53 protein-coding genes, 1 tRNA gene and 1 pseudogene (1 of these 55 only partly in view) are annotated in these 56,412 nt (G+C 65.5%); 31 read left to right on the top strand and 24 right to left on the bottom strand.

Going from position 1 to position 56,412, the window contains the following annotated elements; genetic code table 11:
- From FJ222_01890 to FJ222_01815, 16 genes and pseudogenes are all read left to right on the top strand, one after another.
- Positions 1-491: the 3' portion of a 1-acyl-sn-glycerol-3-phosphate acyltransferase gene (locus FJ222_01890; protein MBM4163184.1), read on the top strand. The gene continues 340 nt to the left of window position 1, outside the view; 491 of the gene's 831 nt are visible here — the last part of the coding sequence; its start codon lies beyond the left edge, outside the window; the stop codon is at positions 489-491.
- Positions 488-898: a hypothetical protein gene (locus FJ222_01885; GenBank protein MBM4163183.1), complete on the top strand. Its 411-nt coding sequence runs from the start codon at positions 488-490 to the stop codon at positions 896-898. The genes FJ222_01890 and FJ222_01885 overlap by 4 nt, the downstream gene beginning before the upstream one ends.
- Positions 899-993: 95 nt before the next feature.
- Positions 994-2,007, top strand: a complete 1,014-nt coding sequence (locus FJ222_01880; GenBank protein ID MBM4163182.1) for a ketoacyl-ACP synthase III — start codon at positions 994-996, stop codon at positions 2,005-2,007.
- A 34-nt stretch (positions 2,008-2,041) separates the two neighbouring features.
- The gene (gene fabF, locus FJ222_01875) at positions 2,042-3,295 is read left to right on the top strand and encodes a beta-ketoacyl-ACP synthase II (GenBank protein ID MBM4163181.1); all 1,254 of its coding nucleotides are present in this window, start codon (positions 2,042-2,044) and stop codon (positions 3,293-3,295) included.
- 11 nt (positions 3,296-3,306) lie between these two features.
- On the top strand, positions 3,307-3,726 hold the full coding sequence (locus tag FJ222_01870; protein MBM4163180.1) for a beta-hydroxyacyl-ACP dehydratase: 420 nt from the start codon (positions 3,307-3,309) through the stop codon (positions 3,724-3,726).
- A gap of 37 nt (positions 3,727-3,763) precedes the next feature.
- Positions 3,764-4,675, top strand: a complete 912-nt coding sequence (locus tag FJ222_01865; protein MBM4163179.1) for an electron transfer flavoprotein subunit beta/FixA family protein — start codon at positions 3,764-3,766, stop codon at positions 4,673-4,675.
- Positions 4,676-4,694: 19 nt separating this feature from the next.
- A complete protein-coding gene (locus FJ222_01860; GenBank protein ID MBM4163178.1) occupies positions 4,695-5,759 on the top strand; it encodes an electron transfer flavoprotein subunit alpha/FixB family protein in 1,065 nt (354 codons plus the stop codon).
- A gap of 20 nt (positions 5,760-5,779) precedes the next feature.
- Positions 5,780-7,531 carry an acyl-CoA dehydrogenase gene (locus tag FJ222_01855; GenBank protein MBM4163177.1) on the top strand — a complete coding sequence of 584 codons (1,752 nt, stop codon included), beginning with the start codon at positions 5,780-5,782 and terminating at the stop codon, positions 7,529-7,531.
- Positions 7,532-7,541: 10 nt separating this feature from the next.
- Positions 7,542-8,189 carry an RDD family protein gene (locus FJ222_01850; protein MBM4163176.1) on the top strand — a complete coding sequence of 216 codons (648 nt, stop codon included), beginning with the start codon at positions 7,542-7,544 and terminating at the stop codon, positions 8,187-8,189.
- 7 nt (positions 8,190-8,196) lie between these two features.
- Positions 8,197-8,316 (top strand): annotated as a pseudogene (locus FJ222_01845) (ribosome small subunit-dependent GTPase A).
- 141 nt (positions 8,317-8,457) lie between these two features.
- Positions 8,458-8,667, top strand: a complete 210-nt coding sequence (locus tag FJ222_01840) for an AbrB/MazE/SpoVT family DNA-binding domain-containing protein (GenBank protein ID MBM4163175.1) — start codon at positions 8,458-8,460, stop codon at positions 8,665-8,667.
- Positions 8,664-9,074 carry a type II toxin-antitoxin system VapC family toxin gene (locus FJ222_01835; protein MBM4163174.1) on the top strand — a complete coding sequence of 137 codons (411 nt, stop codon included), beginning with the start codon at positions 8,664-8,666 and terminating at the stop codon, positions 9,072-9,074. Before FJ222_01840 ends, FJ222_01835 begins: the two co-directional genes overlap by 4 nt.
- 202 nt (positions 9,075-9,276) lie before the next feature.
- Entirely contained in the window at positions 9,277-10,797 is a 1,521-nt protein-coding gene (locus FJ222_01830) for a hypothetical protein (protein MBM4163173.1), read from the top strand.
- Positions 10,794-11,444, top strand: a complete 651-nt coding sequence (locus FJ222_01825; GenBank protein MBM4163172.1) for a DUF2398 family protein — start codon at positions 10,794-10,796, stop codon at positions 11,442-11,444. Before FJ222_01830 ends, FJ222_01825 begins: the two co-directional genes overlap by 4 nt.
- Positions 11,445-11,455: 11 nt before the next feature.
- Positions 11,456-14,920: a hypothetical protein gene (locus FJ222_01820; protein MBM4163171.1), complete on the top strand. Its 3,465-nt coding sequence runs from the start codon at positions 11,456-11,458 to the stop codon at positions 14,918-14,920.
- A gap of 81 nt (positions 14,921-15,001) precedes the next feature.
- Entirely contained in the window at positions 15,002-16,207 is a 1,206-nt protein-coding gene (locus tag FJ222_01815) for a DUF2399 domain-containing protein (GenBank protein MBM4163170.1), read from the top strand.
- 188 nt (positions 16,208-16,395) lie between these two features.
- Here the strand turns inward: FJ222_01815 and FJ222_01810 are convergent, their stop codons facing one another.
- On the bottom strand, positions 16,396-17,262 hold the full coding sequence (locus FJ222_01810; protein ID MBM4163169.1) for a hypothetical protein: 867 nt from the start codon (positions 17,260-17,262) through the stop codon (positions 16,396-16,398).
- 553 nt (positions 17,263-17,815) lie between these two features.
- Between FJ222_01810 and FJ222_01805 the strand changes: the two genes are divergently transcribed.
- Positions 17,816-18,016, top strand: a complete 201-nt coding sequence (locus tag FJ222_01805) for a hypothetical protein (GenBank protein ID MBM4163168.1) — start codon at positions 17,816-17,818, stop codon at positions 18,014-18,016.
- Positions 18,017-18,212: 196 nt separating this feature from the next.
- Here the strand turns inward: FJ222_01805 and FJ222_01800 are convergent, their stop codons facing one another.
- Genes FJ222_01800 through FJ222_01785 form a run of 4 tightly spaced genes read right to left on the bottom strand, consistent with a single transcriptional unit; the run spans position 18,213 to position 20,967 of the window.
- Positions 18,213-19,085, bottom strand: a complete 873-nt coding sequence (locus tag FJ222_01800) for a fumarate hydratase (GenBank protein MBM4163167.1) — start codon at positions 19,083-19,085, stop codon at positions 18,213-18,215.
- A 12-nt stretch (positions 19,086-19,097) separates the two neighbouring features.
- Positions 19,098-19,778, bottom strand: a complete 681-nt coding sequence (locus FJ222_01795; GenBank protein MBM4163166.1) for a hypothetical protein — start codon at positions 19,776-19,778, stop codon at positions 19,098-19,100.
- A 6-nt stretch (positions 19,779-19,784) separates the two neighbouring features.
- Positions 19,785-20,180 (bottom strand): preprotein translocase subunit SecG, encoded by a 396-nt coding sequence (gene secG / locus FJ222_01790; protein ID MBM4163165.1) that lies wholly within the window; start codon positions 20,178-20,180, stop codon positions 19,785-19,787.
- Between the two features lie 22 nt (positions 20,181-20,202).
- Positions 20,203-20,967 (bottom strand): triose-phosphate isomerase, encoded by a 765-nt coding sequence (locus FJ222_01785; protein MBM4163164.1) that lies wholly within the window; start codon positions 20,965-20,967, stop codon positions 20,203-20,205.
- 134 nt (positions 20,968-21,101) lie between these two features.
- Between FJ222_01785 and thiS the strand changes: the two genes are divergently transcribed.
- Genes thiS through thiH form a run of 3 tightly spaced genes read left to right on the top strand, consistent with a single transcriptional unit; the run spans position 21,102 to position 23,212 of the window.
- Positions 21,102-21,302 (top strand): sulfur carrier protein ThiS, encoded by a 201-nt coding sequence (gene thiS, locus FJ222_01780; protein ID MBM4163163.1) that lies wholly within the window; start codon positions 21,102-21,104, stop codon positions 21,300-21,302.
- Between the two features lie 3 nt (positions 21,303-21,305).
- Positions 21,306-22,082: a thiazole synthase gene (locus FJ222_01775; protein MBM4163162.1), complete on the top strand. Its 777-nt coding sequence runs from the start codon at positions 21,306-21,308 to the stop codon at positions 22,080-22,082.
- Positions 22,083-22,084: 2 nt separating this feature from the next.
- Positions 22,085-23,212, top strand: a complete 1,128-nt coding sequence (gene thiH / locus FJ222_01770) for a 2-iminoacetate synthase ThiH (GenBank protein ID MBM4163161.1) — start codon at positions 22,085-22,087, stop codon at positions 23,210-23,212.
- Here the strand turns inward: thiH and FJ222_01765 are convergent, their stop codons facing one another.
- Genes FJ222_01765 through FJ222_01740 form a run of 6 tightly spaced genes read right to left on the bottom strand, consistent with a single transcriptional unit; the run spans position 23,213 to position 29,807 of the window.
- Entirely contained in the window at positions 23,213-23,803 is a 591-nt protein-coding gene (locus tag FJ222_01765; GenBank protein MBM4163160.1) for a lipocalin family protein, read from the bottom strand. It lies immediately after the preceding gene.
- A gap of 22 nt (positions 23,804-23,825) precedes the next feature.
- Entirely contained in the window at positions 23,826-24,836 is a 1,011-nt protein-coding gene (locus tag FJ222_01760) for an enterochelin esterase (protein ID MBM4163159.1), read from the bottom strand.
- Between the two features lie 35 nt (positions 24,837-24,871).
- Entirely contained in the window at positions 24,872-26,554 is a 1,683-nt protein-coding gene (locus FJ222_01755) for a glycosyl hydrolase 43 family protein (protein ID MBM4163158.1), read from the bottom strand.
- Positions 26,551-27,876, bottom strand: coding sequence for a 3-deoxy-D-manno-octulosonic acid transferase (locus FJ222_01750; protein ID MBM4163157.1), 1,326 nt, complete (start codon positions 27,874-27,876; stop codon positions 26,551-26,553). The genes FJ222_01755 and FJ222_01750 overlap by 4 nt, the downstream gene beginning before the upstream one ends.
- Before the next feature lie 16 nt (positions 27,877-27,892).
- Positions 27,893-28,975: a tyrosine recombinase XerC gene (locus FJ222_01745; GenBank protein ID MBM4163156.1), complete on the bottom strand. Its 1,083-nt coding sequence runs from the start codon at positions 28,973-28,975 to the stop codon at positions 27,893-27,895.
- A 25-nt stretch (positions 28,976-29,000) separates the two neighbouring features.
- A complete protein-coding gene (locus FJ222_01740; protein MBM4163155.1) occupies positions 29,001-29,807 on the bottom strand; it encodes a class I SAM-dependent methyltransferase in 807 nt (268 codons plus the stop codon).
- Between the two features lie 185 nt (positions 29,808-29,992).
- Here FJ222_01740 and FJ222_01735 point away from each other — a divergent pair, with 185 nt between their 5' ends.
- Positions 29,993-31,900, top strand: a complete 1,908-nt coding sequence (locus FJ222_01735) for a pyruvate carboxylase subunit B (GenBank protein MBM4163154.1) — start codon at positions 29,993-29,995, stop codon at positions 31,898-31,900.
- A 3-nt stretch (positions 31,901-31,903) separates the two neighbouring features.
- Here FJ222_01735 and FJ222_01730 read toward each other — a convergent pair whose 3' ends face one another.
- The 7 genes from FJ222_01730 to FJ222_01700 form a co-directional block, all read right to left on the bottom strand.
- Positions 31,904-32,926, bottom strand: coding sequence for a DNA/RNA non-specific endonuclease (locus FJ222_01730; protein ID MBM4163153.1), 1,023 nt, complete (start codon positions 32,924-32,926; stop codon positions 31,904-31,906).
- Between the two features lie 71 nt (positions 32,927-32,997).
- Positions 32,998-34,254 carry an alcohol dehydrogenase gene (locus FJ222_01725; GenBank protein ID MBM4163152.1) on the bottom strand — a complete coding sequence of 419 codons (1,257 nt, stop codon included), beginning with the start codon at positions 34,252-34,254 and terminating at the stop codon, positions 32,998-33,000.
- Positions 34,255-34,351: 97 nt separating this feature from the next.
- A complete protein-coding gene (gene folK, locus FJ222_01720) occupies positions 34,352-34,885 on the bottom strand; it encodes a 2-amino-4-hydroxy-6-hydroxymethyldihydropteridine diphosphokinase (GenBank protein ID MBM4163151.1) in 534 nt (177 codons plus the stop codon).
- Between the two features lie 39 nt (positions 34,886-34,924).
- Positions 34,925-35,716 carry a 4-hydroxy-tetrahydrodipicolinate reductase gene (locus FJ222_01715; GenBank protein MBM4163150.1) on the bottom strand — a complete coding sequence of 264 codons (792 nt, stop codon included), beginning with the start codon at positions 35,714-35,716 and terminating at the stop codon, positions 34,925-34,927.
- A 5-nt stretch (positions 35,717-35,721) separates the two neighbouring features.
- Positions 35,722-36,588 carry a 4-hydroxy-tetrahydrodipicolinate synthase gene (locus FJ222_01710; GenBank protein MBM4163149.1) on the bottom strand — a complete coding sequence of 289 codons (867 nt, stop codon included), beginning with the start codon at positions 36,586-36,588 and terminating at the stop codon, positions 35,722-35,724.
- A 29-nt stretch (positions 36,589-36,617) separates the two neighbouring features.
- A complete protein-coding gene (locus tag FJ222_01705; GenBank protein MBM4163148.1) occupies positions 36,618-37,109 on the bottom strand; it encodes a cytidine deaminase in 492 nt (163 codons plus the stop codon).
- A 17-nt stretch (positions 37,110-37,126) separates the two neighbouring features.
- Positions 37,127-38,440, bottom strand: a complete 1,314-nt coding sequence (locus FJ222_01700) for a thymidine phosphorylase (protein MBM4163147.1) — start codon at positions 38,438-38,440, stop codon at positions 37,127-37,129.
- Between the two features lie 99 nt (positions 38,441-38,539).
- Between FJ222_01700 and FJ222_01695 the strand changes: the two genes are divergently transcribed.
- Positions 38,540-38,616, top strand: a tRNA-Asp gene (locus FJ222_01695).
- 58 nt (positions 38,617-38,674) lie between these two features.
- Entirely contained in the window at positions 38,675-39,481 is an 807-nt protein-coding gene (locus FJ222_01690; protein ID MBM4163146.1) for an undecaprenyl-diphosphate phosphatase, read from the top strand.
- Positions 39,482-39,483: 2 nt separating this feature from the next.
- Here FJ222_01690 and FJ222_01685 read toward each other — a convergent pair whose 3' ends face one another.
- Positions 39,484-40,668 carry a glycosyltransferase family 4 protein gene (locus FJ222_01685; GenBank protein MBM4163145.1) on the bottom strand — a complete coding sequence of 395 codons (1,185 nt, stop codon included), beginning with the start codon at positions 40,666-40,668 and terminating at the stop codon, positions 39,484-39,486.
- Between the two features lie 291 nt (positions 40,669-40,959).
- Here FJ222_01685 and FJ222_01680 point away from each other — a divergent pair, with 291 nt between their 5' ends.
- Complete coding sequence (locus FJ222_01680; GenBank protein ID MBM4163144.1) at positions 40,960-42,510, top strand: rhamnulokinase; 1,551 nt, start codon at positions 40,960-40,962, stop codon at positions 42,508-42,510.
- 584 nt (positions 42,511-43,094) lie between these two features.
- On the opposite strand, the gene FJ222_01675 is transcribed toward FJ222_01680, so the two are convergent.
- The 4 genes from FJ222_01675 to FJ222_01660 all read right to left on the bottom strand — a co-directional run bounded on the left by FJ222_01675 (position 43,095) and on the right by FJ222_01660 (position 48,278).
- A complete protein-coding gene (locus tag FJ222_01675) occupies positions 43,095-43,478 on the bottom strand; it encodes a hypothetical protein (protein ID MBM4163143.1) in 384 nt (127 codons plus the stop codon).
- A 606-nt stretch (positions 43,479-44,084) separates the two neighbouring features.
- Positions 44,085-44,978 carry a hypothetical protein gene (locus FJ222_01670; protein MBM4163142.1) on the bottom strand — a complete coding sequence of 298 codons (894 nt, stop codon included), beginning with the start codon at positions 44,976-44,978 and terminating at the stop codon, positions 44,085-44,087.
- Positions 44,979-45,141: 163 nt separating this feature from the next.
- Entirely contained in the window at positions 45,142-46,299 is a 1,158-nt protein-coding gene (locus tag FJ222_01665; GenBank protein ID MBM4163141.1) for a trypsin-like serine protease, read from the bottom strand.
- Positions 46,300-46,307: 8 nt separating this feature from the next.
- Positions 46,308-48,278 carry a hypothetical protein gene (locus tag FJ222_01660; GenBank protein MBM4163140.1) on the bottom strand — a complete coding sequence of 657 codons (1,971 nt, stop codon included), beginning with the start codon at positions 48,276-48,278 and terminating at the stop codon, positions 46,308-46,310.
- 119 nt (positions 48,279-48,397) lie between these two features.
- Between FJ222_01660 and FJ222_01655 the strand changes: the two genes are divergently transcribed.
- Genes FJ222_01655 through FJ222_01625 form a run of 7 tightly spaced genes read left to right on the top strand, consistent with a single transcriptional unit; the run spans position 48,398 to position 55,630 of the window.
- Positions 48,398-49,837, top strand: a complete 1,440-nt coding sequence (locus FJ222_01655) for a hypothetical protein (protein ID MBM4163139.1) — start codon at positions 48,398-48,400, stop codon at positions 49,835-49,837.
- Positions 49,834-51,351, top strand: a complete 1,518-nt coding sequence (locus tag FJ222_01650) for an HlyD family efflux transporter periplasmic adaptor subunit (protein ID MBM4163138.1) — start codon at positions 49,834-49,836, stop codon at positions 51,349-51,351. Before FJ222_01655 ends, FJ222_01650 begins: the two co-directional genes overlap by 4 nt.
- Before the next feature lie 6 nt (positions 51,352-51,357).
- Positions 51,358-52,053 (top strand): ABC transporter ATP-binding protein, encoded by a 696-nt coding sequence (locus FJ222_01645; GenBank protein ID MBM4163137.1) that lies wholly within the window; start codon positions 51,358-51,360, stop codon positions 52,051-52,053.
- 37 nt (positions 52,054-52,090) lie between these two features.
- On the top strand, positions 52,091-53,359 hold the full coding sequence (locus FJ222_01640; protein MBM4163136.1) for an ABC transporter permease: 1,269 nt from the start codon (positions 52,091-52,093) through the stop codon (positions 53,357-53,359).
- Between the two features lie 56 nt (positions 53,360-53,415).
- Positions 53,416-53,979 (top strand): RNA polymerase sigma factor, encoded by a 564-nt coding sequence (locus FJ222_01635; GenBank protein ID MBM4163135.1) that lies wholly within the window; start codon positions 53,416-53,418, stop codon positions 53,977-53,979.
- Between the two features lie 27 nt (positions 53,980-54,006).
- Positions 54,007-55,212, top strand: coding sequence for a terpene cyclase/mutase family protein (locus tag FJ222_01630; GenBank protein ID MBM4163134.1), 1,206 nt, complete (start codon positions 54,007-54,009; stop codon positions 55,210-55,212).
- Between the two features lie 10 nt (positions 55,213-55,222).
- The gene (locus tag FJ222_01625) at positions 55,223-55,630 is read left to right on the top strand and encodes a hypothetical protein (protein ID MBM4163133.1); all 408 of its coding nucleotides are present in this window, start codon (positions 55,223-55,225) and stop codon (positions 55,628-55,630) included.
- A 153-nt stretch (positions 55,631-55,783) separates the two neighbouring features.
- On the opposite strand, the gene FJ222_01620 is transcribed toward FJ222_01625, so the two are convergent.
- The coding region (locus FJ222_01620; GenBank protein ID MBM4163132.1) for a tetratricopeptide repeat protein at positions 55,784-56,412 on the bottom strand (629 nt) is incomplete at its 5' end.

The raw sequence follows: 56,412 nt of genomic DNA, 5'->3' as shown, positions 1-56,412 counted from the left end.
CGCTGCTGGCCCATTCCCCGCTGTCGATCGTCCTGAAACGGAGCCTCCTGTCCTATCCGGTCTTTGGCGCCCCGTTGCGTCGCATCCAGCCGATCACCGTTACCCGCAGGAGCGCCCGCGACGACCTGCGCACCGTGTTGGAGACCGGGCGGTTGCGGCTGGAGGCCGGACGCTCGGTGCTGTTGTTTCCGCAGGCGACGCGCCGGTCGGTCTTCCAGGCGGAGCAGTTCAATTCCATGGGAGACAAGCTGGCGCGTGCGGCGGGCGTGCCGCTCGTGCCGGTGGCGCTCAAGACCGATTTTCAAGGCATCGGACGGGTGCTCAAGGATTTCGGGATGGTCGATCCCGCGCGCCCGATCCGGTTTGCGCTGGGACCGGCTCTGTCGGACACCCTCGCGAAAGGGGAGCGTCACCGCCGCTGCGTGGCGTTTATCGAGGAACGCCTGCGGGCGTGGGGCATGCCCGTGGCCGCGAAAGGGGAAACCGAATGATACCGGATCTTCAAGCCAGCCTGCTGTGCGACGATGTGCGCCAGGAACGGAACGGCAAATTCATCCTGATCGGCATTTTCGAGGGACTGGTGGTGACGCAACTGCCAGCCGTCTTCCCCCGCATTTGCCTCGTCAACCGCTGGTGCTGCGGCGAAGGGACGTTCGCCCAGCGCTCGCGGATCATCGCCCCCGACGGACAGACCGTCGTCTGCGAAGGGCAGCAGGTGCCGATCACGCTCTCGGGGCAGGAACAGAATGCCACCAGCGTGGAGGTGTTCGTTAACGTGCGGTTGGCGACCGCGGGCACCCACTGGGTCGAAGTGCTGCTCGGCCAGCAACTCCGGATGCGCTACCCGCTTCATGTCCGCCCCGTCCAGATCAAGCCGCCCATTCAGGAGCGGGAATAAGGCCCGGACGTCGGGGTCTGGCGTGAACCGAACTCCATCTTGACAAAAATCAAATAAATGTCATACTGGATGCTTTTATCGGGAGAATCAGCGACATGGCAGAGCAGGATAGGATTCAGATCGCCGCGACAGGCTCTTGGGTGCCGTCGCATCGCGTGACCAACGACATGCTGGCGAAGACGCTCGACACCACCGACGAGTGGATCGTCTCGCATACCGGCATTCATGCACGGCATGTGGCTCAGGCCGGGGAGACCACGTCGTCCGCCGCCGTGCAGGCGTCGCGGATCGCCCTGAAGCGGGCCGGGGTTGCTCCGGACGAGCTGGGCTGCATCGTGCTGGCCACGTCCACGCCCGACTACACCCTGCCGTCAACGGCCTGTCTGGTGCATCGCGAATTGAAGGCGGGGCGTGCGGCCGCGTTTGACGTGTCGGCCGCCTGCACCGGATTTGTGTACGCGATGGACGTTGCGCGGGGGCTCATGGCTCGCGATCCGCGGCCAACGTTGGTCATTGGCGCGGATCTCATGACGCGGATCGTCGACTGGACCGACCGCAACGTCTGCGTGTTGTTCGGGGATGGCGCGGGCGCGGTTGTGCTGAAGCGGGGGACGGGCGATGCGGGGCTGGGCGAGTCCATCCTGCGGGTGGACAGCGACGGCGCCTTTGCCCTCCGGCGCGAAGGAGGCAACCGACACCATCTGTCGGAGCAGATCGACGTGCCATCGATCCGTCCGTTTCTGTTCATGGACGGCAAACCCGTCTTCAACTTCGCGGTCAAGGCGATCGACGAGATCGTCTCGGAACTGCTGGAGAAGTCGGGGCTGACGCTCAATCAGGTGAAGCTGATTGTCCCCCATCAGGCCAACTTCCGCATCATCGACGCGGCGGCGCGGCGCCTGAAGACCGGCACCGACAAGTTCTTCCTCAACATTGCGGAGGTGGCCAACACATCGGCGGCCAGCATCCCGCTGGCGTTGGACGCCTTGGTGAGCGACAGCCGGTTGCAGGTGGGCGACATTCTGATCTTTGTCGGCTTTGGCGCGGGTCTCACCTATGGCGGCATTCTGGTCCGCTGGGGCTGCAGCGCGCCGCTGGCGGTCGTTTAAGTGAATTACGTGTTTTAACGAAAGGTGCAGAACAATGGAAAACAGACAGCGCGTGGTAGTGACGGGTATGGGTGTGATTTCGCCGATTGGCAACGATGTGCCCACCTTCTGGAACAATATTCAGCACGGCGTTTCGGGGATCGGGCCGCTGACCAAATGTGACACTGCAGGCTTGGACTCGCGGGTGTCGGCCGAAGTCAAGGGGTTTGATCCCAAGGCCTATTTTGAAGTCAAGGAAGTGAAACGGATGGCGCTGTTCACGCAATACGCTGTGGCGGCCGCCAAGGAGGCGTGGCGCGACGCCGGCTTCGAGGGGCCCGCAGCCATGCCCGACCGGACGGCGGTGATCCTGGGCAACGGCATTGGCGGCCGCGAGGTCGACCACGAGGCGCACAAAACGTTATTTGAGAAGGGCGCCCAGCGTATCTCGCCGATGGCTATTCCGAAGCTGATCATCAACGAAGCGGCCGGCAACATCTCGATGACGCTCAACGCGAAGGGACCTGTGCTGACGATCGTGACCGCTTGCGCGTCGGGAACCGACGCGATCGGCGTCGCGCTCGACGCGATCCGCTCGGGTCGCGCCGACGTCGTCATCACCGGCGGCACCGAGGCGGCGATCACCCCGGTGGCGATCGGGGGATTCTGCGCGCTCGGCGCGCTGAGCACCAAATGCAACGACACGCCCAAGAAGGCGTGCCGCCCGTTCGACCTGAACCGTGACGGCTTCGTCATGGGCGAAGGCGCGGGCATCCTCATCATCGAGACGCTGGAGCACGCGCAGAAGCGCGGCGCACGGATTCACGCCGAGTTGGCGGGCTACGGCGCCACCGGCGATGCGTTTCATCTGACGGCACCCGAACCGAGCGGCGACGGCGCGGCCCGCGCCATCCGTGTGGCGCTTCAGGACGCGGGTCTCAAGCCGACTGATATTGATTACTTCAACGCCCACGGCACGTCCACGCCGATCAACGACCCGATGGAGACGCAGGCGATCAAGCTCGCGTTTGGCGATGAGGCGCGCCGCCTCAAGGTCTCGTCCACCAAGAGCATGACCGGCCATATGATCGCCGCCGCCGGCGCGGTCGAAGCGATCGTCTGCGTCCTCGCCTGCCGTGATGGGTTCTGCCCGCCGACGATCAATTACGAGACCCCGGATCCCGCCTGCGATCTGGACTATGTGCCGAATGTCGGCGTCACCATGCCGGTGCGCGCCGCTGTCTCGACCTCGCTCGGCTTCGGCGGCCACAACGGGGCGGTGGTGATCAAACGATTTGACAATGCGTAAGGAACCCGGTGATGACAAAGACCCTGGATGAACTTCTGCCGCATCGGGACCCCTTTCGGTTTCTGGATCGGCTGACCGACGCCCGACTGGATGGGTGCGTGGGCGAGTACACGTTTAAGCCCGACACGCCCTTCTTCAAGGGACACTTTCCCCACTTTCCCGTCGTGCCCGGCGTGATCCTCGTCGAGGCCATGGCCCAGTGCGGCGGCGCCGGCGTGGTGGAGAGCGACCTGGCCAACTCGAAGAACATCCTGCTCGCCAGCGTGACGGAGGCGAAGTTCCGCCGTCCGGTCCGCCCCGGCGAGACGGTCCGCTTCGAGATCGAATACGTCAAGACCTCCCCGCGCCTGCTGCGTCAACGCGGCAAGGCCTATGTCGGCGCTGAGATCGCCGCCGAGGCGGAGTGGGTGTGCATGATGGGTAAGGCGTGAGCCGAACCCGGAACCCTGAACCTGGAGAACGACCACCATGGGATATTCCTGCGTCGTATGTGTGAAGCAAGTGCCGGACACCAAGCGGATTACCGGCCAGGCGATGAAGGAGGACGGCACCGTCAATCGCGCGGCCCTGCCGGCCATCTTCAATCCCGAGGATCTGAACGCCCTCGAAGCGGCCCTGCGCGTGCGCGACCAGCATGGCGGCACGGTGACGGTGATCGCCATGGGCCTGCCCGCGGCGTGTGACGTGCTGCGGGATTCGCTCTTCCGCGGCGCCGACCGGGCGATCCTGATCACGGACCGGCGGGCGGCCGCTTCGGATACGCTGGCCACGAGCTACATTCTGTCGTGCGCCATCCGCAAGCTGACGCCCGACCTGGTCTTCTGCGGCCGCCAGGCCATTGACGGCGACACGGCGCAGGTCGGTCCGCAGCTCGCCGAGAAGCTCGGCTACACGCTCGTGACCTACCTCGAAGAGCTGGAACTCGACGGCCGGACGGCGCGCGTCAAGCGCAACATCGGCAACGGCTACGAGCGGGTCCGTTCGCGCCTGCCCGCCCTCTTCACCGTCATGGAGACGGCCAATCATCCGCGCCCGCCCGCGTTGCTCAAGGTCATGAAGGCCAAGAAGGCCCGCGCGCCGGTCGAGATCGCCAAGGCGGTGGACGGCGCGCTGGGCGCGTCGGCCACGGCCGAGGCGAAGGCCGCCGAGACCGCGCACCGGTGCGCCGAGATGCAGGCCCGCAAGCTGTTGATCACCCAGTGGAACCTCGACGACATCGAGGCCGACCTGGGGTGGTGCGGCGGCGCGGGCAGTCCGACCAAGGTACACCGCATCCAGTCCATCGTGCTGGCGGGCGGCGATTACAAGGAGTTTCCGCCCACCGAGGCCGGCATCGCGAGCCTGATCGGCGAGTTGATCCAGGACCACACCATCGGGTGAAGACAGCGAGGAATCCCACATGATCGAAGTGAATCGAAAAGGCGAAGTCTGGGTGTTTGCGGAGCAGGAGGCCGGCCATCTCTCGGAGGTGCCGCTGGAGCTGCTGAGCAAGGGGCGCGAGCTGGCCGACCAGCTCGGCGTGCCGCTGGCGGCCGTGCTCGTCGGCAGCAAGGTCCGTCCGTTGTGCGCCACGCTCGCGCAGCATGGGGCCGACCTGATCTACCTGGCCGAGGATGGCGTGCTGACGCACTACCAGACCGCGAGCTACACGCGGGTCGTCTGCGACCTGATCACCGCCTACAAGCCGCAGATCTGTCTGTTCGGCGCGACGGCGATCGGCCGCGACCTGGCCCCCACCGTGGCCTCGGCCATGAAGTGCGGGCTGACGGCGGACTGCACGGACCTGCAGATCGGCGACCATACCGACCCGCAGACCAAGGAGCACATCGCCAAGCTGCTGCTGCAGATCCGCCCGGCGTTCGGCGGCAACATCATCGCGACGATCGTCAACCCGCACCGCTGGCCGCAGATGGCGACGGTGCGCGAAGGGGTGATGCGCATGACGGTGGCCGAGGCCGGCCGCACGGGCAAGACGATCAAGTTCCCGGTGAACCTCGCCGGCCTCGACCTGCCGACGGAGGTGGTCGAGTCGCAGCGCCGCGCCAAGAAGGTCAACCTCAAGGGCGCGCGGATCATCGTCGCGGGCGGGGCGGGCGTCGGGAGCCGCGACGCGTTCCGCCTGATCTGGGACCTGGCGAACATCCTCGGCGGGGCCGTGGGCGGCAGCCGCGCGGCGGTGGACCTGGGATACGTGGATCACGACCACCAGGTCGGCCAGACCGGCACGACGGTCCGTCCGGCGCTGTACATCTGCTGCGGCGTGTCGGGCGCGGTGCAGCACCGCGCCGGCATGCAGGAGTCGGCCAAGATCCTGGCCATCAACATCGACAAGGATGCGCCGATCTTCGGCGTCGCGCACTACGGCATCGTGGGCGACCTGAACGAGGTCATACCGCGGATGATCAAGAGCATCCGCTCGGGCGCGAGCCTGTCCGACGCGGTTACCGGCGCAAGCAAAGCATAAGACAGCGAGGATTATCCACCATGGCGAATTTCTTCACCGACAACGAGGACATCCAGTTCCTCTTCCAGCACATGAACCTGGCGCGCGTGGCCGCTCTCCGGGAGCAGAACTTCCGCTTTGCGAAGGAGTTCGACTTTGCGCCGGCCGACGCGCCGGAGGCGCTCGATAACTACCGCCGCATTCTGGAGGTCATCGGCGAGATCGCCGGCGAGCGCGTGGCGCCGACCGCCGCCGACACCGACACGGCCGGCAACATCCTGAACGCCGACGGCAGCGTCACCTACGCGCCGGGAATCGCCGAGGCGGTCAAGCTCCTCGGGCAGGCCGATGCGATGGGTTTCATCCTGCCCTACCGCTTCGGCGGGCTGAACGGCCCGAACCTGCTCTACACGATGTCGAATGACATCGTCAGCCGGGCCGACGCCGCGCTGATGAACATTTACGGGCTCCAGGGCATCGCCGAGACCATCAACGCCTTCGCGAGCGAGGAGATCAAGCGGGACTACCTCCCCCGCATGACGAGCGGCGAATGGACGGGCGCGATGGTGCTGACCGAGCCGGATGCCGGCAGCGACCTGCAGGCGGTGAAGACCAAGGCCTACCAGGACGCCTCCGGGCAGTGGCTGGTCCGCGGCGTGAAACGCTTCATCACCAACGGCTGCGGCCAGGTGCTGCTGGTGCTGGCCCGCACCGAGCCGGAGATCGCCGACGGACGCGGCCTCTCCTGCCTGCTGGTCGAGCGCGGCCCGCGGGTGCGCGTGCGCCGCCTGGAGCACAAGCTCGGCATCAACGGCAGCCCGACCTGCGAGATCTGCTTTGACGACGCCCCGGCCAAGCTGATCGGCGAGCGCCGGCGCGGCCTGATCACGTACGTCATGAGCCTGATGAACGGCGCGCGCATCGGCATCGCCGCGCAGAGCCTGGGCATTGGCGAGGCGGCCTACCGCGTCGCCCGCGCCTACGCCCACAGCCGCAAGCAGTTCAACACCGCCATCGAGAACTTCCCGGCGGTGCGCGACCTGCTCCTCGACATGAGCCTCGATGTGCAGGCGGCGCGCGCGCTGAGCTACTACGCGGCCTATTCCGTGGACCTGGAAGAGGGACTGGGCGTCTGCGTCGCCGAGGCCCAGCAGGCCGCGCCCGACGAGCTCAAGCGTCTGCGCGCCGAGGAGCGCAAGTACAAGGCGTTCAGCAAGATGCTGACCCCGATGGCGAAGTACTTCTCGTCCGAGATGTCCATGCGCGTCTCCAACAGCTCGATGGCCGTGCTCGGCGGCAGCGGCTACATGAAGGACTACGCGGTCGAGCGCCACCTGCGCGACAGCCGCATCACCACGATCTACGAAGGCACCAGCCAGCTCCAGGTGGTCGCCTCTCTGGCGGGCGTCATCGGCGACACCGTGGGCGAGGTCATCCAGGATATCCTGGGCGACCGCGTCTGGCCGCACGAGCTGGAGACGCAGGTGGTCCATATCCGCGAGGGGCAGGCGCTGCTGGCCGAGTCGGTGGCGTTCGTCAAGGCGCAGACGGCCAGCAACGCCTACCGCGACCTCCACGGCCGCAAGCTGGTCGACATGGCGGTCGATCTGATCGTGGCCGCGCTCTTCTGCGACCAGGCCACGGCCAGCCCCAAGAAGCTGCTGGTCGCGAAGCGCTGGCTGGCGGAACGGATGCCGCGGTTACGCATGCTTAAGGAACAGGTGTGCTCGGGCGAAACCTCCGCGCTCACCGACTTTGAGATGCTGGCCGGCCCGTTGCCGGTCGCCGACTAAGAAAGGAGCAATGCCGATGAGTGAGCGTCTGTGGTACTACGCGGTTGACGGCCGTCAGGAGGGACCCGTTCCGGAAAGTGCGCTCCAGCAACTGTTCCAGTCCCAGCGGCTGCGTCCGGAGACTCTGGTCTGGGCCGAAACGATGAAGGATTGGATGTGCGCCTCATCAGTCGAGGGGCTTCTGCCGCCGGGTTCACACCTGCCGCCCGCGCCTCCGATCGCGATGCCTGTGGCCGCGGCGTTCGCGGGGTACGCCGGATTCTGGAAACGGTTTGCGGCGTGCCTCATTGACGGTTTCGTCCTGATGGTCGCCGGATTCGTCGTGGGGTTCATCTTCGGGATGGTGTATGGGGCCGCGACCGGATCTGTCGAGGGTGCGGAGGCCATCGGCAATCTGATTGGCGTCGTCATGGGGTGGCTCTATTCGGCCTTGCTCGAAAGCTCGCCGCGACAGGCCACGCTCGGTAAAATGGCGCTGGGGATCAAGGTCACCGATGTGGACGGCAATCCCATTTCGTTTGCCAAAGCCACAGGCCGGCACTTTGGCAAGATCCTTTCGGTCCTGACCCTGTTTGTCGGCTTCATCATGGTCGGCATCACCGAGCGCAAGCAGGGGCTGCACGACATGATGGCGGGTTGCCTCGTCGTCAACGCCTGATTCGAGCTATCTCAAGCTCAGAAAAGAGACCGAGTTTTACGATCTGTCGCTCGTCGAGAAGCGCAAAAAGGACAGGTCATTCGGTCGCTTCATCAAAACCGCCAAGAAGAGCATGAGGAAGCACTAGGCGGACTCCAGAGGCCGGGGTTGCCGCGAGAGAACGCAAAGAACACGAAGAAAACACATGGAATCGTTCGGGGACAGAAGAGAGGTATTGACCTGACGCCAATCGATCTGGTATACGTAGCACCAAAAGGAGATCGATAGCATGGACACGGTAACCGTATCCCCGAAATATCAGGTCGTCATTCCGGTTGCCGTCAGGGAGCGGGCCCGCATCCGCGCGGGCGAACGCCTGCAGGTCATCTGTTTCGACGATCGCATTGAACTGATCCCGCTCCGCCCCATGCGCAGCATGCGGGGCTTTCTCAAGGGGTATGATGCCCGGTTTGAGCGTGATGAGGAGGACCGGGCATGAACGTTGTCGACACGTCAGGCTGGATCGAGTTCCTGTTCGATGGAAGCCATGCAGGTGTGTTTGCGCCTCTGGTCGAGAACGTGGACGAACTGCTTGTTCCCGTGATTTGCCTGTACGAGGTCTTCAAGAAAGTGAATGCGGTCGCCGACGAGGCGAAGGCCCTGCAGGCCATTGGACAGATGAAACAAGGCCGAGTGATTGAAGTCACCGAAGCGATTGCGCTGCGTGCGGCGCTCATCAGCCTCAAGCACCGTCTGCCCATGGCGGACAGTCTGATCCTGTCGACCGCCTGGTCGGAACGGGCCACGCTCTGGACGCAGGACGGACACTTTGCCGGGCTGCCGGGCGTCGAATACACGAGGCCCAGCCCCCGGGCACCCAGCGGTCGCGGCAAGCCGCGCCGCTGATGCCGCACGCGGGAGAATGCGGGGACAGGAGAATGCGGGGACAGAGAAACTGAGTCGGTGCGCAACACGCTGGACGCGAGAAGGTTGCGTGTGCGGATGGCTGGGACTCGATGCGTGGGAGTAGACAAGGATTTCCTGTCCCTGAGCCCGTCTAACGAATTCGCGCTGTCTTTCCGCGCGGCGGTTTGCTATCGTCTGCCACATGCCCATTGACGCGCCAACCGAATCGCCACAAGACCCCGCCGCCCAGCTCCTGGAGCGTCGCAACCGGAACGTGGGACACCTGCTCCTGTCAGAACGCGCCGTCCCCTATGTGACCCTCCTTGCCGCGATGCTCGCCTTCCGTCGCGAACACGAACTGGAGCCGCTGCACGAGGATCTCCACGCCGCAGTCCGTTCCGCCCTGGGCGGCGAAGCCTACACGGCGGAACTCTTCAACCAGGACTTGCGCCAACTGCTGATCTGGAACCTGATCACCGACCGTCTCGAGAAAGAACGTTTGCGCGGCTACAAGGATAACCGCCGCCGCAAGTTCCGCTACCGCCTCGCCGATGAGGCCGCCGCTTTCCTCCTCTGGCTGGAGGCGCGCCGCCATGACGACCTCGAACCGGCCGACACCGACACCCGCGACCTCCTCTCGGAACTCATCGGCACACTGCGCGAGACGGTCCGGCTTTTTAACAAGACCGGTGTTGAGTCGCTCGACTATGAAACCGCGCGCGGCGTCTTCTACAGGCTCGCGCGCATGGGCGCTCTCACCGACGACGTCAGCCGTACCCTCGGCGATTTCAACGTCCGCCTCCTCGGTTTCGCCACCAGCCGCTACGACGCGCCAACGGCGCGTCTGATCCTCACTGAACTGGATCGCTTCCTCAAGAGGTTTCTCAACCGCATCCACACCCTTCGCACCGAGATTACTCCCGAAATCAGCAAGCTGCGCCAGGGCCGCCTCACGGCCCGCTGGCAGGCGTGCCTCGCTCTCATGCAGGAGGAGAGCCGCGCCAGCGCGCACCTCATGCGCACGCGGCTGCCCCACCCTGAGCACGCGCTGGCCGGCCTGTCCGTCTTCTACGCCGCCGATGGCACGCTGGAGCGGCTCTGCGGCCGCGTCAACACCGCCGCGCTCCACGTCTGGCGCAAGCTCTTCACCCACCTGCGCGAACTCGAGCGCCGCAGCCACCGTCTCGAAGACCTGCGCGCGCGCGTCTCGGAAATGGCCGCGCTTCCCGCTACGGTCGTTCCCGCGGCCTTCCTGCGCCGCCTGCTCGCGCCAGCCCGTCTGGTCGGCGACATGCACTTCTGGGATGAAAACGAAAAGGCCCTGCCGCCCCAGCCGCACTGGGAGCGCCACCGCGTGCGTGCCGAGACGGTGCAGTGGCTCGACGCCAAGCCCCGTGCCGCAGAAGCGCCCGTCCAGTCGCTCGAAGAGGCCCGCTTGGAGGCTCTCAAGACGTGGCTGGCCCAGCGCGGCCTGCTCCCCGCGGCGGACGCAACCCGACTCGTCTCACAGGGCGCCTTCGTCGCGTTCGAGGATTTTCCCCGCCTGCTGGAACTCGCCCGCAACGGTCTGCTCGGCAACGGCGCGCGCCTCGCCAAGCTCGGATTCGCCTTGGAATCCACCGCCGCCCCCGTGCGCGTCGAAGCCGATCGCCACACTCTCGCCTTCCTCGACCAACGGCTGCGGCTGCGTCCCGCCGCGCCCCAACCCCCGCCACACCCATGAGCGCCCTTGACGACCTTCTCCAAAAGCAGAAACCCCGCGTGCAGGCTGTGTTGAACATCCTGCTTGAAGCCCCCTATTTCTACAAGAGCGACCACGAGGAGCACTACCACTTCCTGCGCCGCCACCAGCGCGAGTTCGCCTCCTTCTTCGAGGAGTCCTTCGGCTGGCAACTCGTGGCCGATCCCAAATGCGCCCGGCTCTACAAGGAGACCTGGTACAATGATCGGATCACCCCCGGCAACCGCGACTTGTTCAATTTCACCAGGCGCGACGAGTGCCTGGCCTTCATGCTTCTGCTCGAATTCTTCGAACACAAGCTGGAGGAGGAGTCGGCCAGCATCGAGGAACCCGACAACATCCGCTTCCGCTTTGGCGACCTGCTCCTCTTCACGCGCGATCGCTTCCTCGAACTCTTCCCGGAGCAACCCGACGGCTACGCCGAGGAGGACGTTCGCAAGATCCTCCGCCCGGTCATGCCGCAGCTCGAGAAGTACCGCTTCCTGCTGAAGCTCGATCCGCCGGACGATGAGAAGGTCGCGCCCGACGATACCATCTACGAGTGCCTGCCCGCGCTCTGGCACTACAGCGTCCAGCGGATCTCGCGCCCGCTCGACGAAACGCCCGCACCCCAGCCACCCGCACCCTGAGCCGCTTTGCCATGGACTTCTACCGCATCACCAAGCTCCGTCTCGTCAACTTCCACAACTTCGTGGACGAGACCATCGACATCCCCTCGGGCGGCCACCTCTTCATGCTCGGCGACAACGGCTCGGGCAAGACCACCGTGTTGGACGCGGTCCACTACGTGCTCACCGCCGGCCGCTCGATGGAGTTCAACTCCGCCGCGCGCGTGGCGGGTGCCAGGCACGCAGGCGGCCGCCGTATGCAGGGCGTGGTGATGCGCTACAATATCGAGGCCAACGGCCCGCTCAACCCCAACGGCGGCACCACCTACGCCGCGGTCGAGATCGCCGGGCGCAACGGCCGGCCCGTCACCGCCGCCATCGGCGTCAGCACGCGCAGCATGGACGAGGACGTCGAACGCTGGGGCGCGATCAAGGAGTGTCCACTCGACACGCTGCCCCTGGTTCAGAACGATGGGGAACGCCGCCGCCCCTCCACCAAGGCCGAGCTCAAGGCCGCCCTGGGCGGCACCGGCTATTACGGCCAGATCGGCGCCTATGCCGACGAGATGGCCAGCCGATTCTTCTCCGATGCTGAGACGTTCGAGGACATCTGCCGCTTCCTGGCCACGGGCAAGGCCTACCGCGAGATCGCCTCGCACACCAGCGACTACCACCAGCTCTTCCGCCAACTGCTGCAGGAGCCGCCGCACGAGGTTTTTGAGGAGGTCATCGCCAATCTGAAATCGCTGGAGGAGAGCAAGCAGGATCTCGACAAGCTGCGCGCCAAGCACCGCTTCGCCGAGGATCTCGCGGTCCTTCGCGAGCAGGTCGCCAACGCCCGCATCGACCATGCCGCCAGCCTCTGGCAGGAGCGCCACCTCGCCGGCCGCGAGTTTCAGGATGCCTACGACCGCTGCGACGAGCAGCGCCTCGCCGAGGAGCGCCGCCTCGCCGACCTGCGCGAACAGCAGCAGCGCCTCGACACTCTCGTCGAGACGACCGGCCTGCGCCTCCAGGAGCTGCAGCGCCAGGACGCGCAGGGGCTGGTCTCCAAGGAGCGCGAGGCGCGCCTGAGGGTGGACGAGGCCAAGCTCCGCAACAACCAGGCCCTGAAGAGACTGGTCGTCTGCCAAACCCGGCAGAGCGAGGCGACCGAGGCCGTGACCCGTCTCCGCGAAGCCCTGCGCAAGCAGGTGCAGGCGTTCAGCCGCACGCTGCACAAACTGGGCCGCGCCATGCCGTTCCCCACCGCGCAGCTCGCGGGCGTGCTCGCGGACGCGCCCAAAAATGAAGATCCCGAAGCCGACCTCGCCATGCTGCCCCTGGCCGACACCCGCACCGCCGCGGATGCCGCCGCGCAAGGACTCGACCGCCAGCTCCAGGCCGCGGAAGCGGCCCTCGAACGGCTCGATAAGCGCCTCGCCGAACTCGTGGCCGAAATAGCCGAAAAGCGGAGCCGCGGCGAGGCCGTCCCCGCCGTCAAAGGCTTCGCACAAGCCTGGCAGGCGATCCGGCAAGGGCTGCTGCGCGCCCAGCCGCTCTACGCCGGGCTCGTGCCCGCAGCCGGGACATCGACCCGCGAGCTCGCCGCCCTCGAACAGCTTATCGGCGACGCCGTGCTGGCGACCTGGGTGACCGATGCCGCCAGCGCCGCCGACTTGCGAGGACTCCTCTTCCGCGACTTCCCCGAACAGAGCCTGGCAGTGGTCGGCGACGACACCGAGCCGTTGCCCGCCGCATTCGCGGAGTGGCTCAAGCGCTTCTTCGACCTGCGCGCCTCTGACCCCGCCGCCTTGACCGTGCTCCAGCACCAGCTCGCCGCCAGGCACGGTCCGCACACCGAGAAGTTCCTCGACCGCGACATCCTCCATTTCCGTCTGCGTGAACAGGCGCTCGCCGAGACGCCGCCGCGGCTGATCGGCGAGGAGGTCCGCCGCCGCGAGCTTGAGCGCGAGGTGCGGGAGCTGGAGAAGAAACGCGTCGCGTGCGAAAAGGATCGCAAGGAGACGGCGGCCCAGCACGCCGATCTGAGCGGCCGCCGCGACCAACTGGCCCTCTTCCGGACGCTGCTCAACGAGATCGGCGAAGACGTGCCGCGTCAGCGCGACGCGGTGCTGCAGGGGGTCACCCGGCTGACCCTGGCCCAGAGCGACACGATCAACTCGCGCGAGACCTGCCAGGCGTGCGAGGAGGAACTCCAGACCCGGCAGGACCTCCATGCCGACCTCCTTGTCGCCTTGAAGAAGGAGGGCCTCGAAGGCATCGAGGAACGGCTCCGCGAGGTGGAGCGCAAGTGGCAGCGGCTCAAAGCGGATCATCGCGAAAACATACTCGAATGCGGACGCGTCGACCAGCGGGTGAAGGGGTTGAAAACCTTCTGCGAAGAGAAGCTGAGAGACCTCGCCGCCACGCGCGCCGAGCGCGACGCCGTCCAGGAGCGGTTGCTCGCGCTGGTGGTGCCCGACGGGCCGCTCGACGCGTTCGCGCGCGCGCGCTGCGGCGCCGACGCCGACAGCCGCAGCGCGCTCACCGCGCGCGCCGCCGCGGCCAGCGAGACCGCCGCCGTGACGGCCGAGCAAATCCGCGGCAAGGTGGTGCTGCCCGAAGGGATCGCCTTCGGCTTCGTCTATGACCAACCGGGGAACGCGCTCACCGATCGCCGCGGCCGCACACTGGAGGAGGTGCGGCAAGGCACGCTCCACGAGCTGCGCGAACAGGAGGAGCTGATCAACGAGCAGACGCTCAAGCTCTTCCGCCAATTGGTCATGGACAAACTGGTGAGCGAACTGCAGACCAGCGTGCGCCGTCTCACTGAGATGGCGCGCCGCATCGGACACCTGCTGAAGCAGCGGTCGTTCGGCAACAACCGCTACGCCTTCTCGATCACGCCGCAGGAGTCGTGCAAGCGCCTCTACGATCTCGTCAGCGGCTACCGCGCGCTCGACCCCGAGAAGACCGAGCCCGAGCTGCGCGCCTTCATCGAAGATCACGCCGCGGAGATCATGAGCGCCGAGGTCGGCGAAGTGCCGCCGATCCTCGATTACCGCAACTGGTTCCGCTACGAGCTGAAGGTGCTGACCACCGATTTGGACGGCATCGTCATGGACCGCAAGGTCAAGAGCATCGGCTCGGGCGGCGAACAGGCCGTCCCCAACTACCTGCTGATCCTCACCATCGCGCACTTCCTCTTCGACAAGGAGAAGATCCGCCTCCCCGTGCTGATTTTTGACGAGGCATTCTACGGCATCGACGCCGGTCGGCGCGACCAGTTGCTCGGCTTCGCCAGCGACCTCGACCTCCAGCTCTTCGTCGCTTCGCCCGACCAGGACGGCGTCAAGCGGGAGATTCCCTTCTCCACCTCGATTTTGGTGGTCAAGGACAGCCAGTACAATGTCCACCTCTACCCCTATCACTGGAGCGCCGGACCGCGGCAGCTCGACCTGCTCAACCCGGCGCAGAACGAGCCACGACCGGTCGCCTTCGGCGAGGAGTTGTGAGAGCGGAGATGGCCAGTAATCGGCGATCCGTGATCGGTTTGGATGCAGAGTGAACGATGAGGACGAACCCACGGGTGTTGGATGACCAAGGAGTTTTGGCAAGATCGGCTGGAACGCTGCCCCGGTTTGAGGCCATGGCTGCTGCGCGCGGTGAGGCGGGCGGCCGCCGGTGAGGCGCTGCCCGCCACGCTCACCCTCGGCGAGGTGCCGCAGGAGAAGGCGGTGCGCCGCGCGCTGGAGGAGATCTTTCCCGGCTGCCGCGAGGAGGCGGGCCGCCTGAAAGCGCGGCTTGAGGACGGCCTGCGTAACCCCGTCCGCTGGCAGCCGCTGGTTGAGCTGCTGGGCGTGGCGGCCCAGGCGGCAAAGCCGTCAAACACCAGTGACGCGCTTGTGGTGCGCACACTGCAACGGCTCAAGCTGCTACACCCGGATGCATGCGCTTGCATTGACACGCTGCGGGATTCCGAGTCAATCCTCCGTTTCTTCAGAAGCTGCCCCACGGCATCGGACGATCTGGTCCGGCTCTTTGACGCGCTCGCCGCCTTGCGCGCCGCACCGACCGGCATCACCCTCTCCGAGCTGGGCGCGACCTGTTTCAACGACAGCAAGGCCCTGCGCGCTGGCGCGCGACGTCAGCAGTTGGAGCACCTGATCCGGGTGCAGGCGGGCAATCCGGACGATCCGCCGGAGACGCTCCTCGCCGCCGCCGGCGTCATTGAGAACCCCTACACGGCGCATGTTGTGGTTTTCGCGCCCTTCTCCTACCGCACGCGGGCGGGCGAGTGGCTCGACTGGCCGCATTGCCTGTGGAGCAGGGGCGAGGCGGCGCTGCTTTCGTGCGAGGCGGTGCGGGGTCTGACCGCCGTGCGTTTGGAGGCGCCCTGCCCATGCCTCACCACCAGCGAAAACGCGGCGCCGTATTTGCGGCTGGTCGAGCGGCTGCGCCCCGGCCTCTACACCGAGGGGTACCCGAACGCGGCCGTGCGGACGCTGTTACGCCGGTTCGCGCAAGAGGGTGTGACGGCGGTGCACTGGGGCGATAGCGACCTCGACGGCCTGCGCATCGCCGAACAGATCGCCCGCGTACTGCCGACCCGCCTCTACATGCCGCCGGACGCGGAAACGCTGGCGCGCGCGCGGCTGCCGCTTGACGACGCCCAGCGCCGACGCGCCGAGCGCTTCCTCGACAACCATCCCGATTTTCCGTATGCGGACCGCCTGCGCCACACCCTCGCCCATGGCTGGTTGGAGCAGGAGCAGACCATGGAGATGTTTTTCGACGTGTGAGCGCGAGCCACGAGGGACGGGCCTGAATGGCGAGCGGCCTACTGCTTTCAAATATTCAGGACTCGGGAACTGTTTCTACCAGCGATCCCAGAAGGCGGGGCTGGACCGGGTGGAGGGAAAGAGAGAGGTGCGGCGGATCGTTGGCTGACACTGCGGCCGCGGCATGTGTTGTCCCATCCTCCCGGTCGTCAATTGGATTCGTCATCCGCGAAGCACGTCGAACCGGGGTCGAAGCCGGGGCGTTTGAAGGCTTCTGCGCCGGGGATGGCGGTCCGGATGCCGCGCTGCAGGCGTCCCAGCAGGACCAGCAGGGCGAGAATCGCGTCCTCCTGCCGCGGCAAGAGCTCGCGCAGCCGCAGCCAGGCGGCGATGGAACGCTCGACCGCGATCAGCGCGACCTTCCCCGAGCCGTTGGCGTCGGAGAGGCGCGATTCGCGGATGATGCGCGCGTATTCGCCGTCGCCGAGAACCGGCTCCGCCAGGTTACCGAGGGCGCGCGCCAGCTTGGGCGGAATGAGCGTATGGTACCAGTTGACCACCTCGACCAGGTCGCCGACCTCGTGGGCCGCCTCCTCGTAATCGGTGTCGTCGTAGCGCGAGCCCGCCTGCGCCAGCCATTCCGCCGCCAGCCCCTTCAGGTCGGCGTCGGCGTCCTTCAGCCATTGGCCCGCGCGCATCATGTAGTCACGGGACAGATGAGTCAGGGGGTGGGCTTTGACCGCCCGATCCCTCGCATCCATTGCCGCGTCGATCCGGCTGTCGGTCTCTGCGCCGCCACCTTCGTCGGCCCAAACGCTGTCGCCCCAGACGTCAGCGTCGTCCGCCTCGCATCCGGCGTCGTCCGCCATACTGCCGAAGATCGTCGCGTCGCGCAGGCGTTCGGCGAGATCGTTCCAGAACGACGCGTTCACCGCGTCGCGATCCTCATCGCGCGCCGCCGCCTTCAGCCGTCGGGCGGCGGAGCCGCCATTGTAATTGCGGCAGCGGCGGGTGAAGGCGCAGCGTTCGCACCAGTAGTCGCAGTAGTTGTAGATGCCGATAATGAATCGTCCCATGGCGCAGCCTCCGTTGGCGGGAGATGGAATGCCTTTGGAAAGAGGCGGATTGGATCGCCCAAACCCCGCTCGACAGCTTGAATCGTAACGCGTTCGGCCGCGCCAATGCAACAGGGAATGTGCGGGATGCGGGGACAGAGAATCTGGGGGGATGCGGGGACTGAGAATCTGTGCCAGTAGAGAAACTGTGTCAGTGCGCAACACGCTGGACGCGGAAAGGTTGAGTGTGTAGATGGCTGAGGCTCGAGGCGTGGGAGGGGCGCGTTGGGGCAGGCGCGTGTGCTGGACTGATGCCGACATCAGCCCCGGCAAGTCACGCAGCCCCGGCAAGTCACGTGCCTCAGTTTCTATGTCCCTAAAGGACCGCACAAATCCAAGCGCTGCTTGACGTAATTTGCGAGGCAGTCATAATGGTGTCGTTCTGCGACAGGAACTTTAGACATTGGACAGCGTGTTACCTGGTCGAGAACACTTGAAGGAAGTAGCTCGCCATATGGACACCATCACACACGCCGTACCGCTTGTTCGCCAACTTAAGAAAGGAGAGAACAAAATGGGATATCCACTGTTTGCCATTAGCGCCTACATCTTCATGCGTGCTTTTGAGGTGGTCTTTTGCCCCCAGAAGGATTCAGTCTGGTACAAGAGGACTATCATCGTAGTCGGGTGCGCCGTCCTCTACTCGGCAGTCGCCTCGATGATCATTTTCTATTTCAACGGCATTCATCTGCTTGGATTTGATCCGGCGAAATGAGACCGATTGCCGGCCGGGCTGGGGACACCCTTCGCTTAACCCCCCGTCATTGACCTTGCGGAAAAGCCGCCATTTCGGCTGAATCGGTCAGCCCCCCAGACCGCGCCAGCAATTAGCCTCCAGCCGCGATTCGTTCGGCGGGATGACATGGGGTGGACGCAAGGCCCTTCCCTTGCTGGGTTACGCGCCCCGGCGATCAGCAGGCCCGGCCGTCGGCCGCCACCCGCACGGTCCGGCGGCGGCAGGCCCAGCACATGTAGGCGACCGTGACAAAATAGGAGGCCGGGAGGCGGGTCTGCGCCGCCAGCTTGACCGCCAGCAGCGTGGTCTTTCCACCCATGCCCATCGGCCCGATCCCCAGGGTGTTGGCCTCGTCCAGGATCCGCCGCTCCAGATCCGCCAGCCGGGGATCGGGGGCGCAATCCTCCAGGGGGCGGAGCAATTGCCGCTTGGCTTCTAGGAATCCGCCGGCGCGATCGGCCCCCACGCACACGCCCAGGATGCCCGGCGCGCAGCCCTGTCCCTGTGCGTTCCAGACGGCATGCAGGACGCATTTCCGCACCCCGTCGAGCGTGCGTCCCGCCCCCAGCGCCTCGTCGGGGAGGCTGTACTGGGAGCTCATGTTTTCGCAGCCGCCGCCCTTCTGCATCAGCGAGACCTCGGACCACGGGTGCGCCCCGAACTCAAAATGGCAGACCGGGGAGCCCGCGGCGACATTGTCGTCAATCGAGCCGCCGCCGATCGTCTCGATCGTGTTGCGGCGCAGCCAGCCCTGGCGCGTCGCCTCGCGCACCGCCTCGCGGGCGGCTTCCTCCAGCGCCGGGGGGCGCGTGGAACCGTCGTCGGGCAGATCGAAGAAGAACGTCAGCGTGCCGGTGTCCTGGCAGATCGGGGTCGCCTGGGCGCGGGCGAGCGCGGTGTTTTCGAGGATCGTGTCGAGGATGGCGGCGGCGCGGCTGCCGGACGCCTCGCGGGCGCGGCCGGTGCGGAGGCTCCGCTCGACATCCTCGGGCAGGTCGCACGAGGTGCGCCGGATCAGGTCGGTCAGAATGGTGGTCCAGGGGGTCATCGCCGCCTCCGCTCACGCCAGGGAATAGGCGCGCCGTATGGCGCCGTCATCGGTGCCGGCGAAGAACGCGGCGATGGCGGCGTCGTAGTCGGCGGTATGGCGGAACGCCTTGCGCATCAGCCGGGCGCGGGTGGCGAGTCCGAGGGTGCCGCCGTGGGCGGCCAGCTCGGCGGCGAGGGCGGGATAGTCGGCCGGATCGGTCACTGCGGCGACACGCAGGTAGTTCTTGGCGGAAGCCCGGACCATGCAGGGCCCGCCGATGTCAATGTGGGTCCGGGCGGATTCGGGGGTGGCGTCGGGCCGCGCGACCGCCTGGCGGAAGGGGTAGAGATTGACCACGACCAGGTCGAAGGCCACCGCGCCGGTCCGGCTCAGGTCGGCCTGATGGGCGGGGTTGTAGGTTTCGCTCAGGAGCCCGAGATAGATCTTGAAGTCGAGCGTCTTCACCAGCCCGCCCTGCATTTCGGGCTGGCCGGTGTAATCGGAGACCTGGGTGAGCGTGCCATCGGCCTGGGCACCCAGCAGCGCGCGCAGCGCGGTGTAGGTGCCGCCGGTCGAATAGAGCCGGATGCCGGGCGCGGCGCGCAGCAAGGCCGGGATGAACGTGTCCAGACCGGTCTTGTCCGAAACGCTGACGAGCGCGTACCGCAGCGCCACCCGGTCATCGATCCGCTCCACGAGGTTCAAGCTCATGACGGCTCACTCCGCAGGAGGTGTTGGGACGGCGGGAGACGGCGTCACGTCCGGAATCTCGACAGGCATGGCCTCGGGACTCGCCGCGCCGGTGAAATCAGAGGGCAGGGTGGCTGCGGGCGGTGGCTGCCGCACGGCGCCATCCATCAGTGAACGGCTGTCCTTGCGGGCCGAGAGGACCGCCAGCACGAGCGTGTTGGTCAGGAAGATGAACCCCAGGATCACGGTGACACGGGTGAGCACGTTGCCCATTTGCGCGCCGAAGATGGCTTCGCCCATGCCCCCGCCCATGCTCAGGCCCGCCGCGCCGCCGTCCTTGCTTCGTTGCAACAGGATGACCCCGATCAACAGCAGGCAGACCAAGACCTCGACCACGCACAACACATAATAAAGAATGTTCATCGTCCCGCCCTTTCGTTTGTGATTAAGAACCCGCCTTGATGATCGCCGCGAACGAATCGGCCTTGAGCGCGGCGCCGCCGATCAGGCCGCCGTCGATGTCAGGCATGGCGAGCAATTCGGCTGCGTTATCGGGTTTCATGCTGCCGCCGTATTGGATGCGGACGGCCGTCGCGGCCGTGCCGCAGGTCAGCTCCGCCAAGATCCGCCGGATCAGCGCATGAGCCTCCTGCGCCTGCTCCTTGCTGGCGGTCCGGCCGGTGCCGATGGCCCACACCGGTTCGTAGGCGATGACCAACTTGCCCGCCTTCATCTCGTCGCCCGTGACGCCCGCGAGGCTGCCGCGTACCTGCGTCGAGACCACCTCGACCATCCGGCCGGCCTCGCGCTCGTCGAGCGTCTCGCCCACGCAGACGATGGGAATGAGTCCGGCGCGGATGGCGGCGCGCACCTTCTTCTGCACGATGGCGTCGGTCTCGCCCAGGAGCGTCCGGCGCTCGCTGTGGCCGAGGATGACGTAGGTGACACCCAGCTCGACGAGCATCGCGGCCGAGACCTCGCCGGTGAAGGCGCCCGAGGTCTCGGCGTGCATGTTCTGCGCGCCGAGGGCGATGGACGACCCGGCCAGCGCGGCGGCGGCGCTTGCCAGGGCTGTGAACGGCGGGCACACCACCACCTCGACGGCGCCCGCGCCGTCCGCCGTCTCGCGGCGGATGTCGGCGATCAGGGCCTTGGCCTCGGCGGCGGTTTTGTTCATCTTCCAGTTGCCGGCGACAATCGTCTTACGCATCTTACAAGTCTCCAGGGGTCTTTCAAAAGGGGGCACTAGTATCGCCCATTCCGGCGTTCTGCGCAAGTACGGGTTTGCGGTTGGCGCAGAATTCGCTTTATAAAAATCCGGCCAGGGTTCACAATACTCCCCCTATGAATGTGACTATCAATGGACAGGAACGGGACGTCGGCTCGCCGTCGAGCCTGGCAGCTCTGCTGGAAGGCCTGGGCGTCGAGGCGCGCAACGTCGCCGTCGAGTGCGACGGCGCGATCGTGCGCTGCGACCAGTTGGCGGCGACGCCGGTGCGGCCGGGCGCGCGGATCGAGATCATTCATTTTGTCGGGGGAGGGTGAGCCATGCTGCCGTTGATCATCGCGGGCCGGACCTTCCGATCGCGCCTCTTTATCGGGACCGGCAAGTTCGGCTCGCACGACGTCATGGTCCGGGCGATGGAAGCTTCGGGCTCGGAATTGGTGACCGTGGCGCTGCGCCGGGTGAACCTCGACGCCGCGCCTGCGGACGACCCCATTCTGACCCGCCTGGACCGCAGCCGGGTGGTGATCGTCCCCAACACCAGCGGCGCGCGCACAGCCGAAGAGGCGATCCGCATCGCCCGCCTCGCCCGCGCGGCGGGCGGGTTTGACTGGGTCAAGCTGGAGTTGACCCCTGACCTGCACCACTTGCTGCCCGACCCGGTCGAGACCCTCCGGGCCACCGAGATCCTGGCTCGGGAGGGTTTTGTCGTGCTGCCCTACATGAACGCCGATCCGGTTCTGGCCAAGCGGCTGGAGGAAGCCGGCGCGGCGGCGGTGATGCCGCTCGGCTCGCCGATCGGCACCAACCGCGGCATCCGCACCCGCGACATGATCGAGATCATCGTGTCGCAGGCGCGCGTGCCGGTGATTGTGGACGCCGGTCTCGGCCTGCCCTCGCACGCCGCCGAAGCGATCGAACTGGGCGCTTCGGCCGTCCTCATCAACACGGCGATCGCCACCGCCGCCGATCCGGTCGCGATGGCCTGTGCCTTCGCCGGCGCGGTCAGGGCCGCCGAGATGGGCGTCGACGCGGGCCCCCGGGCCGCGTCCGCGGAGGCTTCGGCCAGCAGCCCCCTCACCGGGTTTCTCTCCGCCTGAGCATGGACACCCCGTTCCAGAACGTGCTGGCCGAATGGCCGCCGGAGCGCGTCGCGGCGCTGATCGCCGCGGCCACCGCGGACGAGGCGCGCCGCGCGCGGGCCGAGGCGGGGCGCTTCGAGCCGCGGCGCCTGGCGGCGCTGCTCGCCCCGGCGGCGCGGCCCGAACTGGAGGCGCAGGCGCAGGCCGCATCGGCCGTCACCCGCCGCCGCTTCGGCTGGACCATGCAGTTCTTCGCGCCGCTGTATGTCTCCAACTACTGCTGCAACGCCTGCGTCTATTGCGGGTTCAACCGCAGGGCCGCTGTCGCCCGCCGCGCCCTTTCCCTTGACGAGGCCGAGGCCGAGGCCGACTGGCTGGCGCGGCAGGGGTTCGCGCACCTCCTGCTCGTCGCGGGGGATGACCGGATGCACACGCCTCCCGCCTATTTTGAGGCGCTCATTCCGCGCATCGCCGGCCGATTCGCCTCGATTCAGGCCGAAATCTACGGCCTCTCGCGCGAGGAATACGCCGGACTCGTCACGGCCGGCTGCGACGGCATCACGATGTTTCAGGAGACCTACGACCCCGCGCGTTACCGCGCGCTGCATCCAGCCGGCCCCAAGGCCGATTATGCGGATCGCCTGGCCACCCCTGAACGCGCCGCTGCGGCGGGGCTTACCTTTCTCGGTATCGGAACCCTTCTTGGCCTCCACGACTGGCGAACCGAAGCCTTCTACACCGGTCTCCACGCCGACCACCTCCAGCGGACGTGTTGGCGCAGCAATGTGGCAATTTCGTTTCCGCGGATGCGCCCGGCGCACGGTTGCATGCCCCCACCCTGCCCCGTCGGCGATGCCGACCTGGTGCAGCTCATGACCGCGCTGCGCATCCAGCTTCCCGATGTGGGGATGACCCTCTCCACCCGCGAACCCGCGGGTCTGCGCGAGCAGCTCGCCCGCATCTGCGCCACCAAGCTCTCGGCGGGCGCCTGCACCTCGCCGGGGGGGTATTCGGAAAAGACCGACGCTGAACCGCAGTTCGACGTCGCCGACCACCGTCCGCTCGCCGAGGTCCGCGCAGCGCTCGCCCGCATCGGCTTTGATCCGGTCCTCAAAGACTGGGACCGCGCGTACCATGCGGTCCGGTAATCACGGTTGCCGCGTGAATAGAAACGCCTCACGGTCAAAGCCCAGCGCGGCGGCGCGCGCGAGCGTCTCCTCCAGCACCGCCGCATCGAGCGCGGGGGTGCGCGCGAGAATCCAGGCATAGCGCTGCGAGGGTTCGCCGACGAGTGCCCACTGGTAGTCGGGGTCCAGCGCGAGAATCCAATAATCGCCGTAGAACGGCCAGAAAAAGCTGACGCGCAATTTTGCGTTGCCGCTTCCCGGAACGGCTCGGGCGACACCACGGGCCTCGGTGACCTTTCCGTCGCACGTCAGGCATCGGTTTCGCACCCGCACCCGGTCGCCATCGAGTGTATAATGCGCCTGCACACCGCCAGCGCATTTCGCCTCAAACCAGTTGGGCGTTCGCGCGATTTCGTACCACACGCCGGCATACCGGGCCAGATCCACTGCGGGCACCGTTGGCAACGGGGCCTGCTTCGTGCTGGCGCATCCCGAAAGGAGACCCGCCAGCCCAATCGCCCCGGCTACGATCAGTCGGTGCCGTCGCGGGGGGGCCGATTTCAGCCGCACAGGAACTGCATCAGACACATGATTGATGGGTAACGAGGACATCGGCCACCTCCTTTTTTCAGGGTCACACACTCAGCGCGTTGACCACCACCGGCAGGCTGACGTCCAGCCGGTAATCGACCGATGAATGGTCATCGGGAAATTCCTCATAGCGATGCGGCACGCCGAGCGATTCCAATCGGCGGTGCAGGCGCCGCGCGCCATAAACCAGATTGTATTGATCGCTATCGCCGCAGTCGATGTAGAGCGCCCGCAGCCGCTTCAGGCCGGAACCGTGCTTCTCGACCAGCGACAGCGGGTCCCACTGCAGCCAGTTATTCCAGCGCTCAGGAATGAGTTCGCAGGTGTCGTGCGTTACGGGCAGGCGGATGCCATAAGGCGCCGAGAGGTCGGGATCGAAACTCGCGGCCTGCGCCAGGATCATCATGACGTTGATGTCGGAGCCCTTGACCTTCTTCGCGTCCCAGAACGCATCCACCCATTTGCCGAACTCGAAGCCGGTCGGGGACAGCTCGCGCAGCACCGCCGCAAATTCGTGCCGGTAGAGCAGCTCGAATCCCATATCGCCGGAATGCACCGCAGCCGCGCTCCAGAAATCGGGGTGCAGCAGGGCATGCACGATCGCGCCGTAACCGCCGCTGGAATGACCGAAGATCCCGCGCTTGCCCGCGCCGCCGCAGCCGAACTGCCGTTCGACAAAGGGGATCGCTTCGAGCAACAGGAAATCGTCCCAGCGCCCCATCGCAACCGAGTTCACATACTGGTTGCCGCCCAGGCGGGTAAAGCAGTCGGGAAACGCAACCACGCACGGCGCCATCGCGCCGGTGGCGATCAGGTGATCAAGCCGTTCCGGCACGTTCTCGCCAAAGTTCTTCCAGCTCGCTTCCGCCGGGCCTCCGGAGGTATAGCCGACGACGTTGACGAGCAGCGGCAGACCACGGCCGTCATGTCTAGGGGGGGTGTAGACGTCGATCTCGCGGACGGTCGGATCGCCGAGGCGATTGTCCTCCAGCACCCGACTGTTCAGGTGCAAGCGATGAATCGCGCCAGCAGGAGTGGATGGATTTCTTCGCATGCGAGCTCCCTTTTCAGAGGATCAGCGGCGGGCGTTCAGAACCGATAATCGAACGAATCGACGTCGATATAACCCTCTTCGGCCTGATTGTTGAAGGTGTAAAGACCCACGATGTCACCGCGCCACCCGCCACCGACGAGGGTGTAGGCGTCGCCGAGCGGGGAGAACGTCTGGCCATCGGTGCTGAACGAGAAGACGCACTGGTCATCAAAGCCCGCCACCGATCGCAGCCAGAGGGCGGGTGTGCCTGCCGGAAGGGCAGGACCATCCGTGGGCGTGTCGGCCTTATTGAAGCGAATGGCCAGCGAGGTGCCGGTCTTGCGCACGGCGATGGACGCCGAGGTGTTGCCCGGGCCGAAGTGCACCAGCCCCGCCTCCTGCCCGTCGGTCATACCGGCCATCTCCAGCTTGACCGTAACCTGCGTCAGGTCGCGGCGGGTATGGCGCTGGCAGATCACGTTGCGTGTCTTAAAGAACTTGCCGGGTTCAAGCTGCGGGATGGCGTGCAGGCGGAGAAAGCCCGGGCGCTCGGTCAGCGACCACGTATCCGCGCGTGGCTGGTGGTTCCAATGCCAGCGGGGATTCAGCACCGGCTGCGTGAAGTCATCGCTTCCTTGCGGTGTGCAGGCCGGATACCCCGCAATCGGCTTGGGTAATTGCCACGCCATCCGGCCATGCCCATCCTGCACATCCACGCCGGGAACAGGCCAGTCGTCGATCCACGTCACGGGAAGTAACTGAGGAAGGCGGCCGTCGGAGGCTCGGCGATTGAACTGGCCGATCCAGAACCAGCGTCCGTCCGGGGTATCCACAAAGCCGCCTTGCCCGGGCAGTTCCAGATTCTGTGCGTAGGCTTCGTCGCTGACGGGACCGAACGTGAAGACCTCGTATTTGCCCGGATCGCCCGGCTTTCCAGGCGTGCCGTCGGGTTTGACGCCGTAGATGTGCCTGGACCGGAAGATATAGGTTCCGCGGCCCTGCCCTTTATTCAAGAACTCGATGTGGACCAAGTAGTAATAGCCGTTGCGGGTGAAAATCTTGTTCCCCTCGGCTGAGTGGAACGGCACGACCATCGTGCCGCCGTTGGGATAGGCATACGGCCCCTCGCTGGCGTTCATGTGGTCCACGTCGGCGTCCAGTAGGCGGGAACCGTCGGGGGTCATTTCAAAGAGGTAGCTAAACCAGTGACTGCCCGGCCGACTGGCGATCAGATAGGCTTTTCCGTTGTCGTCCCAGAACGGACACGGGTCGGTCCAGGCCGTGGTGCGCAGCGGCTGGCCGTTCTTATCCTGAATCTGCCGCACCTGCCAGGGCCCTGCCGGGTTCGTTGCCGTGCAGACATAGAATCCCTCGCCGGTGTAGCAATTCACAAAGATCCAGAACAGGCCGTCATGGTAGCGCAGGCTTGGAGCATAGACGCCGCCGCCATAGCGGTCCATGCGATCCCAGTTGAATTCCGGCGCCAGCACCGAGAGGTCGGGAATTGCCGCGCCGATGGTCGTCCAATTCACGAGGTCTCGCGAATGGAGGATCGGCACGCCGGGCGACATCTGGAAGGTGGAACTCGCCAAGTAGTAGTCTTGTCCGACGCGAATCGGACAGGGATCGCTGTAGTCAAAAGCGAGCACGGGGTTGCGAAAAGTCCCGTCGCCTTGGTCGCCTGAGCGGCCGGTGAGCGTGTTTGCCGAGCAGTGCGGCGTAGTTCTCATGTCTTTCATCTTTCTCGTTCAAGCAGCAGCCCGGCGCAGATGCCGACCACGCCGCGGCGGCGGTTGACCGCCGCCGCCGCCCGGCGCCCCAGTTCCCGGCGCGCAGCGGGATCGTGCGCCAGATGGGTCAGTTCCCGCTCCAGCGCCGCCGCATCGGAAACTTGGATGAGGGCGTCGGCGGCGAGCAGGTCGGCCACCACAGGTCTAAAATTCTCGGTGTAGGGGCCGACCACCGTCGCCACGCCGCACAGACACGGCTCGATCATGTTTTGCGCGCCGTGCGCGCACAGGCTCTTGCCGACGAACGCGAGGTCGGCGTTGCCGTAGAACCCCATCATCTCGCCCGTGGTGTCGACGAGCAGTACAGCGGCGCCGTCTGCAGGGGGGCGATCCACAGCCGTCGTTCGGCTGCGGCGGATGCAGACAAACCCGGCCTGCTCGATTTCGGCAACGACGGCCTCCGCGCGCTCGAAATGCCGGGGAATCAGCACCAGCCTCAGGTTGGGCTGCGACGCCCGCGCCCGCGCGTAAAGGTTCAGCAGCGCGGCCTCCTCGCCCGGCCAGGTCGATCCGCCGACGAGCACCACCCGATCTTTGCCCATGTCCGCCCGAGCCAGAATCGCAGCCGCCAGGGCCTCCTTTTCCGTGTTCCGTTCGGCCACGTCGAATTTGACGCTGCCGACGACCCGTGTCCGCTCGGGATCGGCGCCAGCCGCCAGCAGTCGCTGCCGGTCGAGATCGGATTGCGCCAGGATCAGCCGCAGGCTCCGCAGCACGGGCCCGAACCACACGCGGAGGGCGCGATAGCCGGGCGCCGAGCGGTCGGAGACGCGGGCGTTGACCAGATAGGCCGGAATGCCGCGCGCGGCGCAGGCGCGGAGCAGGTTAGGCCAGATCTCCGACTCGATCAGGATGTAGCGTTCGGGGCGGACGGCGTCGAGCGCCCGGCGCACGCACCCCGGGAAGTCGAGCGGATTGTAGATGAGCACATCATCCGGGGCGAGCTGCTTTTCCGCTTCGCGCCAGCCGGTCGAACTGGTGGTGCTGAGGACAAAGCGCAGCGTGGGCGCCCGCCGTCGCAGCTCGCGCATGAGCTGTCCCGCCACATAGACCTCGCCCACGCTCACGGCATGAATCCAGATGCGCCGAGGCGCGTCCGCCGCATGCAGGCGCCGCTGCGTCGCGTCGTCATAACGGCCAAAGCGGTCGCGCCACCGGGCGCGGTACCCGCCGCGCCGCCGCATCCGCAGCAGGAAGTGCGGCAGCATCGCCGTGTACCCGACCGCAAAGAATAGGTTGTAAATAAACCAGCGCATGGGTGTGCGTTCCATCCCCTATCCCCAAGGTTTAAGCCCGTGGATGGGCCTTGCGATAAACCGCTTTCAATCGTTCGATCGAAACGTGGGTATAAATCTGCGTCGTCGAGAGACTCGCATGCCCCAGCAGCTCCTGGACGCTGCGCAAGTCCGCCCCGGCGTTGAGCAAATGCGTGGCAAACGAATGGCGCAGCTTGTGCGGGGTGATGGCGGGCGGCAGCCCCGCAGCCGCGAGCCAGTGCTTCAGGTTGCGCTCGATGGATCGGGGCGTCAGCACGCCACCCTGCAGGTTGCGGAAGAGCACACCATCACGGGCAGCCGCGTTCGGCCAGAGGCGATCAGCGAATTCCAGCGCGCGGCCCAGCGCGGCGCGTGCCGGGCGTCCCAGCACGCTCAGCCGTTCCTTGCGCCCTTTTCCGTGCAGGCGCGCTACACCGCCGGCCAGATCCACCCGGTCGATCCGCAGCTCCGCCACCTCGGCCACCCGCCCCCCGGTGCTGTAGAGAACCTCCAGCAGCGCGGCGTCCCGCAGCCGCGCGTAAACGGCTTCAGGGGGCATCCCTCCGGCCGCGCGGGCCTGCAGCGTGTCGAGTTCTCGCAGCGGCGCGGCCAGGAGCGACGCGACCTGGCCTTCGTTGAGGACGACCGGCAGGCCGTGCGTCCGCCGCGGACCGCGCAGGCCGGAGAAGGGATTCTTTCCGAGCAATCCTTCGCGTATGAGAAAGCGGTAGAACGTCCGCAACGCGGCGAGCTTGCGCCGGGTCGTGGCTGGCGCGCATCCCGCGCGATGGAAGGCGACCAGGAATTGCCGTGCCAGCGTCCGGTCGGGCGATGCCCAGCGGTACGGCGGGAGTTCGGCCTCGCCGGGCCAGACGAATGCCGTGAACTGACCGACGTCCTGCAGATAGCCCGCCACCGTGTGCCCCGAGAGATTCCGTTCCGCAGCCAGGTGCGCCAGGAACCGGGCGACCCACGGGTCGGCCGCCGCCTGGGAGCGGACCGGCAACACGGACGCCTCGGAAACAGCGGTGCGGACTTCCAGCGTGCCTTCGGGAACATCATAATCACATGCGTCCGGCCAACTGTCGGCCCGCACCGCTCGGGTTGTTCCCATCTTCCGCTCCATCGTTGGACGCGCCTCAGCGCGCAAGGCCATGCAGCACACACTCCTGAATGCTGCGTCCATCGCTCAAGGTCGGCTTCTCGCGCGGACGCCAGCCCTTTCGCCGGCCACAGGCCGTGAGCAGATAGCCCCGGAACCCGAAAAGCGGAAAATCCAAGCCCGCTGCCAGCGGATAGAGGATGCTCGTCAGCGAGAGCCGCGTGTCATGTTCGCCGTATTGCCGCTGCCGCCGATCGGCCCACTGCCGCACCAGTTGCACCCAGAAACGGCAGAAATGGCGCATGCCAAGCACGTCAAAACCGCTCTTCATCAAATCAAACATGGCGCCTTCGGAGTAGCACCCGCCGGTGCGCGACACCAGCCGGCGTCCGTTGAGCAGGTAGGCGATTCCGATCGGCTTCTTGAATTCGACGGTGAGCACGATCAACCCGCCGATCTTCAGGATGCGATGGCACTCGCGCAGGGCGATGGCGTCAGCGGCCGGATCACCCGTCAGACAACCATGGCCAACCACCACCACGTCGAATTGCTTGTCCTCAAAGGGCAGTTCGCCCGTCGGACCGGGCGCCGCGACCTCTTCGTCCAGAAACGCCGCCGCCGTCCCAACCTCACCCGCATGACGCACGACGGACGTCCAATAGCCGCCGGCTGTCCGCACCACCCGCGACGCAACCGGCGTGCCGAAGCCAATGTCGAGACACGCCTTGCCTGCCAGATTGACATCCTGAAGGATGCGCAGAACCGTCTGAATCTCCAAACGCTGGGGCACCGACAATCGGGATGTCAGTTGTTTGAGGGTCTCTATTGAAAAGGCTGTGTTCATGACTGTGCGGGGTAAGGTATCATCAATGACCCTAACCCGTCAATCTTCTGGTACCTCTGGGAACCGATGGTAACTGATTACGTCCAAACACGATCTGTCTCTTGATAAGAATCAGAAACCATGGCATACTTAAACCTTTCCCTTGAGATCGGAAGGCCGTCCGGGGAAGTGGAGAACACACGTTTATGAATGATGCACACAAAAAGCGCCATCCGCAACCCCAGTCGGCAGCCTCGGCCGTTGTCAAACCCCGCGTGCGAATTACCGACACGACGCTGCGTGACGCGCACCAGTCCTTGTGGGCGACGCGAATGCGCACCGACGACATCCTGGGGATCGCCGAGACGATTGACCGCGCCGGCTATTACTCCCTCGAATGCTGGGGCGGCGCCACGTTTGACGTCTGCCTCCGGTTTCTCAGAGAAAACCCCTGGGAGCGCCTGCGCCAGATCAAGTCGGTCTGCAAAAAGACGCCGTTGCAAATGCTCCTCCGGGGCCAGAATATCCTCGGCTACCGGAATTATGCTGACGACGTGCTCGAACGCTTTGTTGCCCTCGCCTGCGCCAACGGCATGGACATCTTCCGCATCTTTGATGCGCTCAACGACACGCGCAACCTGGAGCATGCCATCGCTGCGGTCAAGAAGAACGGCGGGCACGCCCAGGGCACGCTCTGCTACACCGTCAGCCCGGTGCACACCGTCGCCAACTTTGTCGCAATCGCCAAAACCCAGCAGGCTATGGGGATCGATTCGCTCTGCATCAAGGACATGGCGGGCATCCTCTCGCCCGCCGCTGCGGCCGAGTTGATCGGCGCGCTGGTCCGGGAGACTGGCTTGCCGGTCCAGGTGCATTCGCACATGACCAGCGGCATGGCGGTGGCGACCTATTACGAGGCCGTCCGGGCTGGCGCAGGCGCGGTGGACTGCTGCGTCGCGACGATGTCGGGCTTTTCCTCTCAGCCGGCGGTGGAGACGCTCGCCGAGGTGTTCGAGTCGGCCGGTTATGAGACGGGCCTGGACCTCGAGGCCGTGGATCGCGAGAACACCCATTTCCGGAAATTGAAACCTGCGCGCGAACCGAGCCATGCGGCGATCGAAGTGGTGGATGTCGATGTGCTGCTGCACCATGTTCCGGGTGGCATGATCTCCAACCTGCGGTCGCAATTGCAGCAGCAGGATGCCCTGGACCGCCTGCCCGAGGTGCTGGAGGAATTGCCGCGCACGCGCCAGGACATGGGCTACCCCCCGCTGGTTACCCCCACCAGCCAGATTGTCGGCGTTCAGGCCGTGCTCAACGTCTTGAGCGGCGAGCGCTACGGCATGGTGACCCAGGAAACCCGGGACTACGTCGGGGGACTCTACGGCCAACCGCCCGCGCCGATCGAACCCAAACTGGCCCAACTCATCCTCGCCGGCGCGAAGCCGGTCACGGTCCGCCCGGCCGACCTCCTGCCTCCGATGCTGCCGCAGGCGGCCAAAGAGCTGGATTCGAAGCTGATTCAGGCCGAAGAGGACATCCTCAGCTACTGCCTCTTCCCCGAGGTCGCGCTCGGCTACTTCAAGTGGCGCGCCCTCCCCGAGGGGTCGCGCCCGCCGTCTCCGGCCGATGCCGAGATCACAGCCAAGACTGCGCCCAAAGCCGAGGCGGCTGCTCAGGCTGTATCGTCTCAGGCGGCGCACGATAGCGAAACCATCCGTCATGCGCAAATCGGACGGCTGATGGCCAATCTCTTCGGCCATCTCGGCGTGGCGGTCGGATCGGGAGTCGTGATTGAAGAACGCGCCACCGTCGTCACTGCCGCACCGGCGCCTGCTGCAGCGGCTGCGGCCCCTGCGACCGCCGTCGCGACCGGGCCGACGATCAACGCGCCGCTGACCGGCACGTTTTACCGCACGTCTGCGCCGGGCAAGCCCCATCTGGCGGACGACGGCGCCGTCGTCGAGGCCGGTGCGCCCGTCTGCATTGTCGAGGCGATGAAGCTGATGAATCCGATCAAGGCGGCCAAGACGTGCCGGATCGTGGCGTTCCTCGCCCAACACGGGGACTCCGTCTCCAAGGGGCAGCCGCTGGCTCGAATTGAATGGATCTGAACGTCAGTTCGAATACACGCCGAGACGCCGTCTGATGATCGAGACGACGCTGCGGAACCCGGAAGGCCAGAGGCGTGTGGGCCGACCGGCCTCGAGCGCCGTCTCTTCCTCGTCGGGCAGGGCCGATAGAAAATCAAACCCGCTGAGCTGTTCGATCTCGTCGATGGTGGCGAGCGTGACCCGCGGACGGGCGAGGCGGGAGATCCGCTGAGGCATGACCACGGCAAAGGCGCGCACGCGGTCGGCGTGGCGGGCGACGACGATCTGGTAGAAGGCGGTCGGAATGTTGATGCCGGCGGCGAGCGTCTGCCGTTGCTGAGGGGAGATGGTTCCGACAATCACCCAGATATCGCCGAAACGGTCGGGCCAATCGTCCGCGATGCGCCGTTCCACATCGGCCCACGGTCCTTGGTTCAACGCCGGGCGTTGTGGGGCAATATTGGATGTGAGAAAGGTCTCGACCTGAGCCTTTTTGCCGAACCGGGAGGCGATGGCATGGTTGGGGACGAGGTGGCCGCGGTCATAGCCGCTGCGCGCGTAATCGGCGGACCGCGGGGCATTACGGGCTGCCGTGTCCTGAGAAAAGGACGAGGGGCGCATCAGATCCAGCGGCGTCTGGGTGGGCGATACGCGGTAGGCGGCCCACACGGCATGCCGGAGCGATGGCGACCAGCCGAGCATGAAGGTTTGCTTCTGGAGGATCACGACATCCGTGCGCGCCGCCCCGCCGGGGATCGGCACGGGAAGGCCGCCGAAGGCGACGCCGTTGGGAGGGGTGAACACCGGCAGATCCACCGACACATCGCTGCCGCTCAGCCCGAGGGCGTCGGTGTAATCGGCAAAGGCATGGCCCAGGTTCTCCACCGTCTGGACGATGGGCGCGGGCCACGAGGCCGTCTGTTTCTCGCGCCATGCGCGCGGCTCATGGACAAACCAATTGGCGCCAATCAGGCCCGCAGCCAGCGCCAGCATGAGAAACGTGGCGATGCGCCGCCAGATGGAAAACGAGGTGTTTTTCTTGCTCATCAACAGCCTTCGTTGCGCCGTGAGCGGACAGGTGATCGGGGCCGCAGCGCCGGCTTAAAACCGTCCACTGACTAGTGGGCCTGGATGTCGTAGGCGAACAGACGGGAGGCGTGTCGGACGTAGAGACGGCCGTTTGCGATCGACGGATGGGCCCAGTAGGGCCCGCTGCCGCCAGAAGGAATCTTGAACGACGAAACCATGCGGAAGTTAGTGGTGTCGGGATCGACCAGCCCCATCATTCCCTGCTCACCCAGCGTGTACAGCAGGCCGTCGGCAAACACGATCGACCCCTTGCCGACCGCGCCGGTCTTGGCGACAACCTCGCCGGTCTCCAGCTTCAGGCACAGCCATTGGTTGCGTTTGTTGCGGTCGGCCGCCCCGTAAATAAAGCCGTTCAGGAGAACCAGTCCGCCATGATGACAGTCGAGTTGCGCCTCGCGCCAGACCGACTTCGCGCTGGAGCCGTCTTCGCTCAACTGGAACATCTCGCCACGCTCGCCGCCATAGCCGGAGGTGACATAGCACCGGCCGTCCGCATAAACGGGCGAGACCGCCTGAATGCCGTGCGCCGGGGCCGGCTGGCGCGGTTCGCGCCACAGGAGCTTACCGGTGGTGGCCTCGATGCCGACGAACGTCGTGTTCATGAGCTGCGCGATGATCTTCCGCCCGCCCCGCTCGATGAGGATCGGCGAGCAATAGCCCGAGGAATCGCCGAGTTCCGAGCAGACCCAGACCGTCTCGCCCGTCTCGGGATGGAGCGCCACCATCCCGGCCTTCGGGCCGCCGGGCGTGACGATCACCCGGTCATCGAGCACGAGCGGCGACTCGGTGATGCCCCACTGAATGTTGCGGGCGCCGAATTTTGCCATCGTGTCCACCGCCCAGATCTCCCGGCCGGTCTTTGCGTCATGACAGGTCGCCCGGCCGTAGCCGCTCATGAGGTAGAGCTTGCCCGCGCGAAAAGTTGGCGTCGTGCGCGATCCGCGGTAGCCGCCTTCCCAGTCCCGCCCGTAGGAGACCGCCCAGATCTGCTTGCCATCCAGATCCAGCGCGTAGAGGAATCCCTCTTTGCCCTTCATGCCTGTGATGTAAATGGCGGTGTCCGTCACCGTGGCCGATGTAAATCCGTCGCCCAGCGTGTCATTGACCCACAGTTGCTTCGGCCCGCCCTCCGGCCAGGTTTTCAGCAACGCGGGGCCGTCCGCGGCCTTTCCGTCCCGGTTCGGACCCCGGAATTGAGCCCAGTCCGACGCCGCCGACGCCGCCGTCGTGCCGAGGATCGCGATCGCGCACAGGATCGCCCAATTCCGCCTCATGTCTGTTCTCATCCCCGACTCCTTATTCCCAAAACGAATTTCAGAAGTGTTGCACGTTCCCGCGAACTTGTCCAGCCTTCGAATAATTGTTTGAGTTGTTTGAGTCTTTTCAGTTTTCAGCTTTCTCTTCCCCCTCCCATTGCCGGGCGGCGGGGATGGCGGCGGGTTCAGGGGGAAGCGCGGCCAGGATAGCGCAGACGGGGCGGGTCTGTCCGGGAAGGACGAGATCGGGGCGGACATCGGCAAGAGGCTCGCAAACGAAGCGTCGGCGCGCCCAGCCGGGATGGGGGAGGCGCAGGCCGGGACGGTCTGAGATGAGATCGCCGAAGGAGAGGATGTCGATGTCAATCGTCCGGGGCGCATGACGCTCGGGGCCGCGGGTGCGGCCCAGCGTGGCCTCGATCGCATGGATCGCGTCCGAGAAAACCTCCACCGCGAGGGAGGTCTCGACCACCACCACGGCGTTGAGAAAGCTCTGGGCGCGCCACGCCTCGGGGACGTCCACCGGCTCGGTTTCGTAGACCCGCGAGGAGGCGGTCAGGCGCGTCCCGGGCAGCGCCGCAAGGGCGGCGCGGGCGGTCTCCAACCAGCCGAGCCGGTCGCCCAGGTTGCTGCCGAGGGAGAGAATGGATTCACAGGTCATGGAGGAAGGCAGGCGACTGCCGGACGCCCGGCCGCGCGTTCACAGGCCCAGGACATCCCGCATGGAGTAACGTCCGGCCGGTTTGCCGGGAAGCCAGAGGGCTGCATGCAGCGCGCCGTTGGCGAAGGATTCGCGCGAGGTGGCCTTGTGGGTGAGCTCAACCCGTTCGCCGTCGGCGGCGAAAAGGACGGTGTGGTCGCCGATGACGTCGCCGCCGCGGACGGCGTGAATGCCGATCTCGCCGCGTGGACGCTCGCCGACGATCCCCTCGCGACCATAGGTGGCAACATCCTTCAGATCCACGCCGCGCCCCGCCGCCAGGGCCTCGGCGAGGCCGAGTGCGGTGCCGCTGGGGGCGTCCTTTTTCAGCCGGTGGTGCATCTCCACAATCTCGGCATCGTAGGCGGGGCCGAGCACGGTGGCGGCGCGGCGGACGAGATCGAGCAGGAGGTTGACGCCCAGGCTGAAGTTAGGCGCAAAGACAATGGGAATAGTCTGCGCGGCATCGGCAACGCGCTGTTTATCGTCATCGCTGAGTCCGGTGGTGCCGAGCACCACGGCTTGGCGACGGGCGACGGCGCTGGCCAGATTGGCTGCAACGGCCGTGTGAAAGGTGAAGTCGATCACGACGTCGGAGTCGGCGGGCCAGGCATCGGCGAGGACGACGCCGAGCGGGCCGGTCCCGGCGATCTGGCCGGCGTCTTGGCCGAGCGCGGGATGCCCCGCCCGTTCGCAGGCGCCGGTCACGCGCAGTTCAGGCAGGCGCGCGGCGCAGCGGATCAGCATCTGACCCATGCGTCCGGCCGCGCCGAGGATGGCGATTGTTGTCATAGCGGTCACACCAGTTTGAGCGCCGTGAGGGTGGCGCGGATTTGTTCACGGATCTTGGCCGAGGGTTCGCAGAGCGGGAGGCGGTAGATTTCGGGGCAACGGCCGAGGAGGGCGAGGGCGGCCTTCACCGGGATCGGGTTGGTGTCGATGAACAGGTCCCGGAAGAGCGGATAGAGACGGCGGTGGGCGGTGCCAGCGGCACGGAAGTCGCCGGAGCAGGCGGCGCGGACCATGCCGGCAACCTCGCGCGGCGCGACGTTGGAGGCGACGCTGATCAGGCCGCTGGCGCCGACGCTGATCATCGGCACAGCCAGACCGTCGTCACCGGACAGGATGACGAGATCGCAGGCGTCGACAATCGCGCTGACCCGCTCGACGCTGCCGCCCGCTTCCTTAATGGCGACGATCTGGGGGTGCGCGGCCAGACGAACCACCGTTTCAACGGCAATTTCGCGCGAAGCCCGGCCCGGCACATTATACAGGACGACGGGGAGGCCGAGGTCGGCGATGGCGGAGAAGTGACGATACAGCCCCTCCTGATTCGGCTTGTTGTAGTAGGGCGTCACTTGCAGCGTGCCAGCAACGCCGATGTTCAGAACGCCGCGGGTGAGCTGGAGGGCCTCGGCTGTGGAATTGGCGCCGGTGCCTGCGATTACTTGGACGCGGCCGGCGGCGGTTGCGACGGCGGCTTCAATCACCTTCAGATGTTCGTCCATTTCGAGGGTGGGCGATTCGCCCGTGGTGCCGACGGGGACGATGCCGTCCACGCCCGAGGCGATCTGCCAGTCGATCAGCGCGCTGAAGCAGCCGAAGTCGACCGAGCCATCCCGGTTGAAAGGAGTGACAATCGCGGTGTAGGTGCCGGTGAACATGATGAAGATTCCTCCCCAGCCGGGCCACGCTACGTCAGCGACCCTGCGGCTGTGGGTGAAAGCATACGGCAAGCGGGCGCACCTGACAAGCCTCGTGTGCGGGGCCGTGTGAAGGCGTGCGGCAGGAGCTTGCCGAGGGTGGTGGCGCGAGCGGTTCCGGCGGCCAGGCCGGCGTACCAGATGGGCATGCGGGGCGGACAGAATTCGGCGAGGACCTGGCGGCAGGCACCGCAGGGCGTGGCGGGGGTGGCGGCGGTGCCGCCAGCGATGGCCAGAGCACGGAAGTCTGTCGCGCCCTCGCTGACGGCCTTGGCGAGCGCCACCCGCTCGGCGCAGAGGGTCAGGCCATAGGATGCGTTCTCAATATTGCAGCCGGTGAAGATCCGTCCGTCCCCGGCCAGCAGCGCTGCGCCGACGTGAAACCCGGAATACGGGGCGTGCGCGCGTGTCGCGGCTTTGCGGGCGGCGGCGGCGAGTGATCGGGCCGTTGGCGGGTCAGGGGGTGTTTTCTGTTTAGACATGGGCGGTGTCTCTCCTCCTACAAACGGGTTTCCAGAATCAGGGGCGGTCGTGTGACCGGCGCATGGGCGAGGAGGACCGCGCCGCAGGCGGCATCGCGGACGGCTGCAATCAGGTCGGGAGTCGCTGCATGAAGACGCATGAGGGGCTCGCCGCGGCAGACCTGGTCACCGCACTGAACGAGGCGGTCCACGCCAGCGGCAGGGTCAATGGCGTCATCGCTGCGGCGGCGCCCCGCGCCGAGTTGGAGGACGACGCGGCCGATGATCTCGGCGTCCACACGGGCGACCCATCCGTCGGCGGGGGCGGGCAGGATCGCTATCGCCGCCGCCGCAGGCAAAACCGCGCCAGGGTCGTCGGCCACGCGGATGTCGCCGCCTTGGGCGGCGACCATATCGCGGAAAGCGGACAGCGCGCGGCCGTCGTCGAGGCGCGCGGCGAGCTCCCGTTCAGCCGTCGCCGCGTCAGTGGCCAGCCCAGAGAGCAGGCACATGCGGGCGGTCAGGGTCAGGGTCAGACTGCGGACATCGACGGGGCCGCCACCCCGGAGAACCTCGACCGCCTCACGCACTTCGAGGGCATTGCCCACCGTGCGTCCGAGGGGCTGCTCCATGTCGGTGATCAGGGCGGCCATGTTGCGGCCAAGGGCACGGCCGACGCGGAGCAGGCTATCGGCCAGCGCGCGAGCCTGTTCGGGTGTACGCATGAAGGCGCCGCGCCCGCACTTGACATCCAGAACGAGCGTCGCGGCGCCCTCGGCGAGTTTCTTGGACAGGATGCTGGCGGTGATGAGTGGGATGCTCGGAACCGTGCCGGTGACATCGCGCAGGGCATAGAGCTTGCGGTCGGCGGGAGCGAGGCGGTCGGTTTGGCCGATGATGGCGCAACCGGCGCGGCCGAGGGCGGATCGAAAGGCGTCCGGCGAGAGCCGCGTGGTGAAACCGGGGATCGACTCCAACTTGTCGAGGGTGCCGCCGGTGAGGCCGAGTCCGCGGCCTGAGATCATGGGGACGGCCAGGCCGGCAGAGGCGGCGAGGGGGCCGAGCACCAGCGATATCTTGTCTCCGATGCCGCCGGTCGAGTGCTTGTCGGCCGTCGGGCGGGGCCAGTCGGAAAAGGAAAGGACGTCCCCTGAGCGCATCATCGCGTCGGTCAGCGCGGCGGTCTCGTCGGGCGTCATGCCCCGGAAGACAACAGCCATCGCCAGGGCCGCCATCTGGTAGTCGGGGATGTCGCCAGCGGTGTACCCTTCAATAAAGGCGCCGATCTCGTCGGCGCTGAGCTCGCGGCCGTCGCGTTTCTTCTCGATTATCCACTGTGGAACCATTGGCATGACGATAACACGGGGGGGCTGGGGAGGCCAGCGGATATTTTTTTAAAATCACGCTTGCATTCTCCAGCAGATAACGATATAGTGTGGACTCTTTTCTGCGGGGGCGTGGCGCAATTGGTTAGCGTACCGGACTGTCGATCCGGAAGTTGCGGGTTCGAGCCCCGTCGCTCCCGCCAATTTTTAAGAAGCATCCAAAAACCGCGTCACGGGACGCGGTTTTTTTGGGGGGTGTTGATGCACGATTGGGTCAGCGTGCTGATTCTGGCGGTTGTCCAGGGCGTGACCGAGTTTCTCCCCGTCAGCAGTTCTGCGCATCTGCTCATCGGCAAGGAACTCCTCGGCTTAAACGCTCCCGGCGTTCACCTCGAAGTCGTGTTGCATCTTGGAACGCTGATGGCGGTGGTGGCTTTCTACCGCAACCGGCTGGCGGACCTCGTGATGGGGGTGTTGACGGGGTCGCGAGCCGCCTGGCTAATGGGCGGGTTGCTGGCGCTATCGTCGGTTCCGGCCATTGGGATATGGATCGTGTTTGGTGATCGGCTTGACGCCTTGTTCGGCAACCAGCGGCAGACGGCGGTCGTGGCTTCGTGGCTGCTGCTGGTGACGGGCGGCCTGTTGTTCTCGGTGCGGTTTGCCCGGCGCGCGGACGGCGGTCCGATGACCGTGTGGCGCGCGTGGTGGATCGGCTGCATGCAGGCGATGGCCCTATTGCCGGGGATCAGCCGGTCGGGGAGCACGATCACCGTGGCGCGCCATCTGGGCGTGCGACCAGACCAAGCGGCCGAGTTTTCTTTCCTGATGTCGATCCCGGTGCTGATCGGTGCCGTGGCCGTTGATTTCCTGCAGGAGGGGCCAACCGCCAGCGGCGCCGCGCTCGGGACGGCGCATTACATCGTCGGGGCGTGCGTGGCGGCGGGGGTCGGTTATGCGGCGATCGGGCTCCTGGTGCGTCTGTTGTGCCGCGACCGGTTCTGGCATTGCGCCGTCTATTGCCTCTGCGCGGGAGCGGCGTCGCTGGGGTGGCTGGCGCACGGGCGCTAGGTTTAATCCGCGTCCGTGTGCGCGAGGCGCTCCAGCTCGAAATCCTTGATTGCCGTCTTGTAGACGGCCCGCATCTGACTGGCGGTGCGGGTGATGTTGAACCGGTCACTAACCCGCTTCCGTCCCGCTTCGCCCATCGCTTCGGCCTGAGCGGGGTTATCCAAAATCTGAAGCACCGCTTTCGCGAAAAATTCCGGCTGGGGGGCGCCCACCAGGAGGCCGCTCACCCCGTTCTCGACGATGGCAACCGGACCGTTTTGCCGGACAGCGACGACCGGTTTGCGCATGGCCATCGCCTCGCAGAGGACGCGGCCGAACGGTTCGTCGTGAGGCGGGTGGACCAGGACGTCCATGGCCTGAAGAACCTCGCGGACGTCGCTGATCTCTTCGAACCAGTGAAACGCCGCATCGAGCCCGCGGGAGGCGACAAGCTGGCGAAGTGATTTTCGGTAGAGTTTGTGTTCGCCCAGCAGGTCGCGCCCGACGCTGACAAAATGGGCATCGGGGCGTTTCTGGGCGATTTGAGCCGCCATTTCGATGAAGACCTCGTGCCGCTTCCACGGCGTCAGATGCGCAATCATGCCTATGACCGGCACGCCGGCGGGGAGCCCGCAGGCGTGCCGCGCCGGGGCCGAATCGCCTGGCGCCAAGCGGCCGATCGTGATGCCGTTCACGACACGAACCAGCCGACTTCGCGCCGAACCGCGCAGAAATTCGCTCAAGGCATTGTCTATGGGTTCGGATGCCGCCACAATCCGCCGCGCCTGCCGGGCGATCTGGAGCATCGGCTTGACCGGGAAACGGAGGTCACGGACGTGACAGACGACCGCCCGGCTGCGGGCCAGCGGCAGGACGAGCAGCCCGGCGGTGACCGAGTTGGCGTGGATGAGGTCTGGCTTGAACAGCCAAGTGGTCTTGCGAATCTGCGCGGTTTCGCTCGCGCCCATCAAGACCTGAGCCAACAGAGCCAACGGCTTGCGGCGCGCCCGGAACGAGGGAATGGATTCGACCGGAACCCCCGCGTCTTTCAGCCTGGTCTGCAACGGTCCCCTAGGCACCAACGCGAGCAGGTCAACACCATCGTGTTTGAGTTGACACGCTAACTCGAACAGGCTCCACTGAGCCCCACCCATTTCAGAAATCGTTTCGACCAGAAGCACGCGCATGGGAACACCCCAAAAGGACATTACTCTTCCACGTCAATGGGGGCTATTCTATCACTGCCGGAAGCTGAATGCAATGGCCACGTTCGGCCTAGGCGCAGTCACAATTTCTTTGCTTAAATCCTCGCGGAAGGTCAAACAGGCATTCCTGCCTGTTTTCTACGATCCGTGATCCGGACAGGCAAGAATGCCTGTCCCACCTTTGCCACCCGAAAGGCATAGGCACACAACCGCTGGCGTCGCAAAGAAACTGTGACTGCGCCCCATTTGCTGCTGGGGTCCGTTCATCGGTTGCGGTTGGTTTCAAACCATGCTATGATGCCCCACTCATTTGATCAAGGAGCCGGTATGGACATCAAGGTGTTGGCGGTCGATCTGGGCGCTTCGGGCGGCAAGTGTTTTGCGGGCATCTTTCCGGAGGGCGGCGGCTTCCGCATGCAGGAGGTTCACCGCTTCGCACACGGCGGCACGTCGTTCTTTCTGGCGGACCGGACGGGCGCCGTGACCGAGCGGACGTATTGGGATGACACCTGGATCTACGACAACATCATCAAGGGGCTTCATGCCTACAAGCGAACGTTTGGCGGCCAGCTTGACGCGATCGGCCTCGACACCTGGGGCGCGGATGGCGCCTATTTTAGCGCCGACGGCGAGTTGCTGGGCAAGACCCATTGCTACCGTGATCACCGTCTCGACACGATGTGCGAGGAGGTCAAGGCGTGCATCGACGCGCGACGGCTTTACGGCATCACCGGCATCCACTTCCAGCCCTTCAACATGAGCAACCAGTTGCGCTGGTTCGCCACGAGGCGGCCGGAGCTGCGCAAGCTCACCGCCCTGTTCCTCCCCATTCCGGCGCTGTTCAATTTCTATCTCGGGGGGTGCACGGCGGTGGATTCTTCGTGGGCGAGCGTGACGCAGCTCATGGACGCCAAGCGGCGGACATGGTCCCGCGACGTGCTGCGCGCATTGAAGATCCCGGCGCGGATCATGCCGCCGATCGTTGCCCCCGGAACGGTCATCGGCGCGTTGCGCCCGCCGCTCGCCGCCACGCTCGGGCTGAACGAGGCCGCCATCGTGGCCGTCGCCTCGCACGACACGGCCAGCGCCTTTGCCGCAGCCCCGGTCGCAGACGCCCGGCACGCCCTCATCATCAGCTCGGGAACGTGGTCGCTGGTGGGCCGGCTCGTTGACCAGCCGATCACCCATGATGCAGCGATGACCGCGAATATCAGCAACGAGGGGGGGATTGACAACACCCGGTTCCTCAAAAACTGCATGGGGACTTGGATTGTTCAGGAGTTGCTGCGGGGCTGGGAGGCCGCCGACGGCCGCCGCATGGAATGGTCCGAGGTCGACACGATCACCCCCGCCGCGCCAGCCTTCAGCGCCTTCATCGACCCCGACAACGCCCGTTTCTACAATCCGGCCAACATGGAGGACGCCATCCGCGCCTTCCTCGCCGAAACCGGCCAGCGGCAGCCGGCCGACCGCGGCGCCATTCTGCGCATCGTCTACGAGAGTCTGGCGTTGAAGTACCGGCTGGTGAACGAGCAGATCTGCGCGATCTGCGGCACGCCGACGCAGGCAGTCCATATCGTGGGCGGCGGCAGCGGCAATGCGTTGCTCAACCAATTCACCGCCGATGCCATCGCCCGGCCGGTGCACGCCGGCCCGAAAGAGGGAACCGCTGTGGGCAACCTCATGGTGCAAGCCATGGCCCTCGGCGTGATCAGCAGCATGGCCGAGGCGCAGCCGCTCATCCGGTCCGCCTTCCCCATCAAGACCTTCCTGCCCGGCGACACCGCCGTTTGGGACGCCACCTTCGCGCGTTTTCAGGAGATCGCAACCAATCATAAATCGTAATAGGTATAAGGGAAACTGGGTCCTGTGTCTCAGATCTTAATCTCGGGTCTTAATCTATCCCGAAGAGACAAAGAGCGGTCATCGAGGACAGTAATAGTGGGTCGTTTAAGGGTATCCGGTTAAAAGTGGCGACGAAGCATCCGGTTAAGTGTAAGAGGTCTGACTAGGGACAGGCCTGAATGGCGCTTCCCGGCGAGAGGCTAGGACGGCGTGTTCGGACATTCATATTATGGTTCAGTGCATCGACATTGCAACCAGAGTCGTAACCACAAACCATGACACAATCGGAATGAAAATCAAGCGCCACCGGCGCTCGAAAAGAACCGCAACGAGAAGCAAGACGGAGTTGATTGTGTGCGCAAGAATCGCGACCGCACCCACGCTCCCCGACATGGAACAGGACAGTTTTAGGGAAGTGAACATAAACCACACGGCGAACCCCACCGAGGCGATTTGTGTAGCCGTGGCGACACTGATCGGAGAGAACGTTCCTGCGCTTCTCATGTTGTCGTGTCCGAACGTTGCGCAGCAGGGGCGGCGAGCTTGCGAGCCTTCCATGCACGCCGATGTTCGGCTCCGTTTCCTTACAGTCCACCAATGTGACCGACCTTGCCGCCCATATACACTAGGATAAAGTGCTGTCCGCCGTCAGCGCGTTGAAGGAGTTTGTAGGTGACTTGCCAGTAGGGTCCCTTACCGATCGAACTATCTGTCCAGCTGCCTGCCTCCACATAGTGCGCCGAACTGACGAAATGTTTTGAGATGTCGATCTTCTGCTCGGATACGTACTTTTCTGCGCGGCTCAGGGCTTCACTCACCGACACAGGGGGACGTTGTCTTTCGAGTGTCTGCGCGACAGCAACGACAGCAGTATTGGTGCGTTGCGCGCTTCCGCCTGAATCTGGGGACGTTGCACAACCAACGAGAACCATCGCAATCAGAGCACAAGAGATCGTTGGCTTCATCATTTCATCTACTCCGTTCTTGCCGACCTCTGATTAAGGATCAAACTTAGCAGGGAAAATAGCAGGGCTTCCCTTCCTATAGATCAACCGTCTGCTTCATTTCCAAGCACTTGCGGAAGCATTTTGAGGCTTTGCGTCCCTGCTATGGCTCACCGAACTAGATCAACCCAACCCACACGGGCGGGCTGAGGCGGGGCGAAACTCACCCCCGCCATGTCGAAAAGGGTATAGATAATGGGCGGGCGGGTCAAGCGGAATGAAGGGGAACGGCGTAGTTGGTTAGTGACAGGATGGGTATGTGACAGTGTGTGGGTGTGTGAGTGGCAGTGAAGCGGCGTCCCGCCGCGCCGCAAGCGAATGGATAAAGACATTGATCGCTATCGGGATCGGGATCGCTATCGAAATGAAAGGGGGATTCTGCCCCGCCCCCGACAACTCACACGCCGCTTCGCGCATTCCCTTTGTCTTTCGGCGCGGCGAGACGCCGCTGCCCGCTTTCGCGCAGACACTCTCCCACACTCCCACACTCACAGACCCTCTTACGCGCATTCCCTGTGGCCTTCGTCATGATCTGCGGCGCGGCAGGGACGCCGCGCCCGGCCGGCGGGGTCATCCCATCCGGCGCGACATCTCGTCGATTTTGCGGAGAATGGCGGCCTCCTCCTCGTGGTACATCTCGGTGATGGCCGGGTCGTGGAAAGAGTAGATCCGGTCTTCGAATGCGGTCGTTTCCAACCGGCTGAAGAGCCGCTGTTCGGCCTGTTCGATGTCCTTGCCGTAAATGTGATAAGAGTCGGCCTGCCAATTCATGCGCGCGAGGCGCACCGGCTTGCCTGAGCGGCGCGCGACCTCGGCAGCGATGACGGTCTGGTTGAACTGGATGAAGCCGAACATATTCATGAAGTTCGCCCCCCAGGCGTCGTTGGAACGGAAACGGACATTGGCGTTGAGCCACTGCACGCCGGTATCGTCCTCCAAGATCCGGTACCAAAGCGACTGCAGGCACGGCGGGTCGTAGCAGGCGAGGTCGTGGTTGGGCATCCAGGTGATCATCTGCGCCTGCCGGGTGAAGGGCTGCGCAACCAGTTTGTCGATGACATAGGCGATCTGATCGACCTGAAACGGGCCGACAATCTGGTTTTTGCCGTCGGCGCCGCGCTCCTTCCACTGACCATAGTTCTGCAGGCGGCCGTGATAGGTGTACTCCCAGCGGGTGTCGGCGGGATCGTTGATCGCCTTGACCCAGTGATCCTTGCGTCCCTCCAGCTCGTAGACATATTCGCGCAGGTCGGAAATGCCGCCGGGGAAAGCCTTGTGGATCATGGGATCGGCCAGCGGGTCGTCGATGGTGATGTTCATCGTGGCATCGAGGCTTAACGGGTCGCCCGGTTTGTCGTACTGCGTGCGGAAGCGGATGCCGCCGCGGTACAGGGCGATCAAGGCGCGCTCGTAGGCTTCGGCAAGCGAACCGCCTCGGACGGTCAGGACGGGGATGCTTTGCATGATGGGTGCTCCTGAGATGGGGTTGGAGGGGCGTCCAACCGTTATGGTCAACGGGTTCGCACGCCGGGTCAAGACGGATGCGGTGTGAATAGACCCGACGCGCGGGCCAATTGTAGACGCAAACGACGAGCGGCGGCAAGCGGGATTCGCTCGGCAATCACGGTCACTCCAATTCGATCAGGCGCACGGAGACGGTGCGTGTCTGGCCGTCGCGGGTGAGGGTCACGTCGACGGTCTGGCCGGGCTGGAGGGTGTCGAAAATGGCGTGGTAGCCCTCCACATCGGCGACGGGCCTGCCATCGACAGCGGTGATCACATCGCCGAGAAACAGGCCGCGGGGAGACTGCGAGACGCCGGCGATTCCGGCGGTGGTGGCCGGGGAATGGGGAAGCACGGCGTAGACGGCCGCGCCGGCAACTCCAGCGCGGCGAATGATGTGATCGGGCAGAAGCTGGAGGCCGAGCCCCGCTCGGGTGATGCGTCCCTTGGCAATCAGTTGGGGCACGATGCGCGAGATGGTGTCGACAGGCACGGCGAAGCCGATCCCCGCATAGGCCCCGCTGGGGCTGAGGATGGCGGTCGTGACGCCGATCAGCTCGCCCGCTGAATTGAGCAGGGGACCGCCGGAATTGCCGGGGTTGATCGCCGCATCCGTCTGGATCACCTCGTTGATCCGTCGGCCGGTCATGGCCGTGATGGTCCGTCCGAGTGCACTGACGATTCCCACGGTGAGGGTGGTGTCCAGCCCGAACGGGTTGCCGATTGCCAGCACCGTCTGCCCCACTTGCAGGTCGCGTGACGCGGCGACGCGAACCGGGTGCAGCCGTTCGGGGGGGGCGTCAATCCGCAGCACGGCCAGATCCTGATCCGGCGCAATCCCCACCAGCCGGGCATCGAATGTCACGCCGTCGGGAAAGGTCACCGTGAGCGCGTTGGCTTGGTGGACGACATGGTAATTGCTGATGATGTGCCCCTGTTTGTCCCAGACAAAACCGGAACCGGCACCCTGGGGAATCTCGTAGACCTGAAGTCCCCGAAACCAGCTCCCGGCGCGGAAGAGCCCCGTGTTGGCCACCGCCACGACCGATGGCGACACGCGGCTGAAGATCGCGATGGCGGTGCGTTCCTCGGAGGTGGGCGCGAACGGTGGCGGCGTGGCCACCGCCGGAACGGCGGGGTGTCCGGAGGTCGGACCTGGCACCGGAACGGCGGAGGGCACACCTTCTACACCCGGCCGGTGAACGAGTCGCCACACCAGCAGCGCGAAAATCGCCAGCAGCAGCGCCGTGAAGACGGGGGAACGGGAAGCCGGAGCGTTCATGGGTCACCTCACTTGTTTCTAATCGCGGCCCGGATCGCCCCCGCAAGCGGCTCTGCAGCGGTCGCCGCGAGGCGGTTGAGAACGCATTCCCAACGGTAGGCGAAACTGCCGGCCACGTCGCGGGCACGGTGGCTGAAGAGCGTGTCAAACGCCCGTTTGCGCCGGAGGTACTCCCGGCGCGTGTAATCGAAGCGTTCGACAAATGCAGCCAGATAGCCTGCGGCAAACTCGCTGGCGTTGGGCATCAGTTCCGCGCGCCGGTTGACCGGCGCGGCATAGGCCGGCGCCAAATCCGCCAAGGGCTCCCGGTAGTGCGAAAACGTCCCGGTGTGGTCGGAGACCACCAGGCTCTGGGGCAGGCCGTCGTCGTCAAACAGGACGATCTCGTCGCCATCGTCAAACAGGACGGCTGCGCCGTTAACCCCGGTGCGGCCGAGGATGAGATTGGATGCCGCCGCCGCGCCGAGCAGGGCCGCCAGACGGCGATTGAATTCGACGTTCTCGTAGTGGTGCGCGGGGATCTTGGCCGATGCCCACCCGTAAAGATAGGGGCGCTCGAGGTAGGTGATCCAGTAGGTCTGGCCGACGTAGCGCGCGTGCGTTCCAGTGTAGGTCTCGCTGATGCGGCGGGGAACGATCTGCGGCGGCAAGTTCATGCCGAGCTGCTGGCAGCCGAGGCGGCGGTCGAGAATGTAGTCGGTGTAGGCCTCGGCCTCGATGATCGACTGCAGCAGGTCCTTCCCTTCATCGAGATGTTCGGCGATGCCCCATTTCTGGAGGCGCAGGATGCGCACGACCGGCTTATCGGCGCCGGTGTGCTGAACCTCGGCAATGTAGACCGTGGGGCGCCGGGAGGTGGTGACGCGGCGCGAGAGGGAGCGGGAGATCCGTCCGATGTTGATGTATTCGATCTCGCGGAATTCGCGAACGTAGTTAAAGATCATGCCGCGCGCGCGCAGGTCGCACAGGGCGCGCAGCTCGGCGTCGTCCGGACGGACGGCACACTCGTCAAACAGCGGATCAAAGATCAGCTCGCCATCCTCGATGCGCGCGCCGGGGAGCCATTCGATCTGCAGATAAAACTCGGCGGAGAGGCCGCTGACGATCTCGTCCGAAACGGCCGCATTCGGCTGTCTGACCAGAACGGCGCACATCGCCCGGCGCCATTCGGGCGCCCCGGGAGCGTCCTCCCGGAGGACCGGCGGCACGGCGGCCTCGTAGGCCGCTGCGACCGCGGCGTGGCGGCGGCGGAGATCGGCGCAGGCGGCGGGGGATGCGTCTTCCGGCGGGGCGAGCGCCGCAAAGGCGGCGCGCTCAAACGGGCAGTCGGGAGGGAAGACGTCGATCTCGGGATGGCCGAGGCGGTTGCGCCGGGTGCAGAAGCGGGCGATCTCGTCGAGCTGCGACCGGAACGTGGCATCATCCCGCGTGGCCAGCCAGCGGAAGGATTCGCAGGTGAGGTAACGGGTGCCGCCGACGCGGTTGTAGTAGTAGATGGGGGCATTCTGAATGGCGGTCCGGGAGTCGGCGATGAGGGCAATGATTTCCTCCTGCGTCTGCGGCAGGGGACTCATGCGCCAGTTTTCTCCGCGCCGGCGGAGGGCCTCTCGAATCGTCTCGTTGGCGGTGTTCAGAAAACGAATGCGGCGCTTGGAAACGAACGTCTGCAGGAAATCGTCGGCCTGGAAGGCTAGATCCATGCGCGAAGGATCGGGTCGGATCAGAATGACGCTTCCGTCCAGCAGCAGGTCCACGGAGGCGTCGAATTCGGCGTCTGTCTCCGCGTCGGAGAGCGGCGGCGCGCCGGCTGAGGCCCGGTCGGCGTTGAGCCCGTCAAGCCAGGCCAGCCGTTGCATGGCATGCACGCCCGGGAGGGTGACCAGCCCCGGCGTGCGCAGAAAAACAGTCCCCACGCGCGACAGCGGCCGCCCCGTGGGATCCTGCGCAAAAAGCGGCTCGCCTATCCGTTTGAAATCCATGCCCGTTTCTCCACCTCACGTCGTCGGACTACGTTAGCATGTCGCACGCCATCGCACAAGGGAGTATGCAACAACGTTGACGCATCACTCTGTTGACTTTTACTCCTTGTCTTAACCCCATGGGTATGTCATGCTTTCGGCCGTACTCTGGTTGCAGGTTGCGCTTAAGCGACAGGAACACGGCAATGAAACAAGGTCTTTTTCCGGCGATGTCCCTGGTGATGGTCATGATGTCGTGCGCCGGTCTTTTGGCGCAACAGCCTTCCGGACGGCCGCCGCGCGAGCGGGCGGCTGTCTCGGCCAGCACCGACAACCGGGAGCTGTCCCAAGACCCCATGGCTGATCCGGTCCGGGACCTGGCGACGCCGACGGCCGCAGAACTGGCTTCCGCCGCATCGACGGGAACGGTGAGCGCTCTCGATGAATATGCGCAAATCGCGGCCAACTTCGCCGCCGACGTGAAGACCGAGCGGAAGGTCCGATTCCACCACTGTGTGCACATTCGCGGCGAGACGATGGCGCAGGCGCTGGAGAATTTCATGACGCCGGCCGGGACGGTCTCCGCCAATGAGGAATCCGACCTCGTAGTGATCTCGGACGTCGAGGACAATCTGGCGCTGTTGCTCGCGGTCGCCGACCAGTTGGACATGCCGGTCACCCAGGTGCTGGTCGAGGCCCGCATCGTCGAGTTCAGCGTTGACAGTGATTATCAGAAGGAGATCAACCTCGAATTCCAGAAGCTCGCGAAGGTGGGGGCCATCCCCAACCTCCCCGCCGACCACATGGTTTTTGTCAAGCGCCTCACCGACGCCTTTGTCGACCCGGGCAGCAATCCGCTGGCCACCCGCGGCAGTCTTTCCTATATGGACTGGGATCCGAGCTCGGAGCGTCTGATCACCGCCTTTGTCCGCTTTCTGGAAAACAAAGGCCGGGCCAAGATTCTGTCCTCCCCCAATCTGATCCTGCGGCGCGGCACGGAGGGGAGCATCATTACCGGCGAGGAGGTTCCGATCCAGACGAAGACCATCACCTCCGGGGGGGAAAGCATTTCGACCACCTTCAAGAGCGTCGGCATCAAATTGCGGGTGATCCCGATCATGATCGCCGACGGCCGCATCCGTCTGCAGATCAATCCCGAGGTTTCCAATGTGACTCGCTCCGACAAGAACACAGGCGCGCCGATCATCGCCGTCCGCAGCGCCAACACGGAGCTGGAAGTCGGAGACGGCCAACTGGTGTCAATCGGCGGTCTGTTGCGCAGCGAGGAGGTCGAACGGCAGCGGCGGGTGCCGATCCTCTCCAGCATCCCGGTGCTCGGGCACCTCTTCCGCGGCACCACCAAAAGCAGCGTGCAGACGCAGTTGGTCATTTTTCTGCGGGCGACCGCTCTGGCTGGCGCTCTGGACCAGTTGCCGCCGCTGCGCACCCTCGAGCTTCCGCCGGAGATACAGGCGCAGATGGATCGCGCGGAGTCTCAGTTCCGTCTGCCGCAGCCGCGCCTGCGTGACGAACTCCAGCAGCTCCGTGATGGCAGCCCGCAGGAGACCCGGCCGGAATGACGCGTCAGACGTCCAGAGTGCGTCGGTGGCGCGTGTGGCTCCTGGTCGGGTTGCTGGCAGCCGTCGGCGTCATCGTCTGGCGGCAGTTGGGTGCTCATCGTCGGGGGGCGCAGGAGGGTGAGACACGGGATCGCTATGCGACGGTGCGCCGGGGCGATTTCAACATCGCCTTGGAAATTGACGGTAACCTCGACGCGATCAAGCACCATATGATCCGCCCCGAGCCCCGCTCCGGGAGCCGCGGTTATGGGCTGGAGATCGTGGAACTGGTTGAAAACCGCAGCGCGGTGAAGACCGGCGACCTGCTGTTCCGGTTCTCAGATGAGAAGCACGCAGTCGAGCTGGACAGACTGAAACTGGAGCTGGCCGACGAGCAGACCAGCCTGAAGCTGGCCGAGCAGGATCTCGACATGACCCGTGCGGGCAATCTCAGCACCATCCGTAACGCCAACGATCAACTTCGGGCCAGCGAGGAGGCGCTCTCCCGCTACGAGGATGAGGACGCGCGGCGCAAGCGCGCGGATCTGCAGGCCGCCGTCCAAACGGCGCGCGCCAAGCTCGCCCAAGTCCGCACGGAGCTCTCTGTGGCCCGATCCCAGTTGTCCACCGCGCAGATGCAGGATCCCGGACGGGTTCCCGAACTGGAGAAAGTGGTGCTCGACAAGTCGCAGGCGGTTGACGCCGTCCGTGACGCGATCGATTTGGCGTCCAGCAACCTGCGGGTCTTCAAGCAATACGACCACCCCCAGAAAATGCGGTTGTTGCAGGAGGGCCGCACCAAGGCGCAGATGGACTTGCAGCGCGATCTGGTCACCGCCGCCGGCAATCTGGTCAAGGATCAGCGGATCATTCAGAATCATCGGGCGCGCATCCGCCAGATGGAGGAGGAACTGGAGCAATTGATCGCCATTCGCAAGTCATTGGTGGTGCGGGCGCCGAGCGATGGGATCGTCACGATGGGCGATCCGCAACGGCGCGCGTGGAATCAGCCGGAGGAACTCAAGGTGGGCAGCCAGGTCAACGAGGGGCAGGTGCTGGCCTCGATCCCCGACTTATCGCGTTTTCTGGTCCGGGTCGATCTGCCCGAGGAGTTCCGATCCCGCATCTCCACCGGTCTCCGTGCGGTCTTGAGAAGCAAGGCGATTCCCAATCTGGTGATGGAGGGGCGCGTCTCGCTGATCGCGGCCATGGCGCAGAATGTCGTGAACTGGGATCGTTCAAGCCCCAAGATTTATCCGGTGGAGATCGCCACCGACACGATGGATCCCCGGCTGATGCCCGGCATGACGATGCGCGTCGAAATCATTGTCGAACAGGTCGCCAACGTCCTGCACGTGCCGATCGAGGCGATTTTTCAGCGCGAGGGAAAGACCTTTGCGCGGGTCAAGGGGGCGGTGGGCGTCGAAGAGCGGCCGGTGACCACCGGCCGGTCCTCGAACAGCTTCGTTGAGATTCTCTCGGGCCTCGAGGAGGGTGAGCGGGTTGCGCTCTATCAGGCCGGCCTGGCGAAGTGACGGACTATGGGGCTACTGACATTCAATGAAGTGACCAAAACCTACACCGAGGGCGAGACCCCGGTGCAGGCGGTGCGCGCGGTGAGTTTTTCGATTCCGGCCGGCCAGTTCGTGGCGGTCATGGGCGCATCGGGTTCGGGCAAGTCCACCGTCCTCAACCTCGTCGGCATGCTCGACCGCCCCACTTCCGGGACCTACACGCTCGAGACCACCGACGTGTCGTCTCTCAGCGACAACGCCATGTCCGAAATCCGCTGCCGGCGGATTGGCATCGTCTTTCAATCGTTCAACCTGTTTTCCCAGTTCAGCGTGTTTGAGAATGTCTGCACGCCGATGCGCTATGCCCGCGTTCCGCCGACGGCCATGCGGGATCGCGCCCATGAGTTGCTCGATCTGCTCGGGCTGGGGCATCGCCTGACCCACCGGCCGTCGCAGTTGTCGGGCGGCGAGCGGCAGCGGGTGGCGATCGCCCGCGCGCTGGCCAATGACCCGCCGCTGGTGCTGGCCGATGAGCCGACCGGCAATCTCGATGAAAAAACCGGCAATGATGTCATGCGCATCCTGACCGGCCTGGTTGACAGCGGCCGCACCGTGGTCATGGTCACCCACAATCCCGCTTACGCGCGCATCGTCGACCGGGTGATCCGCCTGCACGACGGGGTGATTGTCGAGGACCGGCCGGGAGGCAAGCCGGTGGTCTGATGCTTGGGGCCGGTTGCCCGGCCGGAAAGATGGAGCTGTGCGCAATTTTTTACGCCTGTTGCAGATGACCTTCCTCAATCTCTCCTGCCACGCCTTCCGCGCGTTTCTGGCGGCGCTGGGCGTGGTCCTCGGGGTCGGCGCGGTAGTGGCCATGATGGCGATCAGCGAAGGCGGTCGCCGCGAGTCGATCGAGCGGATCCGGGCCATGGGCATCGACAGCATCGTCATCCGCTCGGTCAAGCCGACCCAAGAGGGGGCGCCCCAGAACAATGCCTCGGCCAGCACCCTTGCGGACTATGGCCTGAAGGCCAAAGACGTCGCGCACATGCTGGCCACGTTCGAGAACATCCGCCAGATCATCCCGGTGCGCGACATGCAGCAACGGCTTTTTGTCGGCGGCCTGCGGTCGAACGTCCGCGTGATGGCCACCACGCCCGAGTTTCTAAACATGACCTTCAGCGAACTCGCGGACAGCCGCGGGCGCTGGATCACCGATACCGACGAACTGCGGCGCAATCCCGTCTGCGTGGTGGGCGTCGACGCCGCCCGGACGCTGTTTGGCATCGGCGATCCGCTCAACCAGACGGTGAACGCGGGTGGCGGCACGTTCCAGGTGGTCGGGGTCCTGAAAAATGCGCGCGGCGCGAAGCTGGCCGGACAGTACGACCTGAATAATCTGGTTTATATCCCCTTTGAGACGGGCAACGCCGTCTACGGCCGCATCATCCCGGTCGAGGGTTCGAGGCGCGAGCGGGTCAATGTGGAGTACGACTTCCTCTACATCAAGGTGATCGCGGTGAGTTCGATTCCCGACACCGTCAAGCGGTTGCGGAGCTACCTGGGCACGACACGCGAAACACGCGATTACGAGATACAGGTTCCCTACGAGCTGATGTTGCAAGAGGAGTCGACCCAGCGGGTGTTCCGGATCGTGATGGGATCCATCGCGGCCATCTCTCTGCTGGTCGGCGGCATCGGCATCATGAATATCATGCTGGCCAACATTTTCGAGCGCACCCGCGAGATCGGCACCCGCCGGGCGCTGGGCGCGAAAAAGCGCGACATCCTCCTTCAGTTCCTGTTCGAGTCCACCATTCTCACCGCATTGGGCGGCGGTATTGGTCTCAGCCTGGGGGTGGCGATCGCCCGCCTGGTCGAGCGCCTCACCGAGATGCACACGGCCGTGACGCTCCCCAGCGTCCTCGTGTCCCTCGCCGTCTCGATCATCACCGGAGTGGTCTTTGGAACCTATCCCGCCTGGAAGGCCGCAAACCTCGACCCAATCGAGGCCTTGAGGCACGAATAGGCCTGAATCTGGGAACGACACATCATTCACCTGTCAATCGCCACACCGCCCAACCCATGGACACACCAGACCCGAACCCCGCCGAACTGGAAAGCGACGCCGCGCTGATGGCCTTGGCGCGCGCGGATGATCGGCAGGCGTTTGCCGTGCTCGTCAGGCGCCATCAGAAAATGCTGCTGAACTTTTTCCTCCGTTCGGGCGTTCAATACGATGCCGAGGATCTCGTGCAGCAGACGTTTGTGAGGCTCTACCGCTATCGGAATCGCTACAGGCCGAGCGCGAAGTTTACGACATTCCTGTTTCTGATGGCGAGGCAGGTCTGGATTGACGAACTGCGGAGGCGCAAGCGGATCGCGCGGCTGGCCGATGCGTTGGCGCGTGAGCCCGAGCCGCCGAACGCCGCAAGCGATCCGCCGCCGGAGCGTGGCGGACTCGATGTCGCCGGCGCCGTGGCCGCGCTTCCGGAGGCGATGCGGCAGGTGATTGAGCTGGGCGTGTATCAGGACCTCCCTTATGCGGAGGTCGCCCGGATCCTGCACATACCGGCTGGAACGGTCAAGTCGCGGATGTTCAACGCGATCCGGATGTTACGGACCCGGTTGGGAGAGGACCGGGCATGAAGGTTGACGCAAGGAAGGAGGCGGGCGATGGAAGCAGAAACTGATGTCGCTGCGGCTATGAACTGCCCTCAGGCAGCCGAGGCGGTGGCCTGCGCTCTGAATCCGGCAAACGGATCAGCCGCCCGTGAGGCGCATCGTGCCGCCTGTCCGGTTTGCAGGCGCGAAGCCGAGGCTGCGTGCGCCACGGTCGCCTGGCTTCGTGGCGCGCCCGAGGCCGATCCGTCACCCGGCTTGGTGGACCGTATCCTTACAGCCCTTCCCCCTCCGCGCCACCGGTGTTTCGTCCTCCGGCGCCGTCTTGCGGCGGCGGCCGCCGTTTTCCTGGCCGGGGCACTCTGGTTCGCCGCCCAACAGATGCGTCGCGCCATGCCCTCCGACAGGGGCCGCTGGCTCACCCGAACGCAGCACCGGGATGGTGTGTGGGAGCCGATCGGCATCGCAACCCCCACCGCCCCCTACACTCCCGCGCTCACCGCCCTCGCCGCCCTCGCCCTCGAACGTCTCGGGCCCGCGCACCGGGCCGCCGTCGACCGCGCGATTGCTGCCCTTCTCGCCGGTCAGCAACCGGATGGGGCCTTCGGGCCGCCCGGCAGGTGTCGCGCCTACAACCACGGCATGACCACGGCCGCCCTCCTCGCCATCCGACAGATCCGTCCATCCGCCGTGTCCGAAGCCCCTTTGCGCCTCGCCGTCGACCGCATCCGTGCGACTCAGCATGCCGATGGCGCCTGGGGCTATGACATCGGCATCGCCCCCAACACGGCGATCACCGTATGGCAGACCGACGCCCTCATCCGCGCCCGCGCCAGCGGCTGGGGCGATCCCGGCGGACACCTCCGAAAAGCGGTGCGCTGGCTCAAGTCTCAGCAGACCGGCGACGGCCGTTTCGCGTATGACCGCGCGGCAGGCGGCTCCACCGCCACCCTCGACGCCATGGGGTACGCCATTCTGCTCGAAGCGTCGCTCCCGGCGGCCGACCATCTCGCCCTTGCCCGTCAGGCAGCCCAGGCCCTCCAGGAAGCGGCATCCCCCGGCCGGGTCGCCGACTTCTACCGGGATTATTTCATCGCGCGGGCCCTGGACGCGGCCGGCGTTCGCGCCCAGGCCGCGGCGATCCGCCAGCGAGTCGCCGCGCTGCAGGCCGTTGACGGCGCCTGGGCCATCGCCGACCGCTGGACCCCGGTCGGCGGCGAGTTGTACGCCACCGCACTGGCCCTGCTCACGCTGAATTAAGGAGGCACGCATGCAGCGAACAGGTTTCTGGCCGGGTTGCGTGGGCTGGCTGATGCTGGCGGCGGGGCTGATGGCGACGTCCGCCGTGTCGGCGATCGATCCGGCCACGGTGGCCGCAGTGACGCGCGCCCTTCCGGAGGCCCGGCCCGCGCTGAGCCACGTCGTCGGTCTGGGGCGCGCCGTGGTTGACCTGCCGGTGCACGCAGTCCGGGTGTTGTACCTCCCCTTGGGCGTTGTCGAGTGCGTCGGCGCGCCCCTGCCCGGAGTGAGCTTCATGTCCGGGTTGAGCCATATTGGCTCTGGCGTCTTGGCCCCCTTCCGACTGCTGGGGAACGTGATCACCTTTCCGGCCAAGGTGGTCGAAACGGTCGAGGCTGTCGCAACGGCAATCCCCCGCGCCGCGAGCGCGGTCCCTTAACTCACACGTTACTGATCTCGCATCGAGGCGTTCTGCCTCCAAGTCGGCTGCGTCCACCGCACCATCCGAGAGGCGAAGGGGTTCGAATGGGCGTAGGAGCGGAGAATCAAACCTCGAAGTTCAGGGGGCGTTTGGGTGATCTTTGCCGGGTGATTATTCTTCCAGAGTGGCTGCGGGTTCGGTGGCGGGGACCTTGATTGCGGGCGTGGCGACGGCGTTGGTGGCCATACCGGGAAGGAGGGCGCTGGCTTGGTCGAAGAATGAGACAGGCGCCCGTTTCTCGTAGCGCGCGAGGATGGCCTTCAGCTCTTCCGCCCGCTCCTCCCAAGGCGTGTCGGCCTGGGCGGCGATCAGCAGGTCGAGCAGCTCTGCGGCGGCCTTCTTGTCGCCCGCGATGGCGAGGCAGCGGGCCTCGCCCATGAAGGCCTGCGGCGTCAGGTAATGACCGGGATTCTCCTGCCGGAACGCGGCGAAAGCGGTTCGCGCCGTGTCGATCTCGCCCTTGGCCTCCCATGCGTGGGCCTGGCCCAGCACCGCGATATCGGTAAAGCGGTCGGAGGGTTTCCGTTTCAGGAAGGCCGCGTAGCTGGCGAGAGCGTCGTCATAACGCCCGGCGTCGTAGTGATTCTTGGCCAGCAGAAGATGGGACAGGACGCCCGCCCCGGTGCGGCCGTACTGGCGACCCAGCGCTTCCAGTTCCTCGGTGGATTGGGCCGACAGGAGCCGTTCGGCCGCCTGGAGTACCTTGGCCTTCCGGCTCTGATTGAGAACCAGACCCGCGC

It is taken from the genome of Lentisphaerota bacterium (assembly GCA_016873675.1).
GTDB lineage: Bacteria > Verrucomicrobiota > Kiritimatiellia > RFP12 > JAAYNR01 > VGWG01.
This window is presented reverse-complemented; position numbering and strand designations above follow the sequence as displayed.

Coding starts and splice junctions, on each gene's coding strand:
- FJ222_01745 (MBM4163156.1), bottom strand. CDS start 28,975: ATGGGAACAACCCGAGCGGTGCGGGCCGACAGTTGGCCGGACGCATGT.
- FJ222_01705 (MBM4163148.1), bottom strand. CDS start 37,109: ATGTCTAAACAGAAAACACCCCCTGACCCGCCAACGGCCCGATCACTC.
- FJ222_01885 (MBM4163183.1), top strand. CDS start 488: ATGATACCGGATCTTCAAGCCAGCCTGCTGTGCGACGATGTGCGCCAG.
- thiS (MBM4163163.1), top strand. CDS start 21,102: ATGAATGTGACTATCAATGGACAGGAACGGGACGTCGGCTCGCCGTCG.
- FJ222_01670 (MBM4163142.1), bottom strand. CDS start 44,978: ATGCAAAGCATCCCCGTCCTGACCGTCCGAGGCGGTTCGCTTGCCGAA.
- FJ222_01800 (MBM4163167.1), bottom strand. CDS start 19,085: ATGACCCCCTGGACCACCATTCTGACCGACCTGATCCGGCGCACCTCG.
- FJ222_01860 (MBM4163178.1), top strand. CDS start 4,695: ATGATCGAAGTGAATCGAAAAGGCGAAGTCTGGGTGTTTGCGGAGCAG.
- FJ222_01645 (MBM4163137.1), top strand. CDS start 51,358: ATGGGGCTACTGACATTCAATGAAGTGACCAAAACCTACACCGAGGGC.
- FJ222_01775 (MBM4163162.1), top strand. CDS start 21,306: ATGCTGCCGTTGATCATCGCGGGCCGGACCTTCCGATCGCGCCTCTTT.
- FJ222_01675 (MBM4163143.1), bottom strand. CDS start 43,478: ATGATGAAGCCAACGATCTCTTGTGCTCTGATTGCGATGGTTCTCGTT.
- secG (MBM4163165.1), bottom strand. CDS start 20,180: ATGAACATTCTTTATTATGTGTTGTGCGTGGTCGAGGTCTTGGTCTGC.
- FJ222_01870 (MBM4163180.1), top strand. CDS start 3,307: ATGACAAAGACCCTGGATGAACTTCTGCCGCATCGGGACCCCTTTCGG.
- fabF (MBM4163181.1), top strand. CDS start 2,042: ATGGAAAACAGACAGCGCGTGGTAGTGACGGGTATGGGTGTGATTTCG.
- FJ222_01725 (MBM4163152.1), bottom strand. CDS start 34,254: ATGAGAACAGACATGAGGCGGAATTGGGCGATCCTGTGCGCGATCGCG.
- FJ222_01840 (MBM4163175.1), top strand. CDS start 8,458: ATGGACACGGTAACCGTATCCCCGAAATATCAGGTCGTCATTCCGGTT.
- FJ222_01730 (MBM4163153.1), bottom strand. CDS start 32,926: ATGAGCAAGAAAAACACCTCGTTTTCCATCTGGCGGCGCATCGCCACG.
- FJ222_01880 (MBM4163182.1), top strand. CDS start 994: ATGGCAGAGCAGGATAGGATTCAGATCGCCGCGACAGGCTCTTGGGTG.
- FJ222_01660 (MBM4163140.1), bottom strand. CDS start 48,278: ATGGATTTCAAACGGATAGGCGAGCCGCTTTTTGCGCAGGATCCCACG.
- thiH (MBM4163161.1), top strand. CDS start 22,085: ATGGACACCCCGTTCCAGAACGTGCTGGCCGAATGGCCGCCGGAGCGC.
- FJ222_01805 (MBM4163168.1), top strand. CDS start 17,816: ATGGGATATCCACTGTTTGCCATTAGCGCCTACATCTTCATGCGTGCT.
- FJ222_01810 (MBM4163169.1), bottom strand. CDS start 17,262: ATGGGACGATTCATTATCGGCATCTACAACTACTGCGACTACTGGTGC.
- FJ222_01680 (MBM4163144.1), top strand. CDS start 40,960: ATGATGCCCCACTCATTTGATCAAGGAGCCGGTATGGACATCAAGGTG.
- FJ222_01635 (MBM4163135.1), top strand. CDS start 53,416: ATGGACACACCAGACCCGAACCCCGCCGAACTGGAAAGCGACGCCGCG.
- FJ222_01830 (MBM4163173.1), top strand. CDS start 9,277: ATGCCCATTGACGCGCCAACCGAATCGCCACAAGACCCCGCCGCCCAG.
- FJ222_01795 (MBM4163166.1), bottom strand. CDS start 19,778: ATGAGCTTGAACCTCGTGGAGCGGATCGATGACCGGGTGGCGCTGCGG.
- FJ222_01685 (MBM4163145.1), bottom strand. CDS start 40,668: ATGTCCTTTTGGGGTGTTCCCATGCGCGTGCTTCTGGTCGAAACGATT.
- FJ222_01710 (MBM4163149.1), bottom strand. CDS start 36,588: ATGTTCACCGGCACCTACACCGCGATTGTCACTCCTTTCAACCGGGAT.
- FJ222_01750 (MBM4163157.1), bottom strand. CDS start 27,876: ATGGAACGCACACCCATGCGCTGGTTTATTTACAACCTATTCTTTGCG.
- folK (MBM4163151.1), bottom strand. CDS start 34,885: ATGACCTGTGAATCCATTCTCTCCCTCGGCAGCAACCTGGGCGACCGG.
- FJ222_01815 (MBM4163170.1), top strand. CDS start 15,002: ATGACCAAGGAGTTTTGGCAAGATCGGCTGGAACGCTGCCCCGGTTTG.
- FJ222_01740 (MBM4163155.1), bottom strand. CDS start 29,807: ATGAACACAGCCTTTTCAATAGAGACCCTCAAACAACTGACATCCCGA.
- FJ222_01765 (MBM4163160.1), bottom strand. CDS start 23,803: ATGTCCTCGTTACCCATCAATCATGTGTCTGATGCAGTTCCTGTGCGG.
- FJ222_01700 (MBM4163147.1), bottom strand. CDS start 38,440: ATGCCAATGGTTCCACAGTGGATAATCGAGAAGAAACGCGACGGCCGC.
- FJ222_01825 (MBM4163172.1), top strand. CDS start 10,794: ATGAGCGCCCTTGACGACCTTCTCCAAAAGCAGAAACCCCGCGTGCAG.
- FJ222_01835 (MBM4163174.1), top strand. CDS start 8,664: ATGAACGTTGTCGACACGTCAGGCTGGATCGAGTTCCTGTTCGATGGA.
- FJ222_01690 (MBM4163146.1), top strand. CDS start 38,675: ATGCACGATTGGGTCAGCGTGCTGATTCTGGCGGTTGTCCAGGGCGTG.
- FJ222_01855 (MBM4163177.1), top strand. CDS start 5,780: ATGGCGAATTTCTTCACCGACAACGAGGACATCCAGTTCCTCTTCCAG.
- FJ222_01755 (MBM4163158.1), bottom strand. CDS start 26,554: ATGAAAGACATGAGAACTACGCCGCACTGCTCGGCAAACACGCTCACC.
- FJ222_01630 (MBM4163134.1), top strand. CDS start 54,007: ATGGAAGCAGAAACTGATGTCGCTGCGGCTATGAACTGCCCTCAGGCA.
- FJ222_01665 (MBM4163141.1), bottom strand. CDS start 46,299: ATGAACGCTCCGGCTTCCCGTTCCCCCGTCTTCACGGCGCTGCTGCTG.
- FJ222_01850 (MBM4163176.1), top strand. CDS start 7,542: ATGCCGATGAGTGAGCGTCTGTGGTACTACGCGGTTGACGGCCGTCAG.
- FJ222_01650 (MBM4163138.1), top strand. CDS start 49,834: ATGACGCGTCAGACGTCCAGAGTGCGTCGGTGGCGCGTGTGGCTCCTG.
- FJ222_01865 (MBM4163179.1), top strand. CDS start 3,764: ATGGGATATTCCTGCGTCGTATGTGTGAAGCAAGTGCCGGACACCAAG.
- FJ222_01760 (MBM4163159.1), bottom strand. CDS start 24,836: ATGCGAAGAAATCCATCCACTCCTGCTGGCGCGATTCATCGCTTGCAC.
- FJ222_01625 (MBM4163133.1), top strand. CDS start 55,223: ATGCAGCGAACAGGTTTCTGGCCGGGTTGCGTGGGCTGGCTGATGCTG.
- FJ222_01715 (MBM4163150.1), bottom strand. CDS start 35,716: ATGACAACAATCGCCATCCTCGGCGCGGCCGGACGCATGGGTCAGATG.
- FJ222_01820 (MBM4163171.1), top strand. CDS start 11,456: ATGGACTTCTACCGCATCACCAAGCTCCGTCTCGTCAACTTCCACAAC.
- FJ222_01735 (MBM4163154.1), top strand. CDS start 29,993: ATGAATGATGCACACAAAAAGCGCCATCCGCAACCCCAGTCGGCAGCC.
- FJ222_01785 (MBM4163164.1), bottom strand. CDS start 20,967: ATGCGTAAGACGATTGTCGCCGGCAACTGGAAGATGAACAAAACCGCC.
- FJ222_01655 (MBM4163139.1), top strand. CDS start 48,398: ATGGGTATGTCATGCTTTCGGCCGTACTCTGGTTGCAGGTTGCGCTTA.